The 55193-nt window shown below is 64.8% G+C and carries 61 protein-coding genes and 1 tRNA gene (1 of these 62 only partly in view); 19 read left to right on the top strand and 43 right to left on the bottom strand.

Annotated elements, in window-relative coordinates; all coding sequences use genetic code 11:
- Positions 1-77: 77 nt before the first annotated feature.
- The 3 genes from thrC to alaC form a co-directional block, all read right to left on the bottom strand.
- Positions 78-1487, bottom strand: coding sequence for a threonine synthase (thrC, locus tag HV681_RS19595; protein WP_175124627.1), 1410 nt, complete (start codon positions 1485-1487; stop codon positions 78-80).
- Positions 1488-1538: 51 nt separating this feature from the next.
- Positions 1539-2843, bottom strand: a complete 1305-nt coding sequence (locus HV681_RS19600) for a homoserine dehydrogenase (RefSeq protein ID WP_175124729.1) — start codon at positions 2841-2843, stop codon at positions 1539-1541.
- Between the two features lie 192 nt (positions 2844-3035).
- Positions 3036-4223 (bottom strand): alanine transaminase, encoded by a 1188-nt coding sequence (alaC, locus tag HV681_RS19605; RefSeq protein WP_056567313.1) that lies wholly within the window; start codon positions 4221-4223, stop codon positions 3036-3038.
- Positions 4224-4456: 233 nt separating this feature from the next.
- Here alaC and HV681_RS19610 point away from each other — a divergent pair, with 233 nt between their 5' ends.
- From HV681_RS19610 to HV681_RS19620, 3 genes are read left to right on the top strand one after another with little or no spacing between them, the layout of a single operon-like run.
- Complete coding sequence (locus HV681_RS19610; protein ID WP_175124628.1) at positions 4457-4918, top strand: Mth938-like domain-containing protein; 462 nt, start codon at positions 4457-4459, stop codon at positions 4916-4918.
- Complete coding sequence (locus tag HV681_RS19615; protein ID WP_056567320.1) at positions 4915-5379, top strand: peroxiredoxin; 465 nt, start codon at positions 4915-4917, stop codon at positions 5377-5379. The genes HV681_RS19610 and HV681_RS19615 overlap by 4 nt, the downstream gene beginning before the upstream one ends.
- A 55-nt stretch (positions 5380-5434) precedes the next feature.
- On the top strand, positions 5435-7138 hold the full coding sequence (locus HV681_RS19620) for a PhoH family protein (RefSeq protein WP_175124629.1): 1704 nt from the start codon (positions 5435-5437) through the stop codon (positions 7136-7138).
- Between the two features lie 70 nt (positions 7139-7208).
- On the opposite strand, the gene HV681_RS19625 is transcribed toward HV681_RS19620, so the two are convergent.
- The 9 genes from HV681_RS19625 to HV681_RS19660 form a co-directional block, all read right to left on the bottom strand.
- Positions 7209-7340 carry an entericidin A/B family lipoprotein gene (locus HV681_RS19625; protein ID WP_056567326.1) on the bottom strand — a complete coding sequence of 44 codons (132 nt, stop codon included), beginning with the start codon at positions 7338-7340 and terminating at the stop codon, positions 7209-7211.
- A gap of 38 nt (positions 7341-7378) precedes the next feature.
- A complete protein-coding gene (locus HV681_RS19630; RefSeq protein ID WP_128827800.1) occupies positions 7379-8074 on the bottom strand; it encodes a fumarylacetoacetate hydrolase family protein in 696 nt (231 codons plus the stop codon).
- Positions 8075-8365: 291 nt separating this feature from the next.
- Positions 8366-8896 (bottom strand): inorganic diphosphatase, encoded by a 531-nt coding sequence (gene ppa, locus HV681_RS19635; protein WP_175124630.1) that lies wholly within the window; start codon positions 8894-8896, stop codon positions 8366-8368.
- A 29-nt stretch (positions 8897-8925) separates the two neighbouring features.
- Complete coding sequence (locus HV681_RS19640; protein WP_175124631.1) at positions 8926-10563, bottom strand: heme biosynthesis HemY N-terminal domain-containing protein; 1638 nt, start codon at positions 10561-10563, stop codon at positions 8926-8928.
- Positions 10564-10567: 4 nt separating this feature from the next.
- On the bottom strand, positions 10568-11758 hold the full coding sequence (locus HV681_RS19645) for a uroporphyrinogen-III C-methyltransferase (protein WP_175124632.1): 1191 nt from the start codon (positions 11756-11758) through the stop codon (positions 10568-10570).
- Between the two features lie 37 nt (positions 11759-11795).
- Positions 11796-12614 carry a uroporphyrinogen-III synthase gene (locus HV681_RS19650; RefSeq protein ID WP_175124633.1) on the bottom strand — a complete coding sequence of 273 codons (819 nt, stop codon included), beginning with the start codon at positions 12612-12614 and terminating at the stop codon, positions 11796-11798.
- Positions 12614-13555 carry a hydroxymethylbilane synthase gene (gene hemC / locus HV681_RS19655; RefSeq protein ID WP_175124634.1) on the bottom strand — a complete coding sequence of 314 codons (942 nt, stop codon included), beginning with the start codon at positions 13553-13555 and terminating at the stop codon, positions 12614-12616. The genes HV681_RS19650 and hemC overlap by 1 nt, the downstream gene beginning before the upstream one ends.
- A gap of 9 nt (positions 13556-13564) precedes the next feature.
- The gene (locus HV681_RS28040; protein ID WP_008164300.1) at positions 13565-13687 is read right to left on the bottom strand and encodes a hypothetical protein; all 123 of its coding nucleotides are present in this window, start codon (positions 13685-13687) and stop codon (positions 13565-13567) included.
- Entirely contained in the window at positions 13674-14372 is a 699-nt protein-coding gene (locus HV681_RS19660; RefSeq protein WP_218895259.1) for a TerC family protein, read from the bottom strand. Before HV681_RS19660 ends, HV681_RS28040 begins: the two co-directional genes overlap by 14 nt.
- Here HV681_RS19660 and HV681_RS27905 point away from each other — a divergent pair.
- On the top strand, positions 14259-14534 hold the full coding sequence (locus HV681_RS27905; protein ID WP_254594178.1) for a hypothetical protein: 276 nt from the start codon (positions 14259-14261) through the stop codon (positions 14532-14534). The two genes, HV681_RS19660 and HV681_RS27905, sit on opposite strands and share 114 nt — an antisense overlap.
- Here the strand turns inward: HV681_RS27905 and HV681_RS19665 are convergent.
- From HV681_RS19665 to metE, 5 genes are all read right to left on the bottom strand, one after another.
- Positions 14508-15206 carry a TerC family protein gene (locus HV681_RS19665; RefSeq protein WP_105238013.1) on the bottom strand — a complete coding sequence of 233 codons (699 nt, stop codon included), beginning with the start codon at positions 15204-15206 and terminating at the stop codon, positions 14508-14510. The genes HV681_RS27905 and HV681_RS19665 overlap by 27 nt on opposite strands.
- 264 nt (positions 15207-15470) lie before the next feature.
- Positions 15471-16352, bottom strand: a complete 882-nt coding sequence (gene sucD / locus HV681_RS19670; protein ID WP_056567350.1) for a succinate--CoA ligase subunit alpha — start codon at positions 16350-16352, stop codon at positions 15471-15473.
- Between the two features lie 21 nt (positions 16353-16373).
- Positions 16374-17534, bottom strand: coding sequence for an ADP-forming succinate--CoA ligase subunit beta (gene sucC, locus HV681_RS19675; protein ID WP_056567354.1), 1161 nt, complete (start codon positions 17532-17534; stop codon positions 16374-16376).
- 10 nt (positions 17535-17544) lie between these two features.
- On the bottom strand, positions 17545-18147 hold the full coding sequence (locus HV681_RS19680; protein WP_175124635.1) for a DUF2889 domain-containing protein: 603 nt from the start codon (positions 18145-18147) through the stop codon (positions 17545-17547).
- Positions 18148-18433: 286 nt separating this feature from the next.
- Entirely contained in the window at positions 18434-20731 is a 2298-nt protein-coding gene (gene metE / locus HV681_RS19685; protein WP_175124636.1) for a 5-methyltetrahydropteroyltriglutamate--homocysteine S-methyltransferase, read from the bottom strand.
- A gap of 183 nt (positions 20732-20914) precedes the next feature.
- On the opposite strand from metE, the gene HV681_RS19690 reads away from it, so the two are divergent.
- Positions 20915-21832 (top strand): LysR family transcriptional regulator, encoded by a 918-nt coding sequence (locus tag HV681_RS19690; protein ID WP_175124637.1) that lies wholly within the window; start codon positions 20915-20917, stop codon positions 21830-21832.
- Positions 21833-21909: 77 nt separating this feature from the next.
- Here HV681_RS19690 and recX read toward each other — a convergent pair whose 3' ends face one another.
- Together recX and recA are read right to left on the bottom strand one after the other, a co-directional pair.
- Positions 21910-22638, bottom strand: a complete 729-nt coding sequence (gene recX / locus HV681_RS19695) for a recombination regulator RecX (RefSeq protein ID WP_175124638.1) — start codon at positions 22636-22638, stop codon at positions 21910-21912.
- 162 nt (positions 22639-22800) lie between these two features.
- Positions 22801-23862, bottom strand: a complete 1062-nt coding sequence (gene recA / locus HV681_RS19700) for a recombinase RecA (RefSeq protein WP_175124639.1) — start codon at positions 23860-23862, stop codon at positions 22801-22803.
- A 225-nt stretch (positions 23863-24087) separates the two neighbouring features.
- On the opposite strand from recA, the gene HV681_RS19705 reads away from it, so the two are divergent.
- The 3 genes from HV681_RS19705 to HV681_RS19715 all read left to right on the top strand — a co-directional run bounded on the left by HV681_RS19705 (position 24088) and on the right by HV681_RS19715 (position 28122).
- Positions 24088-24777, top strand: a complete 690-nt coding sequence (locus HV681_RS19705) for a response regulator transcription factor (RefSeq protein ID WP_175124640.1) — start codon at positions 24088-24090, stop codon at positions 24775-24777.
- 112 nt (positions 24778-24889) lie between these two features.
- Positions 24890-26266 (top strand): sensor histidine kinase, encoded by a 1377-nt coding sequence (locus HV681_RS19710; protein WP_175124730.1) that lies wholly within the window; start codon positions 24890-24892, stop codon positions 26264-26266.
- Between the two features lie 194 nt (positions 26267-26460).
- Positions 26461-28122 carry an MFS transporter gene (locus HV681_RS19715; protein ID WP_370633080.1) on the top strand — a complete coding sequence of 554 codons (1662 nt, stop codon included), beginning with the start codon at positions 26461-26463 and terminating at the stop codon, positions 28120-28122.
- 398 nt (positions 28123-28520) lie between these two features.
- On the opposite strand, the gene HV681_RS19720 is transcribed toward HV681_RS19715, so the two are convergent.
- On the bottom strand, positions 28521-28730 hold the full coding sequence (locus HV681_RS19720) for a hypothetical protein (protein WP_056322527.1): 210 nt from the start codon (positions 28728-28730) through the stop codon (positions 28521-28523).
- Between the two features lie 150 nt (positions 28731-28880).
- Here HV681_RS19720 and HV681_RS19725 point away from each other — a divergent pair, with 150 nt between their 5' ends.
- A complete protein-coding gene (locus tag HV681_RS19725) occupies positions 28881-29780 on the top strand; it encodes a recombination-associated protein RdgC (protein WP_056567374.1) in 900 nt (299 codons plus the stop codon).
- Positions 29781-29833: 53 nt separating this feature from the next.
- On the opposite strand, the gene HV681_RS19730 is transcribed toward HV681_RS19725, so the two are convergent.
- From HV681_RS19730 to HV681_RS19750, 5 genes are all read right to left on the bottom strand, one after another.
- Positions 29834-31294, bottom strand: a complete 1461-nt coding sequence (locus HV681_RS19730; RefSeq protein ID WP_175124642.1) for a diguanylate cyclase — start codon at positions 31292-31294, stop codon at positions 29834-29836.
- 125 nt (positions 31295-31419) lie between these two features.
- Positions 31420-32712, bottom strand: a complete 1293-nt coding sequence (locus tag HV681_RS19735; protein ID WP_056322519.1) for an aspartate carbamoyltransferase — start codon at positions 32710-32712, stop codon at positions 31420-31422.
- A 99-nt stretch (positions 32713-32811) separates the two neighbouring features.
- A complete protein-coding gene (locus HV681_RS19740) occupies positions 32812-33222 on the bottom strand; it encodes a hypothetical protein (RefSeq protein ID WP_175124643.1) in 411 nt (136 codons plus the stop codon).
- A gap of 3 nt (positions 33223-33225) precedes the next feature.
- The gene (locus HV681_RS19745) at positions 33226-33657 is read right to left on the bottom strand and encodes a BPTD_2524 family lipoprotein (RefSeq protein ID WP_175124644.1); all 432 of its coding nucleotides are present in this window, start codon (positions 33655-33657) and stop codon (positions 33226-33228) included.
- Between the two features lie 132 nt (positions 33658-33789).
- Complete coding sequence (locus tag HV681_RS19750) at positions 33790-33924, bottom strand: entericidin A/B family lipoprotein (protein ID WP_105241420.1); 135 nt, start codon at positions 33922-33924, stop codon at positions 33790-33792.
- Between the two features lie 184 nt (positions 33925-34108).
- Here HV681_RS19750 and HV681_RS19755 point away from each other — a divergent pair, with 184 nt between their 5' ends.
- Together HV681_RS19755 and HV681_RS19760 are read left to right on the top strand one after the other, a co-directional pair.
- Positions 34109-34468, top strand: coding sequence for a hypothetical protein (locus tag HV681_RS19755; protein ID WP_175124645.1), 360 nt, complete (start codon positions 34109-34111; stop codon positions 34466-34468).
- 64 nt (positions 34469-34532) lie between these two features.
- Positions 34533-34937 (top strand): hypothetical protein, encoded by a 405-nt coding sequence (locus HV681_RS19760; protein WP_175124646.1) that lies wholly within the window; start codon positions 34533-34535, stop codon positions 34935-34937.
- Between the two features lie 50 nt (positions 34938-34987).
- On the opposite strand, the gene HV681_RS19765 is transcribed toward HV681_RS19760, so the two are convergent.
- From HV681_RS19765 to HV681_RS19780, 4 genes are all read right to left on the bottom strand, one after another.
- Complete coding sequence (locus HV681_RS19765) at positions 34988-36223, bottom strand: TIGR03862 family flavoprotein (protein ID WP_175124647.1); 1236 nt, start codon at positions 36221-36223, stop codon at positions 34988-34990.
- A 305-nt stretch (positions 36224-36528) separates the two neighbouring features.
- Entirely contained in the window at positions 36529-36873 is a 345-nt protein-coding gene (locus tag HV681_RS19770; protein WP_175124648.1) for a hypothetical protein, read from the bottom strand.
- Positions 36874-37097: 224 nt separating this feature from the next.
- Positions 37098-37174, bottom strand: a tRNA-Met gene (locus HV681_RS19775).
- A gap of 20 nt (positions 37175-37194) precedes the next feature.
- Positions 37195-37575: a hypothetical protein gene (locus HV681_RS19780; protein ID WP_254595024.1), complete on the bottom strand. Its 381-nt coding sequence runs from the start codon at positions 37573-37575 to the stop codon at positions 37195-37197.
- Between the two features lie 169 nt (positions 37576-37744).
- Between HV681_RS19780 and HV681_RS19785 the strand changes: the two genes are divergently transcribed.
- Both HV681_RS19785 and HV681_RS19790 read left to right on the top strand, forming a co-directional pair.
- Positions 37745-39184, top strand: a complete 1440-nt coding sequence (locus tag HV681_RS19785) for an aminotransferase-like domain-containing protein (RefSeq protein ID WP_175124650.1) — start codon at positions 37745-37747, stop codon at positions 39182-39184.
- On the top strand, positions 39181-39744 hold the full coding sequence (locus HV681_RS19790; protein ID WP_175124651.1) for a DedA family protein: 564 nt from the start codon (positions 39181-39183) through the stop codon (positions 39742-39744). The genes HV681_RS19785 and HV681_RS19790 overlap by 4 nt, the downstream gene beginning before the upstream one ends.
- A gap of 12 nt (positions 39745-39756) precedes the next feature.
- Here HV681_RS19790 and HV681_RS19795 read toward each other — a convergent pair whose 3' ends face one another.
- Entirely contained in the window at positions 39757-39987 is a 231-nt protein-coding gene (locus HV681_RS19795) for a hypothetical protein (RefSeq protein WP_224776755.1), read from the bottom strand.
- A gap of 226 nt (positions 39988-40213) precedes the next feature.
- Positions 40214-40459: a hypothetical protein gene (locus tag HV681_RS19800; RefSeq protein ID WP_175124653.1), complete on the bottom strand. Its 246-nt coding sequence runs from the start codon at positions 40457-40459 to the stop codon at positions 40214-40216.
- A 205-nt stretch (positions 40460-40664) separates the two neighbouring features.
- Here HV681_RS19800 and HV681_RS19805 point away from each other — a divergent pair, with 205 nt between their 5' ends.
- The 5 genes from HV681_RS19805 (at position 40665) to HV681_RS19825 (ending at position 44314) form a co-directional block, all read left to right on the top strand.
- Positions 40665-41270 (top strand): hypothetical protein, encoded by a 606-nt coding sequence (locus HV681_RS19805; protein WP_175124654.1) that lies wholly within the window; start codon positions 40665-40667, stop codon positions 41268-41270.
- 79 nt (positions 41271-41349) lie between these two features.
- The gene (locus HV681_RS19810; RefSeq protein ID WP_175124655.1) at positions 41350-41808 is read left to right on the top strand and encodes an Lrp/AsnC family transcriptional regulator; all 459 of its coding nucleotides are present in this window, start codon (positions 41350-41352) and stop codon (positions 41806-41808) included.
- Positions 41809-41890: 82 nt separating this feature from the next.
- Positions 41891-42199, top strand: coding sequence for a hypothetical protein (locus HV681_RS19815; RefSeq protein WP_175124656.1), 309 nt, complete (start codon positions 41891-41893; stop codon positions 42197-42199).
- An 18-nt stretch (positions 42200-42217) separates the two neighbouring features.
- The gene (gene pdxA, locus HV681_RS19820) at positions 42218-43198 is read left to right on the top strand and encodes a 4-hydroxythreonine-4-phosphate dehydrogenase PdxA (protein ID WP_175124657.1); all 981 of its coding nucleotides are present in this window, start codon (positions 42218-42220) and stop codon (positions 43196-43198) included.
- A 138-nt stretch (positions 43199-43336) separates the two neighbouring features.
- A complete protein-coding gene (locus tag HV681_RS19825) occupies positions 43337-44314 on the top strand; it encodes a bile acid:sodium symporter family protein (RefSeq protein WP_175124658.1) in 978 nt (325 codons plus the stop codon).
- 66 nt (positions 44315-44380) lie between these two features.
- On the opposite strand, the gene HV681_RS19830 is transcribed toward HV681_RS19825, so the two are convergent.
- The 12 genes from HV681_RS19830 to HV681_RS19885 form a co-directional block, all read right to left on the bottom strand.
- Complete coding sequence (locus HV681_RS19830; RefSeq protein ID WP_056322477.1) at positions 44381-45763, bottom strand: replicative DNA helicase; 1383 nt, start codon at positions 45761-45763, stop codon at positions 44381-44383.
- Entirely contained in the window at positions 45760-46599 is an 840-nt protein-coding gene (locus HV681_RS19835) for an RIO1 family regulatory kinase/ATPase domain-containing protein (protein ID WP_175124659.1), read from the bottom strand. The genes HV681_RS19830 and HV681_RS19835 overlap by 4 nt, the downstream gene beginning before the upstream one ends.
- A 131-nt stretch (positions 46600-46730) precedes the next feature.
- Entirely contained in the window at positions 46731-47186 is a 456-nt protein-coding gene (gene rplI, locus HV681_RS19840) for a 50S ribosomal protein L9 (protein WP_175124660.1), read from the bottom strand.
- 14 nt (positions 47187-47200) lie between these two features.
- Positions 47201-47473 (bottom strand): 30S ribosomal protein S18, encoded by a 273-nt coding sequence (gene rpsR, locus HV681_RS19845; protein ID WP_006218308.1) that lies wholly within the window; start codon positions 47471-47473, stop codon positions 47201-47203.
- A 99-nt stretch (positions 47474-47572) separates the two neighbouring features.
- Positions 47573-47896: a primosomal replication protein N gene (gene priB, locus HV681_RS19850; protein WP_175124661.1), complete on the bottom strand. Its 324-nt coding sequence runs from the start codon at positions 47894-47896 to the stop codon at positions 47573-47575.
- A gap of 50 nt (positions 47897-47946) precedes the next feature.
- Positions 47947-48321, bottom strand: coding sequence for a 30S ribosomal protein S6 (gene rpsF / locus HV681_RS19855; protein ID WP_056322467.1), 375 nt, complete (start codon positions 48319-48321; stop codon positions 47947-47949).
- 186 nt (positions 48322-48507) lie between these two features.
- Complete coding sequence (locus tag HV681_RS19860; protein WP_175124662.1) at positions 48508-49431, bottom strand: DUF817 domain-containing protein; 924 nt, start codon at positions 49429-49431, stop codon at positions 48508-48510.
- 6 nt (positions 49432-49437) lie between these two features.
- Positions 49438-50235: a GTP cyclohydrolase FolE2 gene (gene folE2 / locus HV681_RS19865; protein ID WP_175124663.1), complete on the bottom strand. Its 798-nt coding sequence runs from the start codon at positions 50233-50235 to the stop codon at positions 49438-49440.
- Between the two features lie 209 nt (positions 50236-50444).
- Complete coding sequence (dxs, locus tag HV681_RS19870) at positions 50445-52307, bottom strand: 1-deoxy-D-xylulose-5-phosphate synthase (protein ID WP_175124664.1); 1863 nt, start codon at positions 52305-52307, stop codon at positions 50445-50447.
- Positions 52308-52361: 54 nt separating this feature from the next.
- Positions 52362-53273 (bottom strand): polyprenyl synthetase family protein, encoded by a 912-nt coding sequence (locus HV681_RS19875; RefSeq protein ID WP_175124665.1) that lies wholly within the window; start codon positions 53271-53273, stop codon positions 52362-52364.
- 7 nt (positions 53274-53280) lie between these two features.
- On the bottom strand, positions 53281-53547 hold the full coding sequence (locus HV681_RS19880) for an exodeoxyribonuclease VII small subunit (protein WP_175124666.1): 267 nt from the start codon (positions 53545-53547) through the stop codon (positions 53281-53283).
- Positions 53548-53629: 82 nt separating this feature from the next.
- On the bottom strand, positions 53630-54484 hold the full coding sequence (locus HV681_RS19885) for an IclR family transcriptional regulator (RefSeq protein ID WP_175124667.1): 855 nt from the start codon (positions 54482-54484) through the stop codon (positions 53630-53632).
- A 168-nt stretch (positions 54485-54652) separates the two neighbouring features.
- Between HV681_RS19885 and HV681_RS19890 the strand changes: the two genes are divergently transcribed.
- Positions 54653-55193 carry the 5' portion of a Bug family tripartite tricarboxylate transporter substrate binding protein gene (locus HV681_RS19890; protein WP_175124668.1) on the top strand. The gene runs 428 nt beyond the window's last position, so only the first 541 of its 969 coding nucleotides appear in the window; its start codon is at positions 54653-54655; the stop codon falls past the right edge of the window.

Raw genomic sequence — 55193 nt, forward strand, 5'->3', positions numbered from 1 at the left:
CCCGGCCCCAATAAAGAAAAACCCCTCTAAGGGCGCGCCTGAGAGGGGTTGCAACCGTATACAAGCGGCAAGCGTGCTTACACCTTGGCGTGCGCCTCGATGAAACGGCGTACGGACGCTTCGTCGCAGTCCATCACTTCGACGCGCTGCGGCAGCGATTCAAGATCGGCGAGGTTGCCGGGCGGCGTCGCGGGACGGCCAAGCGCTTCCTCGATGGTCTCGGAGAACTTGGCCGGCAGCGCGGTCTCCAGCACGAGCATGGGGATGCCCGGCTCGACGAATTCGCGCGCGACCTTCACGCCGTCCGCGGTGTGCGGGTCGACCAGCACGCCAGTAGCGTCGTACAAGGCGCGAATCGTCGCCAGACGGTCCACATGCGAGCTGGCGCCCGACACGAAGCCATACTGCGACTCGAACTGATCCTTCATGTCGGACAGATCGAACGCGCCATCCCGCGGCAGCGCCGTCCACAGCGCCTTCACGCGATCGGTATCGCGGCCCACGAGGTCGAACACGAAGCGCTCGAAGTTGGAGGCGCGCGAGATATCCATCGACGGGCTGGAGGTGGCGTACGTCTGCTCGGCGGGACGCGGACGATACACGCCGGTACGGAAGAACTCTTCCAGCACGTTGTTCTCGTTCGTGGCCAGCACGAGGCGGCGGATCGGCAAGCCCATGCGGCGGGCAATGTGACCCGACAGGATGTTGCCGAAGTTGCCCGACGGCACGGCAAAGGACACTTGCTGTCCGGCGCGTTCGGTGGCGCGCAGCCAGCCGTGGAAGTAGTAGACGACCTGGGCGGCAATGCGCGCCCAGTTGATCGAGTTCACGGCGCCCAGGCGATACCGGTTCTTGAAGTCCAGGTCGCCGGCCAGCGACTTGACGATGTCCTGCGCCTGGTCGAACACGCCGCGCACGGCGATGTTGTGGATGTTCTCGTCTTGCAGCGAGTACATCTGCGCGCGCTGGAAGGCGCTCATGCGGCCATGCGGCGACAGCATGAACACCGCCACGCCTTTCTTGCCGCGAAGCGCGTATTCCGCCGCCGAGCCCGTGTCGCCGGAGGTGGCGCCCACGATGTTCAGCGTGGTGCCGCGCTTTTCCAGCACGTATTCGAAGACCTGGCCAAGAAACTGCATGGCCATGTCCTTGAACGCCAGCGTCGGCCCTTCCGACAAGCCCAGCAACGACAGCCCGCCGTCGAGCGGACGCAGCGGCACGATGTCCTCGCTGCTGAAGATCTGCGGCGTGTAGGCGGCGCGGGTCAGACGGCGCAGGTCGTCCGCGGGAATGTCCGTGGCGAACAGCGACAGCACTTCGAATGCCAGGTCGGCATACGAAAGGCCGCGCCAGGATTCCAGCGTGTCAGCAGAGACCTGGGGCAGCGTCTGCGGCACGGCCAGCCCGCCGTCGGGCGCCAGGCCTTCGAGCAGGATGTCGGAGAATTCGAGCGGGGCCATGCCGCCGCGCGTCGAGATGTATTTCATATCAATGGCTCCACGATGGGCCGGACTCCCTGGCGAGGGAGCCAAGCTTCATCAGGTCAGGTTCTCCACGCGCAGACGCGTCACCTTGGACCGCACGAACGGCAGCGATTCGATGCGCTCGATGGCCTGGTTGACGTTGCCTTCCATGGCCTCGTGCGTGAGGAAGATGATGTCCGCGCCGCCGATGTGCGACGGTTGCTGGATCATCGAACCGATGGAAATGCCGCGGTCGGCCAGGATGCGGGCGATGTCCGCCAGCACGCCGGGCTGATCGTCGACGCGCAGGCGCAGGTAGTAGGACGTGCTGACCTGTTCGATCGGCAGGATGGGCGTGTCCGACATGGCGTCCGGCTGGAAGGCCAGATGCGGCACGCGGTTGCCCGGATCGGCGGTGTGCAGGCGCGTCACGTCGACCAAGTCGGCCACGACGGCCGAGGCGGTGGGCTCTTCGCCCGCGCCCTGCCCGTAATACAGCGTGGGGCCGACGGCGTCGCCCTTGACCAGCACCGCGTTCATCGCGCCTTCGACGTTGGCCAGCAGACGCTCGGACGGCACCAGCGCCGGGTGCACGCGCAGCTCGATGCCGTCGGGGCGGCGCTTGGTGATGCCAAGCAGTTTGATGCGGTAACCCAGGCGCTCGGCGTGCTCGATGTCTTCGGCTGCCAGTTGCGAGATGCCTTCGATGTGGGCGCGGTCGAATTGCACCGGCACGCCGAATGCCAGCGAGGCGAGCAGCGTGAGCTTGTGCGCGGCGTCCACGCCTTCCACGTCGAACGTGGGATCGGCTTCGGCGTAACCCAGGCGCTGGGCTTCGGCCAGCACGTCGGCGAACGGCAGGCCGCGCGAACGCATTTCGGACAGGATGAAATTGGTGGTGCCGTTGATGATGCCGGCCACCCACTGGATGCGGTTGGCGGTCAGGCCTTCGCGGATCGCCTTGATGATGGGGATACCACCGGCGACGGCGGCTTCAAAGTTCACCATCACGCCGCGCTCAGAGGCGGCGGCGAAGATCTCGTTGCCATGCTTGGCCAGCAGCGCCTTGTTGGCCGTGACCACATGCTTGCCGTTGGCGATGGCTTCCAGCACCAGCTCGCGGGCCAGCGTGTCGCCGCCGATGAGCTCGACGACGATGTCGATCTCAGGATCGCGCACCAGCGCGTGACCGTCCGTATCAACCACGATGGAATCGCCCACGCGGGCGCGGCCCTTTTCCACGTCGCGCACGGCGGCGCGAACGACTTCAATGCGGCGGCCAGCGCGGCGCGCGATTTCCTCGGCGTTGCGGGACAGCACGGTCCACGTGCCGCCGCCAACCACGCCAAGACCCAGCAGACCCACCTTTATGGGTTTCATCGCGCCGCCCTCTGCGGGCGGGCGTTGAGGGGAATTCATTTCAGTTCTCCGTAATGCCAAGTGATGCCTCGCAGCACCCCCGACGCAAGAAAGCGGTCGCCCCTTATCGGGATGCCGCGGATCCGGCTCCGCCGGTCCGCAGGCATGCCCCCTAGAGGGGGAAGCGCGCAGCGCTGCGGGGGTGGGCACTCATCACTTCAGCAGACCGTCCTTGCGGAACATATCTTTGATGCCGCGCACCGCCTGGCGGGTACGCTGCTCGTTTTCGATAAGAGCGAAGCGCACGTATTCGTCGCCATACTCGCCGAAGCCGATCCCGGGGGACACGGCCACTTTCGCATCCGACAGGACACGCTTGGCAAATTCCAAAGAGCCCATCGCCCGGTAGGGTTCGGGGATCTGCGCCCAGATGTACATGGACGCCTTGGGAATTTCCACATTCCAACCTGCTTCATGCAGGCCGCGCACGAGCACGTCGCGGCGGCTTTGATACTGCGCCACGATTTCGTTCACGCAGTCCTGCGGACCGTCCAGCGCGGCGATGGACGCCACCTGGATCGGCGTGAACGTACCGTAGTCGTGATAGCTCTTGATGCGCGCGAGCGCGTTCACGAGCTCGCGGTTGCCGACCATGTAGCCGATGCGCCAGCCCGCCATGTTGTAGCTCTTGCTCATCGTGAAGAACTCGACGGCGACGTCGCGCGCGCCGGGCACCTGCATGATGGACGGGGCCACGTAGCCGTCGAACGTGATGTCGGCGTAGGCCAGATCATGCACGACGAGGATGTCGTGTTCCTTGGCCAGCGCGACCACGCGCTCGAAGAACGACAGGTCGACGCACTGCGCGGTCGGGTTGCTGGGAAAGCCCAGCACCATCATCTTGGGCTTCGGGATGGATTCGCGCACGGCGCGTTCCAGTTCCTCGAAGAAGTCCACGCCCGGCGTCATGCGCACGGAACGGATGTTGGCGCCGGCGATGACGGCGCCATAGATGTGGATCGGGTAGCTGGGATTGGGCACCAGCACGGTGTCGCCGCGGTCCAGCGTGGCCAGCATCAGGTGGGCCAGGCCTTCCTTGGAACCGATGGTGACGATGGCTTCGGAGTCCGGATCGAACTCGACCGCGTAACGGCGCTGATACCAGTCACAGATCGCCTTGCGCAGACGCGGGATGCCCTTGGACACCGAGTAGCCGTGGGTGGTGGGACGGCTGGTCGCCTCGACCATCTTGTCGACGATGTGCTTGGGCGTCGCCCCATCCGGATTGCCCATCGACATGTCGATGATGTCTTCGCCACGCCGACGCGCCGCCATCTTGAGCTCGCCGGTAATGTTGAAAACGTACGGGGGCAAACGCTCGATGCGAGAGAACTTCCTCATGATGGGAATCCTTAGGGGCGAAAAGGCAAAAAGACCAGGGCGCGGTCGCGCGAAGGGGAAAGGGGGCTTAGAACCGCGCCAGCAAACGATTGCAGCGCAGCAAAACCCTGTAATCTAGCGCAACGACGCCTGAGGGGCAAATGGGAAAAAAAGCCCCTTTTCCCTCGTGGATACGTTGCAACATGCGCCGTGTCCGATGCGCTATTATCAAGCACGTATAGCCGGAGTTTTTATTGAAGCTGCATACCGATCCTGCGACGGCCGCTCTTAACACTGTCACCGCTTACGGCGATGGCTATATCGAGGTCAACCAGGTACGTTTTTCCTCCTCGGTCGCTTTCGGCCCCGAAGGCGAAGTGACCATCTGGCCCGTTGAGTCGCCGGCCGACATTACCTCCTCCCTCTTGCTCCAGGCAGCCGGATTGTCCGAGCCCGCCCGCAACCCCCTGGATTTTCTGGATGCCCCGGAAGCCGCGCCCAGCCGGCCGGCCAACGCGCCCGAAGTCCTGCTGGTGGGCACCGGCGGCAAGCAGCAGTTCCTGCGCCCTGAAGTATTGCGTCCCCTTTTGGCCGTGGGCATTGGCGTGGAAACGATGGACACCCACGCCGCCTCGCGCACCTACAACATCCTGATGGCTGAGGGACGGCGCGTGGTCGTCGCCCTCATCCCGCCCAATGGAGCTACCAGTCAATGACGCCGAGCATAGGCAAACCCGCCCCGCTGTTCACCGCCGAAAGCACGATAGGCCCCATCAGCCTTGAACAATGCCAGGGGCGGGCCGTGATCCTGTATTTCTACCCCAAGGACAACACGCCCGGCTGCACCACCGAAAGCCAGGATTTCCGCGATCTGCATGGCGACTTCCTGTCGGCCAGTGCGATCGTGATCGGCATCTCGCGCGACTCGCTGAAGTCGCACGAGAATTTCAAGGCCAAGTACGAACTTCCTTTCCCTCTCATCTCCGACGCCGACGAAACCGTCTGCAACCTGTTCGGCGTCATCAAGCAGAAGAACATGTATGGAAAGCAGGTGCGCGGCATCGAACGCAGCACCTTCTTGATCGACGCCTATGGCGTGCTGGTGCAGGAGTGGCGCGGGGTGAAGGTCCCGAACCACGCGAAGGAAGTCCTGCAAGCCGCCAAGAGCATCGGTTAGCCGCACAGGAAACCCGTCAGGCGCTATAGCCGGCCCAAACAGGAGAGTGACGCATATGCCGCTTCCGAAGTTGCCTACCCGCCCCGCAGCCATCCTGACCTTCCCCTCGGGCGAATCCGCCCGAGCGCAGGCCCGCACGACCAAGACTGCCGCTGCGCGGTCCAACACCCAGGCTGCCCTCGCCGACGACGAGGACGAGCTGCTGGTCCAGCCAGAACTTGATGGTCTGGCGGCGCCGGCGCGCAAGGCCCACACGCCGTCCCCTGCCCACGAAACGCCACCGCCCGCCCCGGCCGCGCCCGCCGCCCGCGCCCCAGCGCGCCAGGCCAAGGCCACGCCCGCGCCGGCCAAGCGCAGCAAGGCGCGCGCCGAGAACGCCCCGCGCAAGTTGTTCGTGCTGGACACGAACGTGCTGCTGCACGACCCCAGCTCGCTGTTCCGCTTTGAAGAACACGACATCTTCCTGCCGATGATGACGCTGGAAGAACTGGATCACCAGAAGAAGGGCATGTCCGAGGTGGCGCGCAATGCGCGTCAGGTCAGCCGTTCGCTGGACTCGCTGGTGCAGGACGCCACGCACCTTGACGAAGGGCTGGAACTGGCAAAGCTGGGCAACAAGGACGCCACCGGCCGTCTGATGTTCCAGACGACCGCCATCCACAGCACCCTGCCCTCGGACCTGCCGATGGGCAAGGCCGACAACCAGATCCTGGGCGTGGTGCGCGCCCTGCAGGAAAAGTACCCGCAGCGCGAGGTCGTGCTGGTGTCCAAGGACATCAACATGCGCCTGAAGGCGCGCGCGCTGGGCATGGCCGCCGAAGACTACTTCAACGACCACGTCCTTGAAGACTCGGACCTGATGTATTCGGGCGTGATGCAGTTGCCCGAAGACTTCTGGAACAAGCACGGCAAGGACGTCGAATCCTGGCAACAGGGCGGCACCACCTTCTACCGCATTCACGGCCCGCTGTGTTCGCAGTTCGTCGTCAATCAGTTCGTCTACTTTGAAGGCCAGATGCCGCTGTATGCGCAGGTACGCGAAGTCAGCGGCAAGATGGCGGTGCTGGCCACCCTGCGCGACTACACCCACGGCAAGAACAATGTCTGGGGCATCACGGCGCGCAACCGCGAGCAGAACTTCGCCATGAACCTGCTGATGAACCCGGAATGCGACTTCGTGTCGCTGCTGGGCCAGGCGGGCACCGGCAAAACGCTGCTGGCGTTGGCGGCGGGCATCACGCAGGTGCTCGAAACCAAGCGCTATACCGAGATCATCATGACGCGCGTCACGGTGCCTGTCGGTGAAGACATCGGTTTCCTGCCTGGCACCGAAGAGGAAAAGATGCTGCCCTGGATGGGCGCGCTGGAAGACAACCTCGACGTGCTGAACATGGGTGATGGCGAAGGCAACGGGGACTGGGGCCGCGCGGCTACCATGGACCTCATCCGCTCGCGCATCAAGGTGAAGTCCCTGAACTTCATGCGCGGCCGCACCTTCCTGAACAAGTACCTCATCATCGACGAAGCGCAGAACCTGACGCCCAAGCAGATGAAGACGCTGGTCACCCGCGCGGGTCCCGGCACCAAGGTGATCTGCCTGGGCAACGTCGCCCAGATCGACACCCCCTACCTGACCGAAGGCAGCTCCGGCCTGACGTTCGTGGTCGACCGCTTCAAGGGCTGGCCGCACTCCGGCCACGTCACGTTGCAACGCGGCGAACGTTCGCGTCTGGCCGACTACGCGGGCGACGTGCTGTAGTTCTTCTTCGCGCGCGCAACAAAAAAGCCCCTTGATTACTCAAGGGGCTTTTTTTACCGCCGCGCGCCGATTATTTGTCGGCGGCGTTGGTGATGGCATTGCCCGCCCGGGACACATCCTTGCCCATGCCGGCAACGGTATTGCAACCGGCCAGCACGAAGCCGAATACGACAAAGGCAGTCAGCACAAACTTGCCGCGCATGCTCTAACTCCAAAATGAAAAGATGAAAGCGCCTATGCTCAGGCGATCTGCACGCGCAGTTCGCCCAGGCCTTCGACGCCGCCAGTGATCACGTCACCTTGGCGCACGGCGCCCACGCCTTCAGGCGTACCGGTGAAGATGATGTCGCCGGGCTGCAGTTCAAACAGGCCCGACAGATAAGAAATGCTTTCCGGAATGTTCCACAGCATCTGCGAGATGTCGCTGGATTGCTTGCGCTCGCCGTTGACGTCCAGCCAGATGGCGCCCTTGTCGAGCGTGCCGACCACGCTGCGCGGGTGGATGGGACCCAGCGGCGCGGACTGGTCGAACGCCTTGCCGATTTCCCAGGGACGGCCCTGCTTCTTCATTTCGCCTTGCAGGTCACGGCGGGTCATGTCCAGACCCAGCGCATAGCCCCACACGCATTCGTTGGCCTGATCGACGGGGATGTCGCGGCCGCCCTTGCCCAGCACCACGACCAGCTCCATTTCGTAGTGCAGGTTGGACGTCTTGGGCGGGTACGGCATCTTGCCGGTTTCGCCATCGGCCACGAACAGCACCGCGTCGGCGGGCTTGCAGAAGAAGAACGGATCTTCACGGCCGGTGAAACCCATTTCCTTGGCGTGTTCGGCGTAATTGCGGCCGACGCAATACACGCGGCGCACGGGGAACAGCGCGGCGCTGCCGGCAACGGGAACCGCGACGGGCGGCTGGGGAGGCAAAACGTAGTCCATGAGCTATCAACCTATGACAAATACGTGACCGGAAAAACCGGGAAAAATATTACCCCGACGCGCGCGCGCTTGGCTTGCCCTGTGACCCCGCGATGGGGCGGTGTTGTTGTTGGGCGGCCGGGCGTTTGAAAAAGCACTCGCGAGTGTAGCCCTTTCTGCGGCCAAAGCGAGTGCCGGATGGATCGGGCGCCCCATAAGACAACGGCGCGGCTGCGACTGGCCGCAGCCGTCGCGGCCGCGCCGCAGGAAAGTGCCAGCCAACACGATGATGCCGGCTGGCCGATAGCCTGATCAGCCCTTGGTGTAGCGCTCGGCGCTGCGCACGATTTCCTCGTGTGCGGCGTCCACGCCCTTCCAGCCCTTGACCTTGACCCACTTGCCCTTTTCCAGGTCCTTGTAGTGCTCGAAGAAGTGCTGGATGCGGGAGATGTCTTCCGTCGGCAGATCTTCGTAGGACTTGATATTGCGGTACGGGGGGTACAGCTTTTCGATCGGCACGGCCAGCAGCTTGGCGTCGCCGCCCGACTCGTCGTCCATTTCCAGCACGCCGATGGCGCGGCAGCGCACGACGGCGCCGATCTGGATCGGGAACGGCGTCAGGACCAGCACGTCGGCGGGGTCACCGTCTTCGGACAGGGTCTGGGGGATGTAGCCGTAGTTGCACGGGTAGTGCATGGCCGTCAGCATGAAGCGGTCAACGAAGATCGCACCGGAATCCTTGTCGACCTCGTACTTCACCGGGTCGGCGTTCATGGGGATTTCGATGATGACGTTGAAGTCTTCGGGCAGCTTCTTGCCAGGGGAGACGCGATCAAGACTCATGGTTCAACCTTGTTTGTCTGAAAAGATATTCAAATCGAGCCGTCGTCCTTGAACGGCGGCTTGGTGGTCGGCACGGGCGCCGCGGGCGGCGCCGGCTTGGCGGCGGGCGCAGCGGGCGCCGGCATTGGCGCGTAGGTGGGCACCGGCTCGTCGAAAGCGGCAGCCGGGATCGGCGCGCTGTCGAAGTATTCGTCGATGTCGGACGTGCCGCGTGCCAGCGGCGCATCTTCGGGCGCGAGGGCGCGGTCGTGCTGTGCCTTGCTGACGCGCGCGTCCGGGTCCAGCACGTAGTCCGAGGCCGACGCGGCGACGGGCGCTGCCGCGGCACCGGCGGGCAAGGCCGGGTAATCGCCGCCGACGTCCGTGTCGCTGTCGGTGTCCGACAGGCCGACGGCATAGCCGCCTTCGGCGTCCACGCGGTAGGGATCCGAACCGGTGTCCGCGGCGGGAAGCGCTGCATCCGAGGCCAGCACGGGCAGAGCCATGCTGGCGGCCGTCGCCAGGCGCCAGTGGCGCACGGCGTCGACCGGGCGATCCAGGCGATCGTAGAGACTGCCCAGCAATGCATGCGTTTGCGCATCGCTGCGTCGCGCGAGGCTGCGCAGCAGATAGCGTTCGGCCTGGCCCCAAAGCTGGCCGTTCAGGCACAGCATGCCCAGCGCAGTCAGCAGGTCGGGATCGGTAGGACGTTGATGCAGCCAGGTTTCGGCCTTGGCCAGGCGGCGCGACACGTGTTCGGCGTCGCAGCGGGCGTAGGCCGCCACCAAAGCGGGATTGAACTTGACGGCGATGGCCGACTCCAGCACACGGGCGGCTTCGTTGGGTTCGCCAGCGGCTTCGAAGGCCGCCGCGCCCGCCAGGGCGATTTCAGGCAGCAGGCGCTCTTCGGCCTTGAGGTCTTTCCAGATGGGGCGCCAGGCATCCTGGCCTGCCGCAGCCCGCAGGCGCGCGGCGCCGGCCGCGTCGATCAGCACGTCGGCTTCAGGGCGGCCCAATGCATTGCGGCGCAGAAGACCGCGCGCCAGCGTGAATACCTGCTCCTGGTGATTCAAGGCCGTATGTGCGCGCAGCAGCAGGCGCATGGTGTGCAGATGGCGCGCGCCACCGTCGGCCAGTGGCCCCAGCACAGTCAAGGCCCGCTCGGCGCGGCCCTGATCCAGCAGCATATCGGCGGAAACCGTGGCCGTGGCTTCAAGCAGGCCGGGATCCGTGCCGGCCTGTTCCTGCGCGTTGGCAAGCAGGCGATCGCGCCGGTCGAATTCACCGAGGCCATGCGCGGCACGGGCGGCCGACAGCGCGGCCAGGACGCGGCGCGTACGGACCTTGGTCTGGTCCAGAAGCTTCGTCAGGTCTTTTTCGGCATGGGAATAGCGGCCTTCGAGAAGACCAATCCAGCCACGTTCCAGCAATTCATGGTCGCGCGCCTGGGCACGCTTGCCGCGCCAGGCCCGGACGCGATCGGGAATGGCGAGCAGCCATGCCAGCAGGCGCAGGCCGACATACAGGATGATGAACGTCGCGACGATGAGCAGGACGGCGAGCGTCAGCGACATCTCGATGCGCCACGGCCACACCAGAAGCAGCACGTTGCCCGAATGCGAGCGCAGAACCACCGCCAAGGCGACGGCGACGACGGCGAGCAGCAGGGTCCAGAACCAGGTACGCATGAGCTCAGTCCTGCTCGCTGGTCTTGAAGCCCGCGGCGCGCAAGGCCGCGACGGCATTCAGGCTGTCCGCCACGTCCGGCATGCGCACGGCGATGTCGGTCTGGGCCAGCTCGCGCGCGAGGGTTTGCGCGGCGACGGTGTCGGGCGAACGGCCATCGAAGTATTTGGACAGCGTCGAACCGACGTTATCGAGCTCGCTCTTCCAGACGGACGGCTGGCGCATCAGCATTGCCAATTGCGCCGTCAGCAGCCGCTGGCGCAGCGTGCCGCGCACCTGATCGGCTTGCTCGGGCGACAACAACAGCGCGGCGGGTTCATCCACGCGCTGGATGGTGATGAGTCCGCCAAGTTCATGGGCCAGCGCGGAGCCCGCGCGGCCAGGCCACGAGGCGACTTCGGCGCGCCAGCGCTGCCACCAGGGCGCGTCGGCGGGGAGCCCTGCCTGCGGATCAACGACGGGGGCCGGCGCGGGAGGCTGGGCCTGGCCTACCGGCGCCACGCCGGGCGACACGGTGTCCGGCACCAGCAGCGGCGCCTTGCCGATCAGCGCGACCAGGCGCTCGATGCGGCCCGACTGGGCGGGGATATCGACGGTGGACACGGCGCGCAGGCGGTCCAGGTCGCCGTTGATCGATTGCTGCAGGCTGGAGAAACGCGGACGGTCGGCGCGCGCAAGGCGCGATTGGGCGGTTTCCAGCGCAACGATCGCGTTGGAGACATTGCCCGCCAGACGCAATTGCTGGTTGGCGATCGTCAGCAGACGCTCGACGTCGTTGGCCAGCAGTTCGTCGCTGGCGCTGTCGTTGAAGTTCTGCCAAGCCTGCTGCAGGGCGTTGTACTGGCTTTGCGTCTCGCGCAGCGTGTCTTCGAGTTCGGCGACGCGGCCCGACTGCGCCTGCGCCAGAGCGAGGGCTTCGCGGGTGTCCTTGCGGGCTTGCGCGACGTCGGCGCCGAGCGTATCCAGGCGCGTTGCGACTTCGCGGCCGGCGGAGACGAACTGGGTGCGTTGCTTCCACAGCGCATAACCCAGGCCAACGGCCAGCAGGATGACGATTATCAGGGCGGTGACCAAGGGGCCACTGCCGCGCTTGGCCGGACGGGCCTTGACGGAGTCGGCCGGGGCCGATGCGGACGCACTTGCGTCCGGGGCGGCCGGATGAACGGCCGAATCGGTAGCGGGAGTCTTATCTGTCATGACGCGATTGTATTCGGTGTCAGTCCGAACCAACGAATCAAGCAGCAACAAAAGCCTGGAATATCGACTCGTCGTTCGGCACGCAGATTTTTACCATCGCCGCTCCGGACGCGCCATGACAGGACGGTGGCAGGCGGCGCACCAGCGAGGGGTGCGTGATCACAAAGCGGCAGCGCAGCCACCAGTCAGTCAGACCTGCTGCGTGAAGCTGATTCTGGACGGCGTCTGCGCCCTCCCCGCTGGTGAGCAGCCAAGTGGCAGAGACGTCCGCTTCGGCCCAGCGCCGCAGTGCGCCAAGCTGGTCAGAGGTCCAGTCAGCCGCGCGCCGCTGGTAGGCGGCGTGACGCGTTACGTGGACGCCATGGGCCTCGAGTTTGTCGCCGAGCCAATCGCGTCCCTGGGTGCCACGCACCACCAGCACGCGCGCGGGCAGCGTAGGCTGGGCCTCGAGCACTCGCCACAGCGCCTCGGAATCGTGGGTGGGTGCGGACTCGTCCGGATGCAGAACTGTTGTATTCGCGCCAAAAAAGCCCGTCTCGCGCAGCGCCTGTGCGCTGGCGGGCCCGACCGTGGCCGCGGCCACGCCCGCGGGCCAATCGGCGGCGCCTTCAGCCTGGGAAAGCTGGTTCAGGTACTGGCGGGCCGCATTGCCGCTGACGAACACGACGAGGTCGAACGCCGAAGGCCGGGGCAGGTCTTCGGATGCGACGGAGATGGGATGGATTTCAAGCGCGGGCAGGATGCAAGGCTGCCAACCGGCGCCCTGCAGGCGGCCAGCCAGCGCTTCGTTGCGCCCCGCGGGCCGCGTCAGGATGGCGATGCGCGGCCCTTCGGCGGCTGCAAACGCCGGATCCATCAGTGCGGCTCGTTGTGCAGGAGTTCGCGGAGGATCGCCGCGGCGCCCGCGTCCAGCAATTCGGAGGCGGCGGCTTCGCCGATGGCTTCGGCCTGATCCACCGGACCGGTGTGCGTGGCGTGAACGATGCGGGTGCCGTCGGGCGACGCGACCAGCGCGCGCAGCGACAGTGTGTCGCCGGCGATCTGGGCAAACGCGGCCAGAGGAACCTGGCAGGAGCCGCCCAGCTTGCGAGACACAGCGCGCTCCGCGAGCACGCAGGCGGTGGTATCTGCGCTGACCAGCGGCGCGAGCCACGCACGCATGTCGTCGCGATCGTCGCGGATTTCGATGCCAAGAGCGCCCTGCCCTGCGGCCGGCAGGCTGTCGGCCGGGTCGAGCAGGCTGCGAATGCGCTCGCCCATGCCAAGACGTTCCAGACCCGCCGCCGCCAGCACGATAGCGGCGTAGTCGCCTTTGTCGAGCTTGCCGAGGCGCGTATCCAGGTTGCCGCGCAGGGGCTTGACCACCAGGGCGGGAAACCGGGCACGGATCTGGGATTCGCGGCGCAGACTGGACGTGCCGACCACGGCGCCCGCGGGCAAGTCCGCCAGCGAGGCATACCGGTTGGACACGAAGGCATCGCGCGGATCCGCGCGATCGAGGACGGCGCAAAGCTCGAACGGGGCTTGCAGATCCACCGGCACGTCCTTGAGGGAGTGGACGGCGAGATCGGCGCGCCCGTCGAGCAGCGCGTTTTCGAGTTCCTTGACGAACAGCCCCTTGCCGCCCACCTTGGACAGCGTGCGGTCGAGGATCTGGTCGCCTCGGGTCGTCAGGGTAAGAAGTTCAACTGCGCACGCTGGGTACAGCGTGCGCAGCTGATCGCGCACATGCTCGGCTTGCCACAGGGCAAGCCGGCTGGCGCGGGTCGCAATGACCAGACGTTGCGGCAGAGACACGTGATGCCATCAAACGAAGTTGGAGACGATGATCGTCGCGACTACGCCGAGGATGGCCAGCACGAACAGACCCTGAAGAAGGCTCAGGCCCGATTCGGTTTGCTGGGGATCGGTGGATCTACGCAGACTCATGTGCTGATTCCTTGGAAGCGTTCTTGCGGCTTGCAAGCCACCGTCCAAGGACAACAACGAGCAAGGCGCCAATAATTTCAGCGGCGATTTTAACCGTAGTCGGCTGAACGCCAAATTGACGCTCGACAATAACGTCGGTGACCAGCATGCCGCCGGCGATCCAGCCCAGGAGGCCCGCGCCGAAGGTGACGACCAGCGGATAGCGGTCGATGAGCTTGAGCACCAGCGTGCTGCCCCAGATGATGATCGGCACACTGACGACCAGACCGAAGATGACCAGACCCAGCTGATGGTCGGCATGCGCGTTCTGCGCGGCGCCGGCGATGGCGATCACGTTGTCCAGGCTCATCACGAAGTCAGCAATGATGATGGTCTTGATGGCCGCGACGATGGATGTGCCGCCCTTGATGTCGCCATGCGCATCGTCTTCGGGAACCAGAAGCTTGACGCCGATCCAGACGAGCAGCAGCGCGCCCACGACCTTCAGGAACGGGATGTTCAGAAGCTGCATTGCGAAGGCGATCAGGACGACACGCAGGATGATTGCGCCCGCGGTGCCCCACAAGATGCCTTGCATGCGCTGCTTGGGCGCCAGGTTGCGACACGCCAGCGCGATCACGACAGCGTTGTCGCCGCCGAGCAGGATGTCGATAAGGATGATCTGAAATACCGCTGCCCAACTCAGCGTCTGAAAAAACTCAAGCACTTTGAACCCCCGAAGGCATTTATGAAAAGAATGGCCGGTCCCGGCCCGGCCGCCCTGCCGCGCGCCTTCGCGCGGCAGGTTTATTTAGAAAAACATATTATTGTAGTTCAGCTTTCAGTCAGCTTTCTGGCGCATCAGTAAAACTTTACCAATCAGCAGCACCAGCACTGCACCGAGTGCGCCCGACATCAGCGCGAAGCTATGCTGCGTCACACCCAGCGCGGCGTCAATACGCGCAACGGGCTCTTGCAAAGCCGGATCGCCCACCAGCAGTTCGCCCGCGATGAAGCCCAACAGCGCCGCGCCGACCCAGACGATGAGCGGGAAGCGTTCGATGACCTTCAGGAGCAGCGTGCTGCCAAAGATGACCAAGGGAATGCTGATGGCCAGGCCGAGCACCAGCAACGTCGTATCGCCCATTGCCGCAGCGGCGACGGCCACCACGTTGTCCAGGCTCATGACCAGGTCGGCGATCATGATGGTGCGGATGGCGGTGAAAAGATTGCCCTGCGTCTTGCCGGCGCCGTCTTCTTCGCCTTCCGGCAGCAGCAGCGTAACGCCGATGTAGACCAGAAGCAGTGCGCCGATCAGCTTGAGCCACGGCAGCAGCAGCAACTTGGCCGCCACGAGCGTCAGCACGATACGCATGATGATCGCAGCGGCGGAACCGACCACGATCGCTTTTTTCTGTTGTGCCGGAGGCAGTGAACGCGCCGCCAGCGCAATAACCACGGCGTTGTCGCCCGATAGCAGAATGTTGACCCAAATGATCTGGAGCAACGCGATCCAGAATGCCGCTGAACTGAGTTCCATGCCTCTCTTTCCTAGGTGTGATCCCCCTAGGAGAAAACCAAATTAATGGATGAATTTGAACGGAGAAACGTACTGACCGTCTTGGTGCGAGCCCGACGGCATTCTTGCTGGTACGCGCAAAATTTCTTTCATTATAGTTTCGTTCAGCTTTCCGTATGATTGCCCCGACCGCTTCCTGGACGCGGGATTACCCTAAGAAATCACCAAAAAGATGGACGAAAAAAAGCCCGCCGAAGCGGGCTTTTTATTGCGCAATGCTGAGACTTACAGCACCGACTTGAGCAGCTTGCCCATTTCGGAGGGGTTGCGCGTGGTGCGGATGCCGCAGGCTTCCATGACTTCCAGCTTGGCGTCGGCCGTGTCGGCGCCACCGGAGATCAGCGCGCCGGCGTGGCCCATGCGCTTTCCGGGAGGGGCGGTGACGCCAGCGATGAAGCCGACGACCGGCTTCTTCATGTTGTCCTTGGCCCACTGCGCGGCGTTGACTTCGTCCGGACCGCCGATTTCGCCGATCATGATGACGGCGTCGGTGTCGGGATCGTCATTGAACAGCTTGAGCACGTCGACGTGCTTCAGGCCGTTGATGGGGTCGCCACCGATACCGACAGCGCTGGATTGGCCCAGGCCCAGTTCGGTGACTTGCGCCACGGCTTCGTACGTCAGGGTGCCCGAACGGCTGACGATGCCGATGCGGCCCTTGCGGTGGATGTGACCGGGCATGATGCCGATCTTGATTTCGTCCGGGGTGATCAGGCCGGGGCAGTTCGGGCCCAGCAGCAGCGTCTTGCTGCCCTTGGCCTTCATGCGGTTCTTGACTTCGAGCATGTCGCGGACCGGGATGCCTTCGGTGATGCAGATGACCAGTTCCAGCTCGGCTTCGACAGCTTCCCAGATGGCGGCAGCGGCGCCGGCGGGCGGCACGTAGATGACCGACACGGTGGCGCCGGTGTCAGCCTTGGCGTCCTTGACCGATGCGAAGATCGGCACGCCTTCGAAGTCTTCACCAGCCTTCTTGGGGTTCACGCCGGCCACGAAGGCGGCCTTGCCATTGGCGTACTCACGGCACATGCGGGTGTGGAACTGGCCCGTCTTGCCCGTGATGCCCTGGGTGATGACCTTGGTGTCCTTGTTGATCAGAATCGACATTGTGAATCCTTGATTTTCTCTTTACTTGACGGCGGCTACGACGCGGGTGGCAGCTTCGGCCATCGTGTCGGCGCTGATGATGGGCAGACCCGATTCAGCCAGCATCTTCTTGCCGAGCTCTTCGTTGGTGCCCTTCATGCGGACGACCAGCGGCACGTTCAGGTTGACGGCCTTGCAAGCAGCGATCACGCCTTCGGCGATGACGTCGCAGCGCATGATGCCGCCGAAGATGTTGACCAGGATGGCCTTGACGCTCTTGTTGGCCAGCATGATCTTGAAGGCTTCGGTGACCTTCTCGGCCGTGGCGCCGCCGCCGACGTCCAGGAAGTTGGCCGGCTCGCCGCCGAACAGCTTGATGGTGTCCATCGTGGCCATGGCCAGGCCGGCGCCGTTCACCAGGCAGCCGATGTTGCCGTCGAGCTGGATGTAGGCCAGGTCGAACTTGCTGGCTTCGATTTCAGCAGGATCTTCTTCGTCCAGGTCGCGGTAGGCGACGATTTCCGGGTGACGGAACAGGGCGTTGGAGTCGAAGTTGAACTTGGCGTCCAGGGCGATGATGTTGCCCTTGCTGTCGCGGTTCAGGGGGTTGATTTCGACCAGGGAGGCGTCGGTGTCCATGTAGCACTTGTAGAGCTTCTGGAACACGTCAACGGCCTGGGCAGTCGAGTCGGCGGGCAGGCCGATCGCGTTGGCGATCTTGGTGGCTTGCTCGGCGGACAGGCCGGTCAGCGGGTCGATGTATTCGGTGATGATCTTTTCGGGCGTGGAGTGAGCCACTTCCTCGATGTCCATGCCGCCTTCGCTGGAAGCGATGAAAGCGACATTCTGCGTGGCGCGGTCGGTGACCAGCGACACGTAGTATTCCTTCTGGATGTCGGCGCCGTCTTCGATGTACAGGCGGCGGACCTTCTGGCCTTCGGGGCCGGTCTGGTGCGTGATGAGCTGCATGCCCAGGATTTCGGAGGCCAGCTTGCGGACGTCGTCCAGCGAGCGGGCCAGCTTGACGCCGCCGCCCTTGCCGCGGCCACCCGCGTGGATTTGTGCCTTGACGACCCAAACCGGTCCACCCAGCTTTTCAGCGGCAGCCACGGCCTCGTCGACGGAAAGAGCGGGGATCCCGCGCGGCACGGGGACGCCAAATTGCTTCAGCAGTTCCTTGCCTTGATACTCGTGGATTTTCATGTGTTACCTGTCAGGACGTATGAGAAAAAGAAGGTGAATCGGAGGACGACTCGGCCGATGCCTCAGCGCTACCCCCGGTGTACCACTCGGGATAATGCTCAGCCACCACAGGGCCGCCAGTGCTGAGCGCATGGCAGCCGTCCAGTTGGAATGGACGCCGGTTCGGGTTGGGTTCCTGCCGCCGGCGGTTGGCCATCGTCTGGACCGCCGCGGTGGGAAGCACCTGCGACAGTTCGGTCATGTGCGTACAGCCTTCCACATGCCCGAACCGCTCTTTGACCTGGCGACGGAACCCCTTGAGCAGGTTCATGCCGATCAGGTCAGTGTACGCCGGCTCGATGGCCTTGCAATGCTCGCCGTAAGGCGCCGCGTCATAGACGGCCTGAGCCGCCACGATCGAGAATTGTTCGTCGATGGTGATGCGCAGGTGCATATGGTGGATGGGTTGCCCCGCCTTGAACATCTCGCCGTCGCGCTTGGGAAAATCGTACGCCTTGACGTCGATAAGCTCGGCTTCCAGGTCCCAGTTGCCGTCGTCGCGCGCGTACGACTGCACACGTATGGAACGCGTATGCAGCGGCTGACGAGGACAATCCGGCGGTGGCAAGGGCATGCGTGGGGCCTGCGGGGCAGAGACGGCCAGCGCGTAATGGTGCGCGGCAACAAAACCTTCAAAGTATAGCGCAGGCGGCCTGCCGCAATCGTATTAATTGGCCGGGGGATGGCCCGCTATCCCACACGCTGGCATGCGCGGCGGCGGCCACTCGCGTTGGGCCGTCGCCAGATCGGCCCTGGATTCACCGTCGGTGGATCGCAAAAAACCCGGCGCGCGCAAGGGAGCACGGCCGGGCGGGGGAATGCGGCGCCCGGCGCCCGCGCGCCGGGGACGGACCATGGCTTCAGGCCGCGTCGCGCAGCGCGCGGGCCGCCTGGACCATGCCGATCAGTGCCGCCTCGGTTTCCGGCCAGGCACGCGTCTTCAGGCCGCAATCGGGGTTCACCCACAGGCGCTCCTTGGGCAGGCGGGCGGCAGCCTTGTTCATCAGGTCCACCATCCAGTCCACCTCGGGCACGTTGGGCGAGTGGATGTCGTACACACCGGGGCCGATGTCGTTCGGGTAACGGAAATCCTCGAACGCCTTGAGCAGTTCCATATTGGAGCGCGACGTTTCGATGGTGATCACGTCGGCGTCCATGGCCGCGATGGATTCGATGATGTCGTTGAACTCCGAATAGCACATATGGGTGTGGATCTGCGTCTCGTCGCGCACGCCGGCGGTCGACAGGCGGAAGCAGTCCACGGCCCAGTCCAGGTACGCCTGCCAGTCGGCGCGGCGCAGCGGCAGGCCCTCGCGGATGGCGGGCTCGTCGATCTGGATGACGTTGATGCCGGCCGCTTCCAGGTCCACGACCTCGTCGCGCAGGGCCAGCGCAAGCTGGCGGCAGGTCTGTTCGCGCGGCTGGTCATCGCGCACGAACGACCATTGCAGGATGGTGACCGGACCCGTCAGCATGCCCTTGACCGGCTTATCGGTCAGCGACTGCGCGTAGGACGACCAGCCGACCGTCATGGGCGCGGGGCGCGCCACGTCGCCGAAGATGATCGGCGGTTTCACGCAGCGCGAGCCGTAGCTCTGCACCCAGCCGTTCTTCGTGAAGGCGAATCCGGCCAGCAGCTCGCCGAAATACTCCACCATGTCGTTGCGCTCGGGCTCGCCGTGCACCAGTACGTCCAGGCCCACTTTTTCCTGGAAGCGGATGACTTCCTCGATCTCCTTGCGGATGGCGGCTTCGTACGCGGAATCCGTCAGGGCGCCGGCCTTCCAGTCGCGGCGCAGCGCGCGGATTTCGGCGGTTTGCGGGAACGAGCCGATGGTCGTGGTGGGATAGGCGGGCAGCCCCAGCTGCTGCTGTTGGCGCGCGATGCGGCCGGCGAACGGCGCGCGGTCGCGCGACACGCCCTGGGCGGCAGCCATGCGCTGGGCCACGACCGGATTGTGAATGCGCACCGAAGCGCGTCGCGCGGCCAGTGCAGCGCGTTGCGCGGCCAGCCCATCCTGCACCGTCGGGTCCGTGGCGCTGTCGAGCGCGCGGCCCAGCAGGGTCAGCTCATCCAGCTTCTGCGCGGCAAAGGACAGCCAGCTCTTGAGTTCGGCGTCCAGATCCGTTTCGTTTTCCAGGTCGACCGGCACGTGCAGCAGCGAGCACGACGGCGCCAGCCACAGGCGGTCGCCCAATTGGCGCGCGACCGGAGCCAGCGTGGCGATGGCGGCGTCCAGGTCGGTGCGCCAGATGTTGCGGCCATTGATGATGCCCGCGGACAGCACCTGCCCGTCATTCAGGCCGGCGACCACCGCGGCCAGCTGCTCCGGCGCGCGCACCAGATCCACGTGCAGACCGGCCACCGGCAAGGCCTGCGCCGTCGGCAGGTTGTCCTTCAGACCGTCGAAGTAGGTCGCGACGAGCAGCTTGACCGGGTTAGCGGACAGCGTTTCGTAAACCTGTTTGAACGCGTCGCGCCAGGCTTGCGGCAGATCGAGCGCCAGGATGGGCTCGTCGATCTGCACCCACTCGATGCCCAGCTTGGCAAAGCGCGTCAACACGTCCTGGTAGACCGGCAGCAGCGCCGTCAGAAGCTGCAGTTTGCCGGAATCGGCGGGACCGTCGGCGAATGCGTCGCCCTTGCCCAGGAACAGCCAGGTCAGCGGGCCGGGAATGACCGGCTTGACCTGCAGACCCAGCGCCTGCGCTTCCTTGACCTGTTCAAACAGGGTGTCGCGGGCAACGCGGAAGGTCTGGCCGGGCACCAGCTCGGGGACGATGTAGTGGTAGTTGGTATCGAACCACTTCGTCATTTCGCAGGCGGCGGCGGGCTTGCCCGACGGCGCGCGTCCGCGGCCCATGCGAAAGAGCGTGTCCAGCGAGACCGGCTCATTGTCCTTTTGGCCGAAGCGCGCGGGCACCGCGCCGAGCAGCGTCGTCCATTCGAGGATCGGGTCGTACCAGGCGAAATCGCCCACGGGCACAAGCTTGACGCCCGCTGCCGCCTGAAGGCGCCAATGGCGGGCGCGCAGTTCGCGGCCCGTTTCCTCCAATGCTTCGGCGGTTTGCTTGCCGGCCCAATAGCCTTCAACGGCCCGCTTGAGCTCGCGATGGGCGCCAATGCGGGGGAATCCCAAATTATGAATCGTAGTCATGTGAACTCGCCATCCCACAAAATTTATTCAAGTGACGAGCATTCTGACGCTAAATCAAAATGAATCAAAATCAATGTCTACATTTATAAGATGAAGAAATCTCATAGAATGCCGGCTTGGTCCCGGGAAGGTAGATTCATCGCCGGGATGCCCTCGTAGATTCGTCTTGTATGAAGCCGCCCGATGCTGGAAATTCGCCACCTTGAAACACTGACCGCCATCCGTGACGGCGGCAGCCTGCAGGAAGCTGCAGAGCGCCTGCACCTGACTCAATCGGCGCTGTCGCATCAATTGCGGGACCTGGAAACTCGGCTGGGTACGCCCCTGTTGAATCGCCGCACGCGGCCGGCCCGGCTGACGACGGCGGGCTTGCGAGTACTGGCGCTGGCCGACGAGGTCTTGCCGCGCATCCGCGCCACGGAGCGCGATTTGCAGCGCCTGGCTGCCGGACGCACCGGCCGGCTGCACCTGGCGATCGACTGCCATTCCTGCTTTCAGTGGCTGATGCCGGCGCTGGACGCCTTCCGCGTGCAATGGCCGGACGTGGCGCTGGACCTGTCTGCAGCGTTCTCCTTCGCCCCCCTGCCCGCGCTGGTGCGCGGCGACCTGGACCTGGTCATCACGTCGGACCCGCAGCCGCTGGACGCAGTGGACTACCTGCCGCTATTCAAATATGAACTGGTGCTGGCCGTGTCCGAATCCAACCCGCTTGCCGGCAACAAATTCGTCATGCCGGAGCAGTTGGCGGACCAGACGCTGATCACCTATCCGGTGGACAAGCAGCGCCTGGACGTCTTTACCGCCTTCCTGGACCCGGCGGACGTGGAGCCGGCCGCCGTCCGCAAGGCCGAGCTGACGCCGATCATTGCGCAACTGGTGGCGAGCAATCGCGGCGTGGCAGCCCTGCCCAATTGGGCGCTGACGGAATACATGAATCAGGGATGGCTGCGGCTTTGCCGCCTGGGCCCGCAAGGCGTGTGGCGCACGCTGTATGCGACGGTGCGCAGCGAGGACACGGACGCCTCTTATATCGATGAATTTCTGACCATTACCCGCGACGTCTGTTTCAAGACGCTGTCGGGCATCAAGTCGGCGAAGTGATCACGTAAGGGACAGCGACGACTGCAGCGCCGCCGGCCGGCCCGACGCCCGCGGGAACAATGCCCGCCGGCCCCACGTCAGTCTTCGTCGCCCTCGCCCAGGATGCGCCGGATGACGTCGTGCGCGAAACCGCGGCTGGCCAGAAAGCGCGCCTGCTTTGCATAGACGGTGCGATCTTCGGGCTTGGCGCTGAAGCGCTTTTTCCAGACCTCAAGCGCCCGGTCGTATTCGGTGGCGCGAAGCTGGTCGCGCAATTCCGCGACCTGATTGTCGTCCACGCCGTGCTGGCGCAGTTCCTGCACGATGCGCGCCGCACCCTGCCGTGAGGCGCGCCGATGGACCAGGCTTTGGGCGAAGCGCTCGGTGGACAGCCAGCCCTCTTTCTCAAGCGCGTCCAGCACGGATTCGACTTCGGCTGCGTCTTCGGCGTAAGCGGCCAGCTTGCGCGCCAGTTCTTCGCGCGCGTGTTCGCGCCGCGATAGATACCCCACTGCCCGCATCTTCAGCGACGGCCCCTTGCGGGCCTGCTTGCCATCAGACGTGGTTGCCTCGCCAGGGCTGTCGGCAGGGTCGGCGCGCCGGCCGCGCGCGGCGCCGCGTTGAGCGGAACTACGTTGCTCGGAACTGCGCTGCCACAGGCCGGCGGGTTCGACGCCATCGGCCGAATCGTCAGGCGCCGCGGCCTCGCGGGCCACCCGCGCATCGGACGTGCGCCGCAAGCCTTGCGGCTTGGCGACCGTTTCGAATTCGTCGTCCAACCTGGCGCGTTGGCGCTCGGCGGATGCGGGAGTCGATTTCCAGCTCATGCGCTTTCCTGCTTGCTAAACAAAACGGCAGGCCCAAGAGAAAAACGGCAGGCCCAAGAAAAAAACGGCAGGCCCAAGTGGCGCCTGCCGCAGTTTCCCAGCCCAGACGGGCCGGCGGAGGGGCTAGCCCGAACCGCGGCGAGCCCAGTCGAATGCCCGGGATTACTCGGCGGTGTCTTCCGCCGTGGGCACGAATTCAGCGGCGCGGCTGACGATGCCCTGGTTTTCGCGGACGCGGTTTTCGATCTCGATGGCCATGTCCTTGTGTTCTTTCAGGTATTCGCGGACGTTGTCCTTGCCCTGGCCGATGCGGTTGCCGTTGTAGCTGTACCAGGCGCCCGACTTGTCGACGACGTTGGCGGCCACGCCCAGGTCGATGATTTCGCCTTCGCGCGAGATGCCGGCGCCATACATGATGTCGAACTCAGCCTGCTTGAACGGCGGCGCCACCTTGTTCTTGACGACCTTGACGCGGGTTTCGTTGCCGACGACCTCGTCGCCCTTCTTGATGGAGCCAATGCGGCGGATGTCCAGGCGCACGGACGCGTAGAACTTGAGCGCATTGCCGCCGGTGGTGGTTTCGGGGTTGCCGAACATGACGCCGATCTTCATGCGGATCTGGTTGATGAAGATGACCATGCAGTTGGTCTTCTTGATGGTGGCGGTCAGCTTGCGCAGGGCCTGGCTCATCAGGCGGGCCTGCAGGCCGGGCAGCGAATCGCCCATTTCGCCTTCGATTTCAGCCTTGGGAACCAGCGCAGCCACCGAGTCGACGACGATCAGGTCGACCGAGCCCGAGCGCACCAGCGCGTCGGTGATTTCCAGAGCCTGTTCGCCCGTGTCCGGTTGCGAGATCAGCAGGTCGGACAGGTTGACGCCCAGCTTGGAGGCGTACTGGACATCCAGGGCGTGTTCGGCGTCGACGAAGGCGCAGGTGCCGCCCAGCTTTTGCATTTCGGCGACGACCTGCAGCGTGAGCGTGGTCTTGCCCGACGATTCCGGACCGTAGATTTCAACGACGCGGCCGCGCGGCAAGCCGCCGACGCCCAGCGCGATGTCCAGACCGAGCGAGCCCGTGGAAACCACCTGGATGTCGTGCGAGACCTCGTTGTCGCCGTAGCGCATGATCGAGCCCTTGCCGAACTGCTTTTCGATCTGCGAAAGTGCGGCGGCAAGCGCCTTGGCTTTTTCCGAAGCGGCGGCCTTGGTGGTTTTGTCGTCCATGAGGAGTCCTGTCTGTAACGTATCTGGAAGTCGGAAAACTGCGGGTCTGGCAATGAGGTTCAGATTATGGCATCGGATTGTACTGGACAAATAACCAGTGTGCCAGTTCTTTGCACGTATACCCTGAGTGGCAAGCCCGGCGGCGTGTGACAGAATCCGGAGCGATCCCGGTATTTTGCCCTTTTTCCGCCCCCGGGCCGCGGTGTTTCTTCCTAGCAGCAGCCCATGCGTATCCTGATCGCCGAAGACGACAGCATCCTGGCCGACGGCCTGTCCCGCTCGTTGCGCCACAACGGCTACGCCGTGGATGCCGTGCGCGATGGTCTTTCCGCCGATTCCGCGCTGGCCGCCCAGGCTTTCGACCTGCTCATCCTGGACCTCGGCCTGCCGCAACTGGCCGGCCTTGAAGTGCTGCGCCGCCTGCGCGCCCGCAATTCCGCCCTGCCCGTCCTCATCCTGACCGCCGCCGACAGCATCGAGCAGCGCGTCAAGGGCCTGGACCTGGGCGCCGACGACTATATGGCCAAGCCATTCGCGCTGTCCGAGCTCGAGGCCCGCGTGCGGGCGTTGACGCGACGCGGCGCGGGCGGCGGCGGCACCATGCTCAAGCATGGCAAGCTGCTCTTTGATCAGACCGGCCGCGTCGCCATCGTCGACGACCAGACGCTGGATCTGTCGGCGCGTGAGGTCAGCCTGCTCGAGATCCTGCTGACGCGCAGCGGCCGCATGGTCAGCAAGACCCAGCTCGTGGACCACCTGTGCGAATGGGGCGAGGAAGTCAGCACCAACGCCATCGAGGTCTATGTGCATCGCCTGCGCAAAAAGCTCGAGCCCAGCGGCGTGAAGATCGTCACCGTGCGCGGCCTGGGCTACTGTCTTGAGCGGGACCAGGGTGCGGCGTACCTCGCAAGCTGAGCCCGCTCCAGAGCCGCTCAACCAGGAAGCCCTGGACATCATGCAAGCCGGGTCCAAGGGCCCGAGTTTCGCGCCGCCGCAACGGTCGCTGCTGGGCGAGATCCTGGACTGGATGCTGGCGCCGCTGTTCCTTTTGTGGCCCATGAGTGTCGCCATCACCTACGTGGTGGCGCAGAACATCGCCAACGTGCCGTACGACCGGGCTCTGGCCAACAACCTGCACGTGCTGACGCGCCAGGTTCACGCTCAGGATGGCCGCGCGGTGCTGAAGATGACCGATGCCGCCCGCGACGTGCTGCGCGCCGACGAGACCGACAGCGTGTTCTGGCTGGCGCTGGGCAGCCGCGGCGAATACCTGGGCGGCGACCGCGCGCTGCCGTTGCCGACCACCGTGGGCCAGCCCCGCCCCGGCGAAGTCCAGTACGAAGACGACACGCTGCGCGGCTTTGGCATCCGCCTGGCCTTCACCTGGGTGGACCTGCACCTGCCCGGCACGCAGCCCGCGCTGTTCATCGTGGCCGAGACCGTGGAAAAGCGCACGCAGCTCGCCAACGACATCATCAAGGGCGTGATCATTCCGCAGTTCGTGGTGCTGCCCATCGCCGTGCTGCTCGTCTGGTTCGGCCTGTCGCGCGGCGTGGCGCCGTTGAATGCGCTGCAGCAGCGGCTGCGCGCACGCCGGCCCGACGACCTCTCGCCCATCGACGAACGCGCCGCGCCTTCCGAGATTGCCCCGCTGGTCGCGGCCATGAACGACCTGCTGGACCGCCTGTCCGCCAACGTGCAGGCGCAGCGCCGTTTCGTGGCCGACGCGGCGCACCAGTTGAAGACGCCCCTGGCGGGATTGCGCACACAGGCTGAACTGGCGCTGCGGGACGCCAGTCCCGAGGAAATGCAATCCAGCCTGCGCCAGCTCGTGACCGGTTCTGAGCGCGCAACCCGGCTCGTCAATCAGTTGCTGCTGCTGGCCCGGGCTGAAAATCCCAGCGCGATCGGCCTGACACGCACGGACATCAACGCCATCGCTTACGAGCAGACCATGCACTGGGTGCCGCTGGCGCTGTCGCTCAGCACAGATCTGGGGTTCGAAGGCTCGGACACGCCTGTCGAGATCAATGGCAATCCGCTGCTGCTGGCCGAGCTGCTGAACAACCTGGTCGACAACGCGCTGCGCTACACCCCGCGCGGCGGCCATATCACCGTGCGCGTGCTGCAAGCGGACGGCCAAGGCATCCTGGAAGTCGAGGACTCCGGACCGGGCATTGCGCCCGACGAACGCGAGCGCGTGTTCGACCGCTTCTACCGCGTGCTGGGCACGTCATCCGACGGCAGCGGCCTGGGCCTGGCCATCGTGCGCGAAATCACGCAGAAGCATCAGGCGAGCGTCGAAATCGGCGACCATCCCACCGAACACTCCGACTTGCCAGGCACCCGCATCCGTGTCGTTTTTCCCCTCTACACGCCGCCATCCGAGACGTCCGACAGCTAAGGACTATCCCTAGCCTTCCCCGGCGCGTTTACTGTTTGTTTCAATTTTAAGATTCAAGTAAGGGTCACGTCAGAACCTCGTCAGCCTCGGCCCCCAATGTGGCGATAGCTCGATGTCGGCTCGCCGGCGGAGGGTCAAGCACGGCGGAAAACCGCCGGCCTAAAAAACGAGGAGACATCATGAGCACAACTACCATGGCAGGCCGCGGTCCATCCGCGGATCCGCGTCCGATGACCAAGGAGGAGCGCAAGGTCATCTTCGCGTCTTCACTCGGCACGGTGTTCGAGTGGTATGACTTCTATCTGTACGGCTCGCTCGCAGCCATCATTGCCCAACACTTTTTCTCCGGCGTGAACCCGACCGCGGGCTTCATCTTCGCGCTGCTGGCCTTCGCGGCCGGTTTCGCGGTGCGGCCGTTCGGCGCGCTGGTGTTCGGCCGGCTGGGCGACCTGGTCGGACGTAAATACACCTTCCTGGTCACGATCGTGATCATGGGCCTGTCCACGTTCCTCGTCGGCATCCTGCCCAGCTACGCGAGCATCGGCCTGGCCGCTCCCGCCATCCTGATCGTCCTGCGCCTCTTGCAAGGCCTGGCGCTCGGCGGCGAGTACGGCGGCGCGGCAACCTATGTTGCCGAACACGCCCCGCACGGCCGTCGCGGCTTCTATACATCCTGGATTCAAACCACCGCGACGCTGGGTCTGTTCCTGTCGCTGCTGGTCATCCTGGGCATCCGCACGTTCATGGGCGAAGACGACTTCAAGGCCTGGGGCTGGCGCATTCCGTTCCTGATCTCGGTCGTGCTGTTGGGCATCTCGGTCTGGATCCGGCTGCAGCTGAACGAATCCCCCACCTTCAAGCGCATGAAGGAAGAAGGCAAGGGTTCGAAGGCGCCGATCGCCGAATCGTTCGGCCAATGGAAGAACCTGAAGGTCGTGCTCCTGGCGCTGCTGGGCCTGACCGCCGGCCAGGCCGTAGTCTGGTACACGGGTCAGTTCTACGCCCTGTTCTTCCTGACGCAGACGCTGAAGGTCGACGCCAACACCGCGAACATCCTGATCGCCATCGCGCTGCTGCTGGGCACGCCGTTCTTCGTGATCTTCGGCGCGCTGTCGGACAAGATCGGCCGCAAGCCCATCATCATGGCGGGCTGCCTGATCGCTGCCGCGACCTACTTCCCGATCTTCCAGGGCCTCACGCACTTCGCCAACCCGGCGCTGGAAAAGGCGCAGGCGTCCGCGCCGGTCACCGTGATCGCGGACCCCAGCACTTGCTCGTTCCAGTTCAACCCCGTGGGCACCGCGTCGTTCACCAGCTCTTGCGACGTGATCAAGTCGTTCATGGCCCGCAACTCGGTGAACTACCGCAACGAAGCGGCTCCGGCCGGTTCGGTGGCCCGCGTCAAGATCGGCAACGAAGAGTTCACCTCGTTCGACGGCCGCTCGCTGGCGCCCGCCGAGTTCAAGGCCAAGGTTGCTGAACTCGACAAGACGCTGACCGCCTCCATCCGCAGCCACGGCTACCCGGCCAAGGCCGATCCGGCCCAGACCAACAACGTGATGGTCGTGGTGCTGCTGACGATCCTGGTGCTGTACGTGACCATGGTGTACGGCCCGATCGCCGCCATGCTGGTGGAAATGTTCCCGACGCGCATCCGCTACACGTCGATGAGCCTGCCCTACCACATCGGCAACGGCTGGTTCGGCGGCTTCCTGCCTCCCGTCGCGTTCGCAGTGGTGGCTGCCACCGGCAACATCTACGACGGCCTCTGGTATCCGATCATCATCGCGGTCATGACCCTGGTCATCGGCACGCTGTTCGTGCGCGAATCCAAGGACAACGACATCAACGCCTGATAGACCATCCCCCGCCGGGCGGGACTGCTGCGCCTGCCCGGCCTTTCAAAAGCTCCTTATGGGAGCTTTTTTTTATTCGCACTTTCAGGACCATGTCAGACCGGCGCCAGTAGACTGAGCGCTCAGATTACGGCCTTGCGCAAGATTGCCTGACGATTGATCCCCCTGTCAGACGATTGCAGGGTTGCTCTTCTGACACCGATGCCGCGTTCCCCGCGAGCCTTTTATGACGCGGCATTGTGTGCTCCCGTACCGGCCCGACTCTTTATTGAGCCGGGCCGCTTTTTTTGTGGCCGCGGATCGTGCGACCGCTCGTGCCAAGACAAAGGGCGGCCGCAATGCGACCGCCCTCTTCATGCCTTTCGATGGCACACGGCCGGCCTCGCGGCCGGCGCGGATCAACGACGCATGCCCACGCCGATCGCGACCACACCCGCCACGATCGCAGCAATGCCTGCCCACGTCGGGATGGGAACCGACTTCTCGGTTTCCGCGGTGGCCTTCACGGATCCGATCTGCAGGACCGTTTCCTCGGACTTGTAGCTGAAGCCCTTGTAGGCCAAGGCAACCACGCCCAGGACAATCAGGATCGCGCCAATGATTTTCATGTATTTACTCCAATCTCACGTTGGTGCGCGGGACATTACCGGATAGGCTGATCGCTGTCAGTGACAGAACGTGTCGCCTGTTGCGGGTGTACTCAGCCCCTTCGGCAAAGCCGCCGTGTCGTATAGAATCAACCCTTTTGGCCGACGCTCATGTGGTTCAAGAATCTCAAGATTTACCGCCTCTCCTCGCCCTGGACCCTGACCGGCGATCAGCTTGAAGACACGCTGGCAAAGCATGCGTACCAGTCCGGCAACAACCTCGAAATGCAAAGCCTGGGCTGGGTGCCCCCGCGCGAGAACGGCGGTCTGGCCCACGAAGTCAATGGCCAGATCCTGCTCAGCCTGCGCGCCGAAAAGAAGCTTCTGCCGGGCACCGTGATCAACCAGGTCGCCAAGGCGCGCGCCCAGGAAATCGAAGAGCAGCAAGGCTACAAGCCGGGCCGCAAGCAGATGAAGGAAATCAAGGAGCGCGTCACCGACGAGCTTCTGCCGCGCGCCTTCAGCGTCTATCGCGACACGCGCGTGTGGATCGACCCGAAGAACAACTGGCTCGTCATTGACGCGGCTGCGTCGGCCAAGGCCGACGAAGTCATCGGCCTGCTGGCCAAGTGCGTCGATCCCTTCCCGCTGGAAAATCTGTACGTCGCCCAATCGCCAGCGTCGGCCATGACCGGCTGGCTGGCCGAGGACGAAGCGCCCAGCAACTTCACCATCGACCAGGACACCGAGCTGCGCTCGTCCGGCGAAAGCGGCGCGGCCATTCGCTACGTCAAGCACTCCATTGACGCCGACGACGTGCGCCGCCACATCCAGTCCGGCAAGCAGTGCACGCGCCTGGCCATGACCTGGGCCGACCGCGTGTCGTTCGTGCTGACCGAAGGCCTGGACGTCAAGCGCGTAGCGCCCCTGGACGTACTGAAGGAAGGCAACGAAGGCGTCGCCGCGAATGACGACGAAAAGTTCGATTCCGACATGATGCTGATGACCGGCGAACTGGCCAAGATGATGGCCGAGCTGGTCGAGGCGCTGGGCGGCGAAAAGAAGATCTAAGCCTTCTTACCCGCATCGGCAACAAGGGCTGCCCCTGACGGAGCAGCCCTTTTTCATGCCTCGACGCTGCGGTCGCGGCCGGCCTGCTTGGCCTTGTACAACGCCTTGTCGGCGCGATCGATCAGATACGCGTAGTCGGGATGGCCATCGAAGGTCGCCACGCCGATGCTGGCCGTCACCTGCAGCGCGCCCGCCTCGGCAAGCATGAAGCGGTGCCGGCGGATCTCGGCATTGAGTTTTTCAGCGGCGGCCAGCGCGGCGCCGGGCCCCGTGTCCACCAGCACGACCAGAAATTCCTCGCCGCCATAACGGAACACGAAGTCGCTGGAACGACAGGTCTGGTGGACGACCTCGGCGAACTGGCGCAGGATCTGGTCACCGCCCGCGTGGCCATGCGCATCGTTGATGGCCTTGAAGTGATCGATGTCCAGCAGCAGCACCGAAAAGCTTGACCGCTGGCGCTGGGCCAGCGAAATCTCGCGGCCGATGACGGACGGCAGGAAGCGCCGGTTCAGCACGTTGGTGAGCGGATCGCTGCCGCTTTCGATCTCGGCCACCATGTCGAACAGGCCGTTGAGCAGATGCTTGATACGCGCCACCAGCTCTTGCAGTTCACGAACCTGGTCGGGCAGCGATTCCTGTTCGTGACCTCTCCCTTGCATCATCCGCGGCAGCACCGTGTCATCCAGGCGCGCCACGGCCTCCGTGATCTGGCGTAGCGCCGGCGCGCTTTCAAAGAGCACCGCGCCCTTGTGCTGCAGCCACAGACCGAACTCCGAGGCTGCCAGGCGCGGCAGCGCCTGCTCCGGCGTCCGGTAATGCAGGCCTATCAGCACCGCCTGACTCCACTCCAGCAACGCGGCGCGTTGGCGTTCGCGTTCGGTCGAGATGTTCTGACCCAGCGCGAAGAGGCGATAGGCCTCGTCGTTGCGCGCGCCGCGGTTGATGTCGCGCATGAACGCGCGGCTCATCTGCTCGATCGCCAGATCGAACAGGTTGCAGACGTATTGCGTGGCCACCGATGTCGCCATGCCATCCAGACCGCTTGCGCGCAGACGCTGCGCAATCTCGTTCTTCAGGATGCGGGCGCCTGCCATCACCAGATGGATCGGAATGTGGACGCGCGCATGGACCTCGCCGACCTTTTTCTGCGTGGCCAACAGCACGTCGATGTCGCCCTGGTCGCGCACACACAGCAGGCCCTTCAGCCAATGCGTCATGCCGCGATGCAGGCGGGTCGACACGATTTCATGCGAGAGCCGCGGGCCGGCCTCGGCATCGGCGAGCAAGGTGGAATAGAAGGCGTCGACGAGCTGCGTGGCGTGGTCCGACACCACCGCCGCAACCTTGCCGCGCGTATCGGCGTCGACCGATTGATAGACCGCTTCCCAGGCCTGCGCGTTGGATGCGCTCAGGTAGCAATCGTGGCCGCCGGCCGCGTTTGCGGAGGCCGCGTTTGCGGGGGCCGCCCTTGCGGTAGCTGCAGGAGGAACACCGGTACTGCTCGAAGACATAAGCTCATCCGCCCAAGAACGGCGCGCGCGCCTGGCAGCGGCGCGCGCCCGAAAAACCAGCGCGGATTATGCTTGAATTCACCGCGGCGGGGCCGCGCTTGCGGCGCCGCCAAGAACCGTTGACGTCAATCCAGGCCGTGGAAGACCGAATCGTCGGGACCGACATGCGACGGATGCTGCCACGTCACATCACGCAGCGAATGCTGCACCAGCCCTTCCACCCCCAGCAGCACGGCGAAGATCGCCATGCGGATGGGAATGCCGTTATCGGTCTGGCGGAAGATGGCCAGACGCGGATCGTGGTTCAGGTCCACGCTGAGGTCGTTGGCGCCCGGGCGGCTGTCGCGCGGCAGCGGGTGCATCACGATGGTCTCGGGGCTGCAATAGGCGTCGATGATGGCGCGGTTGACCTGGAAGTCCGGCGTGTAGCCTTCGTTCTCTTCGTTGGCGAAGCGCTCCTTCTGAACGCGCGTCGCGTAGATGACGTCGGCGCCGGCCAGGCCTTCGGCCAGCGAAGACTTCTGTTCGATGATGTTGCCGTTGCGGCTGGCCTGCTCGACGATGTAGGTCGGCATCTCCAGGCCCTTGGGCGAAATCAGCGAGAACTTCACGTTCTTGTACAGCGCCATCAGCTTGATGAGCGAATGCACGGTGCGGCCGTATTTCAGGTCGCCGACCATCGCAATGTGCGCGCCGTCCAGCAACTTACCCAGGCGCGAGAACTCGGTCAGGATGGTGTACAGGTCCAGCAGCGCCTGGCTGGGGTGTTCGCCCGGGCCGTCGCCGCCGTTGACCACGGGAATGTTCGTGGCGCGCGCAAATTCCGCCACCGAGCCTTGATCGGGGTGGCGGATGACCATCGCGTCCACATAGCCGCTCATGACGCGGCTGGTGTCGTAGATGGACTCGCCCTTGGCCATCGACGAGAACGTGAAACCGGTGGTGTCGCACACCGAGCCGCCCAGGCGGCAGAAGGCGGAACCGAAGCTGACGCGGGTGCGGGTGCTGGCCTCGAAGAAAAGGTTGCCCAGCACGGCGCCTTCCAGCACGCGCGAGACCTTCTGACGGCGCGCGATGGGCTGCATCATGTCGGCCACGCGGAACAGGTCTTCGACGGAGTCGCGGGTGAACTGATCCACCGACAGAAGCTGGTTCTTGCCTTCAACGGCGATGCGATCACGCAAGGGACCGTCTTGTACGCTTTGCGTATATTTTTCCAGCAGCACACCGTTTTGCACGATTTCGCTGACAAAGCGCTGCACGACTTCCGGCATGGCGCGGAATTCCTGCGAACCTTCAGGCAGAAGCCAAGTATCAAGCGCCCGGCGCTTAACGCCAATGCGCGTGGCAAACACGTCGCGGGTGAGGTTGAGGCGGCGCATGGCGTCGCGCAGGAAGGCTTGCTGGGAGATGCTCATGACGGGCCCCAAAAAGAGGATTTATATACGCAGTGCGCATATTATTCCGACCATCCACACAAGTCCAATATTTTTGCGCATACGGGTTTACCCGCGCTTTTACCGCTGAGCGTAGGCCGCCGCCTGTGGGGTCGCCGTCACGGCCTGTCCGGCCGCGAACCAGCACGCCGCGCAAAAGGCCAGCATGCTTGCCACGAAGCAAATCAGCGCCAGCAATTGCGCGGGCCAATGACCACGCGTCAGATGGCCGCTGTAGCCTTGCCGCAACAGGCTGACCTGCGCCAAGTACGCAAACGCCACCCCCAGGCCGGCCAGCACAAGACCGGCCAGGAAAAACAACAGGGGAATCTGCAGATCGGGCGCGGCGATGTCCGGCCCCACGATGCCCAATGTGAATCCGACCAGGATCAGAGCGGCACCGCCATTCAACCACCCCAGAAAACGAAACGCGCCGGCCAGCAGCGCGAACGACGTGCCGTTTGCGCGGAGCTGCTGGGCGCGGGCGTCCATGGATCAGCCGCCGGTCGCGCTACGGCACGTCGGCGTCGCGCTCTGTATCGACTTGCGCGCCGCCGCGATCTCGGCCTCGTCCCAGCGCCCTTCGCCCAGCACCGTCACGGTCACCTTGGAGGTAGCGGGACCATCGGCCTCCGCGGAAATCAGTTCGAGCACGGTTGCCGGCTGGCCGACCTTGTAAAGCTGGATTTCGTCCGGCGCGCCCTTCTCGCCCAGGCTATGGCGCCAGGCATAAGAGACGCCATAAGGATGGCTGACCTGCGTATGGCACGCGCGCACGTATTCGCCGGCTCGGCGGAATGCCGCCTGATAATTGGTGTCGACGCTGAAGGTTTCCTTCTTTGCGGTTTCCGACTCGTAGACCCCGGTGCTGGCGCATCCGGCCAACGTGGCCGCCAACGTGACAGCCACCCATACAGACTTGCGCATGATTCTTCCCGCCATTGCTATTCGGACTTTCGCGATTATGCCAGCGGCTGCAAAAAGGCCACGCGGAAAGTGCCCAAGTGCGGCACTTCCTGCGTGGCCTTGCGCCGTCATGACGGCAAAGGGCCTGATGCCCTACCGCTTTTCCGCGGCCCCTTCGATCTTTTCCCCGCCCCGCTGAATATCTTTACCGGCCCCGGCGACGGTGTTGCACCCCGCCGTCAGCGCAGCAATAGAAAGCATCATGACGAGAAAGACTTTGTTCTTCATAAACATCTCCTGTCTGGGCATGGAAAAAACCGAACCCAGCATACCTCAAAGGCCGCCTCGGTGACACAAGCCGGTCACGTGTAACAACACCGACAAAAAACCGTCACCACCCTTACGCGCCGGTGACACTTGCGACGCATTCTCGCCTGTCGCGTATTTGCCGCCAATGGATTAGGATGCGCACATGACGAAGAAACAAGCATCACAATCCGCTGGCGCCAGCCCGCAAGGCTGGGGCTGGGAACAGCCCCAGTGCCGCGGACAGGCCGCCCTGGCGCTGTTCATCGACGACCTGCATCGCATCTTGCAGACCCATGCCGCCGGCAAGCTGGCGGATAGCAGCACGCTGGCGGACGCGCAGGCCCAGGTCAATGAATTGCTGGCGCGGTACAACGAAATTTCTGCCGCTCCGGAAATTTTTCTGGGGCAGTCAGTCGAACTCAAAGAAGGCATCGACCGCAGCGGCGTAGCGCATACGGTGCCGATTTTTTCGCCGCGCCTGAAGCAGTCGCTGGTGTCGATGCTGGGACAAGGTCCGGGATGACGCCCCGGCAAGCGGCCCGGCTGGCGATCGCAGAGTACAGCCCCCAAAGGAAGGAGACTACAAGATGAGCACGGACAACGTTGTTGAGTTTCTCCGCCTGCTGTCCCTGGACGTCACGCTGGGCACCGCTGCCCAGCACGCCGCAAGCCAGGCAGACGCGCCGCTGGCCCTGGCCCGCTTGGCAACCTCACACGGTCTGCCGTGCAACGCTTCGGATTGGTCTTCCTTTGCACGCAACTGCCTGGACAACCTCGACCTGACCGAGGGCGACACGGGCATGGCGAACGCCACGATATGGCAGCTGGTGCAGGATCCCGCCCACGGCACCACCATTCCCGCCAGCGCCATCACCCGTGTGATCGGCATCATCTCGCAGCCCGAAGGCGAGCCGCCGGTGGTTGGTCACGTCGTCAGCGATCTGGCACCCCGCGCCCCGATGAGCATGGCGCCGCACCCGACGGGTTCCTGATCTTCCGGGGCTCGCAGCCCACTCAGGGATGCGGGTTCAGGACAGACCTTTCAAGCCTGTCCCTTCAAAAAATCAATCACGCCGGCCGCGCCGCATGCGCCGCTGGCCATGCAGGCGGTCAGCAGGTAGCCGCCCGTCGGCGCCTCCCAATCCAGCATTTCTCCCACACAGAAAACGCCGGGCACGGCTTTGAGCATCAGCCCGGCCGTCAGTCCCTGGAACGCCACCCCGCCCGCCGTGCTGATCGCTTCGTCGATCGGGCGCGGTCGCCGCAGCGTCAACGGCAAGGCCTTGATCCGCTGACCCAGGCGCTCGGGGTCCTTGAAGTCTTCGGCGCTGGCGCATTCCCGCAGCAAGCCCGCCTTCACCCCCGTCAGTCCCAGCCGGCTTTGCAGATGGCTTGACATCGAGCGGGCGCCGCGCGGATGCGTCACCGCCGCCATCACCTTTGCGTGCGGCCAGTCCGGTGCAAGATCCAGCATGGCCACGGCGCTGCCATCGGCCTCGATCCTGTCGCGCAGGGTTGCGGACAATGCATAGACGAGACTGCCTTCTATGCCTGTCTCGGACACGACGAATTCGCCCTGACGGCCAGGCCCGCCGCAGGACATGGCCACGGACTTGACCGGCTGGCCGGCAAAGCGGCTGCGAAAATGATCGGACCAGTCCACGTCGAACCCGCAGTTGGCGGGCCGCAATGGCGCAACCAGCACGCCGTGCGCCTGCAGATCCGGCACCCAGGCGCCATCGGATCCCAGCTTGGCCCAGCTGCCGCCGCCCAGCGCCAGCACGACCGCATCCGCTGCATGGCGCGCTTCACCGTCGGGCGTCGCAAAGCGCAGCAAGTCCACGCCGGGATTGTCGCCACGCCAGCCAAGCCAGCGATGTCGCATATGAAACCGCACGCCCTGTCCGCGCAGCCGGGCAAGCCAGGCCCGCAACAGGGGCGCCGCCTTCATCTCCTGCGGAAACACCCGGCCCGACGAGCCCACGAATGTCTGGATGCCCAACGCATGCGCCCAATCGCGCAGACCGGCGCCGTCCATCGTCTGCAGCCATGGCTGCACGAACGGGGCGCCGTCGCCAAAGCGAGCAAGGAAAGGCTCGGCGGGCTCGCTGTGCGTCAAGTTCAGGCCGCCCCGTCCCGCCATCAGGAATTTGCGTCCCACCGAGGGCATGGCGTCAAAGACGTCCACCTGCGCCCCGGCTTCGCTCAGCCTTTCCGCTGCCATGAGACCGGCGGGGCCGCCCCCGATGACGGCAACGCGTTTGGCGGACAGGCTCATGGCGCCGTCGCCTTCATGACAGGACGCGAGCGGGAAAAGGCGGAAAGCATGCGGGAGAAGTCGGAAGGAAAAGGGACGAAAGGACGGCGCAGCCACGGGACGCAGATTGTCTCACGGCGTCAGGGCGCTTCCCACGAGCGCGCGTCGCAACTGCGCGTTCCCTTGTCCCGAAAGGCTCGCAGCGGCCATTTCTTGACCGCAGGCGCCAAGCCTATGTTTTTTCTGGAAAAATCCGATATACGCAGCAGCTATCCCAAGGGTTTTCCACAATCCCTGTGGGTAACTGCCGCGTTCTGGGGATCGTGTCAGGCGCGCTCGGCCGCGTGCATGGGGCCGGACCAGGGCTCGGCATCGAGCTGGAAACGCAGTTCCTGATACTCGCCGTCGACCGCGACGCTGCGCAGCAGGCCGGCATCTAGCGCCTGACCCAGTGCGCGGCGGCACAGGGTTTCGGGATCGTCCGGCAGCGACTGGAACACGCCGTCGGGGATGCGCAGCCTCAGCAAGGCAGAGGGATCGCCGCGGTCGGCCGGACGGCCGATATGGATGTGGGCGGGATACCCGTGCGGGCACCAGATGCCCACGTGGTACTTGCCCTCAGCGCCCGTATCAGCAACGTAGCCGGGATGATCGTATTTTGCGGTTCCCATGGACACTCCTTCTGTGCGGCAATGTAGCGCGCGTGGCCCATGGTAGCGCAGGGTTGCGGCCGTGTGCGGCCACGGATACCCGGGAAACTCCGGACGCGAACCGCGCATGACCCAGCGCAATCGCCAGACGAAAAAAAGCCGCGACAATGTCGCGGCCTTTTTTACTGCGGTCTTGCCGGGTGCATTTGAAACGCGCCGCCGGGAGACCGGGTACTGCTTGAAACTGGTTGCGGGGGCAGGATTTGAACCTACGACCTTCGGGTTATGAGCCCGACGAGCTGCCAGACTGCTCCACCCCGCGTCTGATGTGTGAATCATACATCATTTTGAAATCTTGTGCAGCGCACCCACGCGAATGTTTCCGTTTTTCGACAGAAAACCGCGAAAAACATTGGCGACGTGGCGCAGGATCGTGCCAAGGCGCCCGGTGCAATTCAGGCAGATCACCTGCGCACTATCCAGCGCGGTGAGGCGCACCGCGCCGCCGTAGGACACCCCGTGAACCTCGCCCGCATTGAGCCGGGCCGGTACGACGCGATGCAGGCCGCCTGCGGCTTCCAGGCCGCTTGCCGCTTCCTCGACGCGCACGCTGCCTTCGACGCAGACAACGGCAGCGCCTGCGCGCAGGACGAAACTCCGGCTGGCGCCGGCGAGTAGTTCCAGGCGAAGGCCCGGCGAGGCGGGGTCGGAATGCGGGGTCATGATGATCTCCAAAAGGACCATCACAGGCTACGCGCGCCCTGCTTTGCGCAACAGCCACAAAAATCGGCTTTCTGTACCGATGCAGAGGGTCGATTTTGTGGCTGTTATGGTGTACTTTGCCTGCATCTGTGCCTACCCACCGTCCAACCCCGGGGAGCAAGATCGGCGCATGGAACCTCAACCGCTGTACCTACGCCTGGCCAATCACTACCGGCGCGCCATCCAGACGGGCGTGCTGGCCCCCGCCCAGCGCATGCCCTCGGTCCGCACGCTGGTGCGCACCCATCATGTCAGCCTGTCCACGGCGCTGCAGGCCTGCCGCCAGCTCGAGGACGATGGCCTGATCGAGGCCCGTCCCCGCTCCGGCTACTTCGTGCTGAAACCTCGCCGCAACAGCATTCCGCCCGTGGCCGAGCCGGACATCCGCCAGACCCTGGGCGCGGCGCAGTATGTCGGCATCCACGACCGGGTTTCGGACTTCATCGCCAAATGTGAAGCGCACCGGGTCAGCGCCAACTTTGCGCTGGCCGCGGCGGTGCCCCAGGCTTATCCCATGGAGGCGCTCAAGCAGGCGATGACGCGCGCACTGCGGCAGTCGCCCGAGGTGCTGGTCAGCCCGGTGCCGCCGCAAGGGCATCCTGACCTGCGCGGTGTGCTGGCCCGTCGCGCGCTGGCCAACGGCATCAACGCCACGCCGGACGACGTCATCGTCACGCATGGCTGTATCGAGGCCCTGAATCTGGCGCTGCGTGCCGTCGCCCGGCCCGGCGACACCATCGCCGTGGAATCGCCCGCCTACTTCGGTCTGCTGCAGATCCTGGAAAGCCTCGGCATGCGCGCGCTCGAGATTCCCACCAGCCCCCAGCACGGGCTGTCGATCGAAGCGCTGGACCTGGCCTTCCAGACGCACGGCAATATCCGCGCCGTCGTCGTTGTGCCGAACTTCCAGAATCCGCTCGGTTGCGTCATGCCCGACGCGCACAAGGCGCGGCTGGTGGCGCTGTGCGAGCGCCAGCAGGTGCCGCTCATTGAAGACGACACATACGGCGCACTGACCGACGACGACACCCCGCTGGCCGCGGCGAAATCCTGGGACGCCACGGGCAACGTCATCTATTGTTCGTCGATGCACAAGACGCTGGCCCCCGGCATGCGGCTGGGCTGGCTGCTGGGCGGCCGGTGGAAAGCCCGGATCGCCATGCTGAAGTTCGCGCAAAGCCGGCCCAACGAACCGCTGGCGCAGATCGCCGTGGCGGAGTACATGGGCTCGCGCGCCTATGATCGCCATCTGGCCCGGCTGCGTCGAGAACTGAAGACGCAGCGCGACCTGACCGCCGAGGCCATCGCCGCGCATTTTCCGCGGGGCACGCGGCTGAGCGTGCCGCAAGGCGGGATGCTGCTCTGGGTGGAAATGCCCGAGGGCGTGTCGGGCATGGACGTCTTCGAGGCCGGGCTGCGGCAAGGAATACGCGTGGCGCCCGGCGCGATGTTCTCCAATGGCGCCCGCTACAACCACTTCCTGCGCATCAGTTGCGGACAACGCATCACGCCGGAGATCTCGCACGCACTGGTGACGCTCGCGCGCATCGTGGAAGAAAGGACAGCATGAACGCGGAACTGCATCAATTCATCGCGGACTATGGCCTGTGGGCCGTGCTGGGCGGGACCTTCCTGGAAGGCGAAAGCGTGGTGGTGTTTGCGGGATTTCTGGCGCACCAGGGATTGTTCCATCTGCTCTACGTCATGCTCTGCGCGTTTGCCGGCTCGTTCATGGCGGATCAACTGCTGTTCCTGCTGGGCCGCCGCTACCGCGACCATCGCTACGTGCAGCGCATCCGCGCCAAGCCGGCGTTCGGCAAGGCGCTGGCGGCCATCGACCGATATCCCAACGGATTCATACTGGCGCTGCGCTTTCTGTATGGGTTGCGTACGGTGGGGCCGGTTGCCGTGGGCGTGTCCAAGGTGCCGGCCCTGCGCTACCTGGTGCTGAACGCCATCGCCGCCATGATCTGGGCGCTCTGCTTCAGCCTGCTGGGATTCGTGTTCGGCCGGACCATCGAAGCGCTGCTGGGACGCCTGCACGGCGTGGAAACCAAGCTGGCCGTGGCAGTGGCGCTCGGCGTGCTGGTGTGGCTGGCCTATCAGGTCTACGCACGCCGCCGCAAATAGCGGCGGGCGCGTTCAGAACACCAGTTTGCCGTTTGCGCGCTGCACATGGCGGCGGCGCGCGTTGCGGTACAGCATGCCGATGATCGGCAGCTTTGCAAGGCGGCGCAGGATCGGGTGACGCTGGTCGAAGTCGTGCCAGGCCTTGAAGCCATGGCCCATGCGCTCCCAGCTCTCCCTCGCCTCGGGGGAAAGCTTGCCGGGGTCAAATGCCGCCAGCTTTGCCGCTTCCGAAACGCGCGCCACGAGGGCGCGGTTCCGGCCTTCCAATGAATACTGATTCCGCATGGGGCCGCATATTACCCGGGCTTGGCCTGCCGTGGCGGCGCGCCGGTTGCGCGTTGCTTCGGCGCAATGGCGCCGCTTTTGACCGCCTCGCGCAAGCCGTTGTAATTGAAGGAGTTTGTGAATCTATGCCCGCGCTATCCCAAGGCTTGTCCACAGAACCTGTGGGTAACTGCCGCCGGGCGCATCACTTCAGGGCGGTCAGGACCATGTCACGCACGCTTTCGAAACCCGCGACGTATTGCGGATTCTCGGAACGCGCCAGCAGGCCGGAGTAATTCTGCTCCAGTTGCGCCTCGATGGCCTCGCGCAGGCCCGGCGAATTCTTCGCCATATGCAGCATCGAGAGCAGCGTGGTATTGAGCGCGTCGATGCGCCCACCCTGATGCGAGATGGTGTGCACGACAACGGCGATCTGTTCCTGGATGTCCATGATGTAAGCCTCCTGGCGATGAAATCTGGCGCGAATCCTAGCATGGTGGCGGGGCGCGCCAGGGCTGACAGCAAGCGGCGCGCCTCCCCTGCCGCGGCTAGGCAAGCACCGGACGCGGCGCTAGCATGAAGCGTAGCCGCAAGAGGCACCGCGGCGCACGCCGCCGGCGCTGTCTCCGGGCGCCCGGCGCAACCGGAGCGCGCACATGAAAACGATCCAGAACTATGTCCCGCCAAGCGCCCAGTCGCTGCAACGGCTGCAGGACAGGCTGGGCTATCCCGACAGCAGAATGGCCGAGCTGGCCGGACTGGACGCCTCGACACCCTGGCCCAGTTATGTGGGCGGGCCGGAACCTCGCACGCTGGGCCGGCAGCGGCTGTTCTACATGATGGCCCGTCTGACGCTGGAAGAACCGGAATGGCAACGCGTGCTGGCCGCCATGCGTGAGGCCGGCGCGCATTTCGATTGCCAGGATCCGCACGGTGATGGCGCGGCGCCGCCGCCCGAACCGATGGCGGACGAAGAGCGCAAGTTCGGCATGCTGCTGGTCAGCCGCAACGGCTCGTTCCACGAAATGGAGCAACTGCGCGAGTTCGCCCATTTTGCGCACGAATCGGATGTCAGCCGCTTCGTGCACAGCGCGTTCTATGACAGCGACATCGACCTGTGCCGTTTCAGCTTTGCGGACCACGACGGCCTGGACGCCGCCAGCCGGGACCGCATTTTCGATGCCGCGCACAAGACCATCACGCGCTTCGAGTTCGACGGCCGCATCTATCACGGCGGCATTCCGCCCGAGTCCGACGGCTAGCGGCAACGCATTGACGCGGGCAGGCAGGCGCCTGTACCGTCGCCACTTCGCCTTCCCGCTCAACGCCATCGCTCATCGCATGAACGAACGACTTGACGCCATCGACCGGCAACTGCTGAGCCTTCTGCAGGCCAATGCGCGCGAACCCGCCGCCATCCTCGCGCGCAAGCTTGGGCTGGCGCGCACCACCGTAGTGGCGCGCATCGCGCGGCTGGAACGTGAAAGCATCGTTTCCGGCTACGGCGTGCGCCTGGGCCGGCTGCTCGAAGAGGCGGCGGTGCGCGCCTATTGCTTCATCAGCGTGCTGCCCAAGACGCCGGCCGCCGTGATCCGTGAACTGGAGCGGATGCCGGAGGTCGAGGAAGTGTCCTCGGTCAGCGGACCCTACGACTACCTGATCTTCCTGCGCTGCGAGACCCACGAACAACTGGACGCGCTGCTGGACCGTATCGGACTCATCGACGGCGTGAAGCAGACGCAGACCTCGATCGTGCTCAGTCGCAAGGTTGATCGGCGCAGCGCGGTTGCCGCTCCCTGAGCCGCCTCGCGCCCCTCGCGCGTCTTTCCGGCGGGCGCCACATGGTGGTGTAATGGGGCCTGTCGCGAATCCTGGATTTTTCATGCTTGCTCGCCTTGCCCCTGCCGCCGCCCTCCTCGTCCTGTTGACCGCGTGTTCCAGCATGAGCGAGGTCACGTCCGTCAACAAGGACCAATACAGCGTCACGTATAGCTCCGGCACGCAATTGCTGAGCTGGGTCGAGATCAAGAACCAGGCATTGCAGCGTGCCGACCAGCACTGCCAGTCGCTTGGCCGCAAGCTGGTCAAGCCCAGCGTGACGTCCAACCACGCCACCGGGCTGGGTTCCAAGCGCGCCACGGTCACGTTCGAATGCGCGCCTATCGATCCTCCCAAGAGCACCGCTCAGTAAGCGCCCACGGCCACCATTGTGAACACTCTCCTGCCTGTGGGCATCACCATGGGCGATGCCGCCGGCATCGGTCCCGAAATCGTCGTCAAAGCCTGTGCGCAGGGATTGGGCGCGCCCTGTGTGGTGTATGGCGATGCTGGCGCGCTGCGCCGCGCGGCGACGCAATTGGGCGCCCGCCTGGATATCACCGAGATCGCGGACATCAGCCAGGCCCGGCCGGACGCTGCTGGTATCCAGGTGGTGGCTTGCAGCCCCATCCTGCCCGCGGACCTGCCGCTGGGTAAGGTCAGCGCCCTGGCGGGCCGCGGCGCCTACGATTATGTGTGCGCGGCCATCGACGACGCGCTTGCCGGACACATCCGCGCCATCGTGACCGCCCCGTTGAACAAGAAGTCCATGCACGAGGCCGGCATCGACTATCCGGGCCACACCGAAATCCTGGCGGACCGCTCCGGCACGCAGGACTTTGCGATGATGCTGGCCAACAATGAGCTGCGCGTGCTGCTCGTGACCATCCACGTCGCATTGGCCGACGTCATGGCGCGCATCACGCCGCAGGCCGAATTGACCGCGATGCGGCTTGCGGATCGCGCCTGCCGCCAGATGGGCATCGCGCAGCCGCGCGTTGCCGTCGCGGGTCTGAATCCGCATGCGGGCGAAGGCGGCAAGTTCGGCCGCGAAGACATGGACATCATCGAACCGGCCATCGCTGCCGCCCGCGCGGAAGGCATCGATGCCAGCGGCCCCTGGCCGGGCGATACCGTCTTCATGCGCGCCCGCCGCGGAGAGTTCGACATCGTCGTGGCGCAGTACCACGACCAGGGCCTCATCCCGGTGAAGTATCTGGGCCTGGACCACGGCGTGAACGTCACCGTCGGCCTGCCGTTCGTGCGCACCAGCGTGGACCACGGCACCGCATTCGACATCGCCGGCCAGGGCGTGGCCGACCACGCGTCGCTGGTGGAAGCGTTCGATCTGGCGCTGGCGATGACGCCTTGAGCGCGTAAAGATCCGCAGACTGCCTCAGCGCGCGGACGCTTGCGGCCTTCTCGCGACGGGTCCGCGACGGTGCGGGTCTACAATACGCCCCGTTTCCGGCGCCCCGCGCCGCCGCTTTTCCGTTCTTCCTCCCTTCCCATGTCCCGCCTCGTTCGACTTCTGCCCGACCGCTTCACCCTCTACCTGATCTGCACCGTCATCATCGCCAGCTTCCTGCCCGCCCATGGGCAAGGCGTGGTGGTGTTCGGCTGGATCACCAACGTGGCCGTCGGCCTGCTGTTCTTCCTGCACGGGGCGCGCCTTTCGCGCGAGGCCATCATCGCCGGCCTCACGCACTGGAAGCTGCACCTGACCATCTTCTCGGCCACGTTCCTGATGTTCCCGCTGCTGGGGCTGGCGCTGCAGCCCGTGCTGGAGCCGCTGGTCACCCCGGAGCTTTACCTGGGCATCCTGTTCCTGTGCTGCCTGCCTGCCACCGTGCAATCGGCCATCGCGTTCACCTCCATGGCGCGCGGCAACGTGCCCGCCGCGGTGTGCAGCGCGTCGGCCTCCAGCCTGCTGGGCATCTTCCTCACGCCCCTGCTGGTCGGCACGGTCGTCGCCAACGCCGGCAGCGCGCCGATCTCGTTCGACGCCGTCGGCAAGATCATGCTGCAACTGCTCCTGCCGTTCGTGCTGGGCCAGTTCGCGCGGCGCTGGATCGGCGCGTGGGTGCACAAGCGCAAGGCCATGCTGAAGTTCGTGGACCAGGGCTCGATACTGCTGGTGGTCTACACGGCGTTCTCCGAGGCCATCAATGAAGGCCTGTGGAGCAGCACCCCGATTCCCGCGCTGGTCGGCCTGGTCGTGAGCTGCGGCGTGATTCTGGCGCTGGCGCTGGGCCTGTCCGCACTGGCCGGCCGGATGTTCGGCTTCAGCATCGAAGACCGCATCACGCTGCTCTTCTGCGGCTCGAAGAAAAGCCTGGCCAGCGGTATTCCGATGGCCCAGGTGCTGTTCGCCGGTCACGCCGTGGGTGCTGTGGTGCTGCCGCTGATGCTGTTCCACCAGATCCAGCTCATGGTCTGCGGCGTACTGGCGGCGCGCTACGGCAAGCGCCCCGACGCCACGCACTGATCGCCGTCTCGTACAAAAAAAACCGCGCGGCTGCGCGGTTTTTTTTTGATGTGGCGATGTGCGGAATCAGTACATGTCCCGCGGCTGCGCGCCGGAGAAGTTCAAAAAGCGCGTGCTGGAACCCTGGAACGTCAGACGCACCGTGCCGATCGGGCCGTTACGCTGCTTGCCGATGATGATCTCGGCCGTGCCCTTGTCCGGCGAATCGGGGTTGTAGACCTCGTCGCGGTAGATGAACAGGATCACGTCCGCGTCCTGTTCAATTGCGCCCGATTCGCGCAGGTCGCTCATGACGGGGCGCTTGTTGGGACGCTGTTCCAGGCTTCGGTTGAGCTGCGACAGTGCGATCAGCGGGCAATTCAGTTCTTTGGCCAGACCCTTGAGCGAGCGGCTGATTTCCGACACTTCGGTGGCCCGGTTTTCGCCGGAACCGTTGCCGGACATGAGCTGCAGGTAGTCGATGATGATGAGGCCAAGCTGGCCGCACTGGCGCGCCAGACGACGCGCGCGGGCGCGCACTTCCATGGGACTGAGCGCCGGCGATTCGTCGATGTAGACCTGCGCATCCTGCATGAGCTGCACGGCGTGCGTGACGCGCGGCCAGTCTTCGGCGATCAGCTTGCCCGTACGCATGCGGTGCTGGTCCAGGAGTCCCACGGAACCCAGCATACGCATGGCGAGCTGCACCGCGCCCATTTCCATGGAGAACACCGCCACGGGCAGGCCCTCTTCGATGGCGACGTGCTCTCCGATGTTCATGGAGAACGACGTCTTGCCCATGGACGGGCGGCCGGCCACGATGATCAGGTCGCCACCCTGCATGCCCGACGTCATCTTGTCCAGATCGGTGAAGCCCGTGGGCACGCCCGTCACGTCGGACGTGCTCTCGCGGTGGTAGAGCTCGTCAATGCGCTCGACCACCTGCGTCAGAAGCGGTTGGATCTCCTGGAAGCCGGCCGCGCCGCGCGCGCCTTCCTGGGCGATCTTGAACACCTTGGATTCGGCCTCGTCCAGCAGCTGCCGCGCTTCCTTGCCCTGCGGGTTCATGGCGGCCGACGAGATTTCGTCCGCGATCGACACCAGCTTGCGCAGCATCGCGCGCTCGCGCACGATCTCGCCGTACCGGCGGATGTTGGCGGCCGACGGCGTGTTGTGCGCCAGGGCATTCAGGTAAGCCAGTCCGCCGGACTCTTCGGCCTTGCCCGCGCTGACGAGGGACTCGTGCACCGTGATGACGTCGGCCGGGCGCGCCAGACCAATCAGGCGCGCAATGTGGTGCCAGATCAGCCGGTGGTCGTGACGGTAGAAGTCTTCTTCGAGAAGCACATCCGCGATACGGTCCCAGGCAGCGTTGTCCAGCAGCAGTCCGCCCAGGACTGACTGCTCCGCCTCGATGGAATGCGGGGGGACGCGCAGGTACTCGAGCTGGGAATCGGCGGGTGTGTTCATGGCTTCAATAGTAACGGCTGCAGGATATCCGCGACGCGGAAAAACCCTTGGATGTCGCGCGAGGGGAATCGGGCAAGGATGGGGCGCAGCGGCATGGCGATGCCGCACAGCACGCGCGCCAGGCGCTTCAAGCGGGCCCTGACCTCGGGGTCGGGATTGCAGTCCAGGTAGACATCGAGCGCCAGCTTGCCCAGCGTGCGCGCATCTGCATCGCCCAACTTGCGCAGCGACACCAGCGAGGCCAGCATCTGGAACAGGTCATAGGCCTGCGCCAGCGGCCGCGACAGCGTCGCGCCGATGTTTTCCTCGAAGTCGATGCGCCAGATCTCGCCATCGCGCAGCGTAACGTTGCGGATCTGCGCCCCGCCATGCCACATGCCGCGGGCATGGAAAGCGGCCAGATCGGCCGCCGCGGCGCGCGCGAGCCACATGCGCGAGGTGGAGTCTTCGTTGCGGATGAGGTCCGCCAGGTCTTCGCCCACGAACTCCAGCACCAGCAGGTTCTGCTCCCGCCACCACACCTCGGGGACGCGCGACCCTGCTTCCAGCAACTGCGCCAGGCGCTGCCCTTCGTGGGCCAGACCGTTGCGCAACAGCACGCTGGGACGGGGAAACTCGCCCAAAAAAACCTTGCAGCCCACGGCGAGGAACAAGGCGCGCACGTAGCGCAGCACATAGCTCACGCTCTGCAGGATGCCGGGCCGACGCCGCTTGATGATGCAGCGCACGCCATCTATCGTCACATCCCGCACCGAAGGTTCACGCGACGCATCCACGCTGTCGAGCCAGGCTCGCAGGCCGGGCGGCGCGTTGTGATGGACAGGCGGATGAGTCAAGAGGTCCTCTGGAATGACAGCGTAAAACGAGGGTGCGTCGCCGCGCACCATTCAGCACGACATCGGCACATGGCTGAAAAAAGAAAAAAAGCCGGCGCGCGGGCCGGCTTCTTTTTACCGCGACTGCCGGATCAGGACAGTTCGCCTTCGACCAGAACCGTGATGTCGACCACGACGTCGGCGTGCAGGGCGACCTGGACCGGGTACTCGCCGATGGCCTTCAGCTGGCCATTGGGCAGACGCACTTGGGCCTTCTCGACGGCTTCGAACGAAGCCTTCTTCAGACCTTCGGCGATGTCGGCGTTGGTGACCGAACCGAACAGACGACCGTCAACGCCGGCCTTCTGAACGATCTTGAGCTGGTAGCCGTTCAGGCGCTCGCCCAGGGCTTGGGAAGCGGCCAGCTTTTCAGCCTGGACCTTTTCCAGCTCGGCGCGGCGGGCTTCGAATTCCTTCAGGGCGGCGTCGGTTGCGCGACGGGCCTTCTTCTGGGGAATCAGGAAGTTGCGGGCGTAGCCATCACGCACACGCACGACTTCACCCAGGTTGCCCAGGTTGACGACTTTTTCGAGCAGAATAACTTGCATTTCAGTGCCCCGGATTAGTTGTGGTTGTCGGTGTAAGGCAACAGAGCCAGGAAGCGCGCGCGCTTGATGGCGGTGTCCAGCTGGCGCTGGTAGATTGCCTTGGTGCCGGTCAGGCGAGCCGGGATGATCTTGCCGTTTTCTTGCACGAAGTCGCGCAGGGTGTCCAGATCCTTGTAGTCGATCTCTTCGACGCCGGCTGCGGTGAAGCGGCAGAACTTACGACGCTTGAAGAGCGGGTTCTGCTGCGTGAATTTGCGTTTTTCTTTGCGTTTTCCGAAGAAAGCCATGATATGTGCCTTTATGTTTGAGGGGACTGGGTCAATGCCCACTTCCCCATAACCTATCCGAATTCAGAAGGCGCTCTCGCACCCTGTGTCTCATTGCCTTCAGGCCACCTGCGGATCGCGCCCAGCGCTTCCGCTGATCTTGCGCGCCTGCTGCAGATGCAGCTTGATCTTCACCGAGTCCTTGCGGGCGGGAGCCAAAAACCCCTGCACCAGCAATTCAGACCCTAAAGCGGTGTTTCTCAAGAGCAGCGCCAGATCTCCCAGTGCCACGGCGGAAATCGTCAGTTCGACACGGCGCGGGTGGCCGGCTTCGATGACTTCCGACTCGTGCGCCAGCAGCATTTCCAGCGCTGGCAAACCGGCGGGTGTGTGGCGCAAAGGCTCGCATTCGAGAACGCGGGCGCTGAGTTCCAGCTTATTCATCCTGCCTGGTACCGAGGGGACTTGATGCAATGAGCTCTGCGTGAGCCTGCTTACTCGGCCTGAGCCGGAGCAGCTTCCGCCGAAGCCTTGCGGGCTTCTTCGCGCTCGACCGACTTCATCATGATCGACGGGGTGGTCTGGGCCTTCTTGGTCTTGATGACCAGGTGGCGCAGCACGGCGTCGTTGTAGCGGAACGAGTGTTCCAGCTCATCCAGCGTGGCTTGGCCGCACTCGATGTTCAGGCAGACGTAGTGAGCCTTGACGAGCTTCTGGATCGGGTAGGCCAGTTGACGGCGGCCCCAGTCTTCCAGGCGATGGATCGAGCCGCCTTGGCCCGTGACCAGCGCTTGGTAACGCTCGACCATGGCGGGCACTTGCTCGCTTTGGTCGGGGTGAACAATAAACACTACTTCGTAGTGACGCATGAGTAAAACTCCTTGAGGATGTCTTGCTAACCAAACGTCTTGCACCCGCGCTTTCCATCATGGGTGGATCAACATCGTTGACGTTTCGCCGCAAGGGGCAGCCCGCTACCCAAAAACCATGGGTGGTCGAGCAAGAAAGCTCTCGATTATCACCGATTGGGCGGTCGCTTGCAAGCCGGCGTAGGCTTAAGAAATAAGGGACGCGTTTCGGGCACGTTCCTGCCCGCCAGTTGCAGGCAGGTCGGCGGCGGTGATCGCCCGAGGCCGGTTGACGGCGCTGACCATGACGTAGCTGATGATCATGAGCAGGAACCAGGATCCCAGCTTGGCGATGGACACGGCCTGCCAGACCTGCGCCTGGTTGGGATAGCGCCACGCATTGGCGAAGGTACCGATGTTTTCGGCAAACCAGATAAAAAGCGCCACCAGCACGAAACCCAGCAGCAGCGGCATGCGCCGGTAGACCTGCCAGATCCGGAAATACACCCACGTGCGCGCGAACAGGACGGCGGTCATGGCGAACAGCGCCCACCGGAAGTCCATCACGTAATGGTGCGCGAAGAAGTTCACGTAGATCAGCACCGACAACACGGCGGTCGCGGCCAGCGGCGGATGCGCGCGAAAGCGGAAATCGAACAACCGCCACACCCGGGCCAGGTAGCTGCCCACCGCGGCGTACATGAATCCCGTGAAAAGCGGCACACCGCCGATGCGCAGCACGCTGGCTTCGGGATAGATCCACGAGCCGGCGGCGGTCTTGAAGATTTCCATGCAGGTGCCGACCTCATGGAACATCAGGATCACGCGCGCTTCGCTCCAGGTTTCCATGCGCAGCGCGAGCAGCGCGGCCTGGATGCCGAGCGCGGCGAGCGTCAGGAAGTCGTAGCGCGCCAGCGCGGCATCCTTGGGATACCACCAGTGCGTGCCCAGCAGCAGCGCGCACATCAGGCCGCCGAACAGGCACGCCCACGCCTGCTTCACGCCGAAGCGGAAGAACTCGTAAAGCGCCACGCCAAAGCGGCCGCGGCTCGCCAGATTGCTGGCCAGCCGCGCTTCCCATTGCTGCAGATCGGCGATGAGCGGCCAGTCGCTGGCCGCCGGGTGGCGCACGGGCGTTCAGCCTTCGACGACGGCGTAGGCCGAGTGGTTGTGAATGGACTCGAAGTTTTCGGCCTCGACGCGATAGCGCGCGATGCCGGGGTGCGCGTTCAGGCGGGCCGCCACATCACGCACCAGGTCCTCGACGAACTTGGGATTGTCGTAGGCGCGTTCAGTGACGAACTTTTCGTCGGGGCGCTTGAGCAGGCCCCACAGTTCGCACGAGCCTTCGTCTTCGATCAGGCGGATCACGCCGTCCATCGAGATGTCTTCATTCAGGATGGCCGACACCGTGACGTGCGAACGCTGGTTGTGCGCACCGTATTCGGAGATGGCCTTCGAACACGGGCACAGGCTGGTGACCGGCACCTGGACCACGAGTTCGAATTCGACGCGGTCGGCCTGCGCGCGCGCGATCCACTGGACCTCGTAATCCAGCAGGCTCTGCACGCCGGAGATCGGCGCGGACTTGTTGATGAAGTACGGGAACGATGCCGTGATGTCGCCGCGTTCGGCATGCAGCAGCGGCAGCATGTCGGCCGCCATGGTGCGGAACAGCGCCGGCGTCATGGCCGTGGTGCGGTATTTTTCGAGCAGGGCCACGAAGCGGGACATGTGCGTGCCCTTTTCTTCGGGCGGCAGGGCCACGGTCAGCGTCCAGCTGGCCACCGTGCCTTGCGCCGAGCCGTCGCCGCTCTGGACCAGCATGGGATGACGCACGCCGCGGATGCCAACGCGCTGGATCGGGATATGCCGCGTGTCGGTGGCGCTCTGGACGTCGGGCATCACGATGGCGGGGTCGATCGGAGAATTCATTTCGGCTTACCTGTCCGGGCCGGTCCGCCATGGCGCAACGTGCTGGCCCAGTTGTCTTGAGAAGGGGCTAATTATCGCCCAGCCACGCGCAATGAGAAGGGGTAACCCCACGGAGCCATGCGGGCGGGGCCGGAACAGTGTGTTTCATCCTTGCGTCCGAAGACGCATGTCCTCGGACGCAAGGATCAGCCGGAATCAGGCCGGCCGGATCACTTCAACAGGTCGGCGTAGCGCGTGCGGATCGACTGCTCGATGCCCGCGGCATCCAGACCCAGCCCCACCAGCAGGGCCGATTGCTCGCCGTGGTCGATGAATTCATCCGGCAGGCCAAGCTGCAGCACCGGAATCAGCACGCCGGCGGCGCTCAGCACCTCGAGTACTGCGCTGCCTGCGCCGCCCATGATGCAGGCGTCTTCCAGGGTGACGAGCGCGTCGTGGCGGCTGACCAGATCCAGGATCAGCTCGCGGTCGATCGGCTTGGCAAAGCGCATGTCGGCGACGGTGGCATCCAGCTTGCCGGCGGCGCCCAGCGCAGCCTGCACCAGCGTGCCAAAGCCCAGGATGGCGATTTTCTTGCCTTCGCGGCGGACGACGCCCTTGCCCAGTTCAACGGTATCGAGGCTCTGACTTTCAGCCGCGCCGCAGCCCGCGCCGCGCGGGTAACGCACCGATGCCGGACCGGGGTGCTGATAACAGGTCGACAGAAGCAGGCGGGTTTCGTTTTCGTCGGAAGGCGTGGCCACCACCATGTTCGGCACGCAGCGCAGGAAGGCGATGTCGTAATTGCCGGCGTGCGTGGCGCCGTCCGCGCCCACGATGCCGGCGCGGTCCAGCGCAAATGTGACGTCCAGGTTCTGCAGGGCGACGTCATGGATGAACTGATCGTAGCCGCGTTGCATGAAGGTGGAATAGATGGCGACGACCGGCTTCTGGCCTTCGCAGGCCACGCCCGCGGCGAACGTGACGGCATGCTGTTCGGCAATGCCCACGTCGAAATACCGCTGCGGGAAGCGCTGTTCGAATTCGACCAGGCCGCTGCCTTCGCGCATGGCGGGCGTGACGGCCACAAGGCGCGCATCCTGCTGCGCCGTGTCGCACAGCCACGTGCCGAACACCTGCGTAAAGGTGCGCTTGCCCGGCGCCTTCGATTGCTGGATGCCGACCGCCGGATCGAACTTGCCGGGACCGTGATAAAGCACGGGATCGGCTTCGGCCAGCTTGTAGCCCTGGCCCTTGCGCGTGACGACGTGCAGGAACTGCAGGCCTTCGAGGGCTTTCAGGTTCTGCAGCGTGGGAACCAGCGCGTCCAGGTCATGGCCATCGATGGGGCCCACGTAATTGAAGCCGAACTCTTCGAATAGCGTGGCGGGCGTGACCATGCCCTTGGCGTGCTCCTCGAAGCGGCGCGCCAGCTCAAGCACCGGCGGCACGTGCTGCAGCACCGCCCGCCCCACGTTCTTGGCCGTGGCGTAGAAGCGTCCGGACATCAGGCGCGCCAGATAGCGGTTCAGCGCCCCCACCGGCGGCGAGATCGACATGTCGTTGTCGTTCAGGATCACCAGCAGGTTGATGTCGGGCGTGACGCCCGCGTTGTTCATGGCCTCGAACGCCATGCCCGCGGACATGGCGCCGTCGCCGATCACGGCAATGTGCTGGCGCTGTTCGCCCGCATTGCGCGAGGCCACCGCCATGCCCAGGGCCGCGGAGATCGACGTGGACGAATGCGCGGTGCCGAAGGCGTCGTACTCGGATTCGCTGCGCTTCGGGAAGCCCGAAATGCCACCTTGCTGGCGCAGCTTGGCCATGCCGGCACGGCGTCCCGTCAGGATCTTGTGCGGATAGGACTGATGACCCACGTCCCACACGATGCGGTCGTGCGGCGTGTCGAACACCTGGTGCAGCGCCAGCGTGAGTTCGACGGTGCCCAGGTTGGACGACAGGTGTCCGCCCGTTTTGGACACCGACTCCAGCACAAAGCCGCGCAGTTCATCGGCAAGCTTTTTCAGTTCGCGACGATCCAGGCGCTTCAGGTCAGCCGGCGATTGAATACGGTCCAGTAAATCTGTCGTCATGCTTTTATGGGGTTCGTTGGCCCGGCCTACCAAGAAGGCCGGGCTGATCTCGGATCAGCGGTCTCGAAGAACGATGAAGTCGGCAAGCTGGGCCAGACGCGCGCCGGCGTCGCCCAGCGGCGCCAGGGCGGCCAGCGCCGCCACGCGCAGTTCCTCGGCAAAGGCCCGGGCTTCGTCCAGGCCCAGCAGGGACACGTACGTAGGCTTGTTTTCGGCGGCGTCCTTGCCCGGCGTCTTGCCCAGGCTGGCGCTGTCCGCAGTGACGTCAAGAATATCGTCGACCACCTGGAACGCCAGGCCCATGGCCTGCGCGTAGGCGTCCAGCGCCTGGCGCGATGCCGAGCTGGCGCCCGCCACGATGCCGCCCAACGCCACGCTGCACGCCAGCATGGCGCCGGTCTTCATGCCGTGCATCATCTGCAGTTCATCGCGCGACAGCGAGCGGCCGACGCTGAACAGGTCGATCGCCTGCCCGCCTGCCATGCCCTGGCTGCCGGCCGAGCGGGCCAGCGACTGGGTGGCCTGGACGATCAACGCCGGCGCGATCGGCATGGACGCGATCAGTTCGAATGCCAGCGGCTGCAGCGCATCGCCCGCCAGCATGGCGGTGGCTTCGTCGAACTGCACGTGCGTGGTGGGACGGCCACGGCGCAGCGTGTCGTCGTCCATGCAGGGCAGATCGTCGTGGATCAGCGAGTAGGCGTGGATCAGTTCGACGGCGGCGGCCGCGCGGTCCAGCGAGGCCTCGATGGCAAGCACGCTGCCGCTGACGGGGCAGGCCTGTCCGGCGGCATAGACCAGGGCGGCGCGCACGCGCTTGCCGCCGCCGAGCACGGCGTAGCGCATGGCTTCATGCAAGCGGGCAGGCGCCTGATCCGCCGGGGGCAGCAGGTCGTCGAGCACGTCTTCGACGTGGCGCGCACGGCCTTGCAACCACTCGGAAAATGCGAGATGAGTTTGCTTCATCGGTGTCTTATTCGTCGTCCAGCGCCGCGGGATCCAGCGGCCGCAGCAGGCCGCCTTCGAGGACCTTGACCTGCTGCTCGGCCTGCGCCAGGCGATCCTGGCACACCCGCGTGAGCGCCACGCCGCGCCGGTAGGCAGCCAGCGATTGCTCGAGCGGCAGCGATCCGTCTTCCATGGCCGCGACCAGTGATTCCAGTTCGGCCAGCGCCGTTTCGAAATCCTGGGGCAAGGGACGATCGTCGTTCTGCGAATCAGCTTGAGTGGGTTTGGCCAAACGGGCCTCCGGGGCACTTGGGGGTGGATTAATCCGTGAATTGTACGAGATAGCCAGACGCGGCCCGGATGCGTCCCATGCCCTAGGCCTGCGTGCCCGCCAGGCCCGCCACCGCCGCCAGGAGCGCCGGGGCGACGTGATCCCGAAGATGCGAAGCCTCCAGCAAGCTGGCCGGCCCGCCGCAGCTCATGACGAAGACGCCTTCGCCCGTGATGGACGTGAACGGCACGGCCACGGCATTGATGCCGGATTGCCATTCGCCGATGGCGCAGCAGCAGCCGGACTGCGCCAGTTCGGCGCGCGCCCGCGCGATGGCCTCGGGCGCCGGCGCCGCCTGGTCCAGGCGCGCGAGGACGGCGTCGGACTCGTCTTCGGGCAGGCTGGCCAGGTATGCACGCCCCATGGCGCTGTCCAGCGTGGCGCGGTAGCCGACGGGCAGGCGCAGGTACAGCGCGGACGAGCCGTGGATCGCTTCGACGTAGGTCATGGCGTCGCCGTCGAAAGCGCCCAGCGCCACCGCGCCGCCGGTCTCGCGCGCCAGATCGGTCATGGACGCCTTGGCCAGTTCGCGCACTTCCAGGCCGGCAAGCAGGCCGAATCCCAGCGCCAGCACGCCGTAGCCGGGCGAATACTTGCCGGTGTCGGGGTGATAGCGCAGGTAACCCAGTTCCGTCAGCGTGTAGGTGATGCGACTGATGGTGGGTTTGGGCAGGCCGGTCAGGCGCGCCAGATCCAGGTTGCCCAGCGCGGCCACGCCGTGGCGAAAGCAACGCAGCACATCCAGGCCGCGCGCCAGCGCCGTAATGAAGTCAGGGGAATTGGCGCCCTCGCCCGCGCCGGCGGCCCGCTTGCGCCGGGCGGGCAGGCTCAGTTCAAGCTTCTGGTCCGGCTTGGACGGCGGGAGGGTGATGCGCTTGGCGCCAGAAAACGGTTGCATTTATATACGCTTCGTTTTTATAGTTTATTTCGAAAGACAGAATTAAATTCCATAATCCGGAATTTAAAACATCCAAGGAGACCTGGCAAGCGACGTCGTGAACGATATGCGCGTCAGCCAAGCCAGGCCCGGCGATCCACTCTGACCATGCGACTTCAAGGGGAAAACATGATTCGCAACAGCTTCAAACTGCTCGCCACCCTGGTGCTCAGCGCCGCCGCGCTGGGCGCCCAGGCCGATACGTATCCGTCCCGCCCGATCAAGGTGATCTCGCCCTTCCCGGCGGGCGGCGCCACCGACGTGCTGACGCGCGTCCTGGCCGAGCGGATGGCCAAGAACCTGGGCCAGTCCATGATCGTGGAAAACAAGGCCGGCGCAGGCACGTCGATTGGGGCGGCCTATGTCTCGCGCGAAGCGCCGGACGGCTACACCATCCTCATGGCCACCAACTCGACGCTGGTGACCAACCGCTATCTCTACAAGGAACTGCCCTACGACCCGGACAGCTTCGCCAAGATCGGCATGGTGGGCGTCGGCCCGCTGGTTCTGCTGTCCTCGCCCAAGCGGCCGTTCAACAGCACGCAGGACGTGGTGGCGTACGCCAAGCAGAATCCGGGCAAGCTGACGTTCGCGACCTTCGGCCCGGGCACGTCGTCGCACCTGGCCGGCGAACTCTTCAAGGAACGCGCCGGCATCGACATCCTGCATG

The organism is Achromobacter animicus, assembly GCF_902859585.1.
GTDB classification, from domain to species: domain Bacteria; phylum Pseudomonadota; class Gammaproteobacteria; order Burkholderiales; family Burkholderiaceae_B; genus Achromobacter; species Achromobacter animicus.

Coding starts and splice junctions, on each gene's coding strand:
- thrC (WP_175124627.1), bottom strand. CDS start 1,487: ATGAAATACATCTCGACGCGCGGCGGCATGGCCCCGCTCGAATTCTCC.
- HV681_RS19600 (WP_175124729.1), bottom strand. CDS start 2,843: ATGAAACCCATAAAGGTGGGTCTGCTGGGTCTTGGCGTGGTTGGCGGC.
- alaC (WP_056567313.1), bottom strand. CDS start 4,223: ATGAGGAAGTTCTCTCGCATCGAGCGTTTGCCCCCGTACGTTTTCAAC.
- HV681_RS19615 (WP_056567320.1), top strand. CDS start 4,915: ATGACGCCGAGCATAGGCAAACCCGCCCCGCTGTTCACCGCCGAAAGC.
- HV681_RS19620 (WP_175124629.1), top strand. CDS start 5,435: ATGCCGCTTCCGAAGTTGCCTACCCGCCCCGCAGCCATCCTGACCTTC.
- HV681_RS19625 (WP_056567326.1), bottom strand. CDS start 7,340: ATGCGCGGCAAGTTTGTGCTGACTGCCTTTGTCGTATTCGGCTTCGTG.
- HV681_RS19630 (WP_128827800.1), bottom strand. CDS start 8,074: ATGGACTACGTTTTGCCTCCCCAGCCGCCCGTCGCGGTTCCCGTTGCC.
- ppa (WP_175124630.1), bottom strand. CDS start 8,896: ATGAGTCTTGATCGCGTCTCCCCTGGCAAGAAGCTGCCCGAAGACTTC.
- HV681_RS19640 (WP_175124631.1), bottom strand. CDS start 10,563: ATGCGTACCTGGTTCTGGACCCTGCTGCTCGCCGTCGTCGCCGTCGCC.
- HV681_RS19645 (WP_175124632.1), bottom strand. CDS start 11,758: ATGACAGATAAGACTCCCGCTACCGATTCGGCCGTTCATCCGGCCGCC.
- HV681_RS19650 (WP_175124633.1), bottom strand. CDS start 12,614: ATGGATCCGGCGTTTGCAGCCGCCGAAGGGCCGCGCATCGCCATCCTG.
- HV681_RS28040 (WP_008164300.1), bottom strand. CDS start 13,687: ATGAGTCTGCGTAGATCCACCGATCCCCAGCAAACCGAATCGGGCCTG.
- HV681_RS19665 (WP_105238013.1), bottom strand. CDS start 15,206: ATGGAACTCAGTTCAGCGGCATTCTGGATCGCGTTGCTCCAGATCATT.
- sucD (WP_056567350.1), bottom strand. CDS start 16,352: ATGTCGATTCTGATCAACAAGGACACCAAGGTCATCACCCAGGGCATC.
- sucC (WP_056567354.1), bottom strand. CDS start 17,534: ATGAAAATCCACGAGTATCAAGGCAAGGAACTGCTGAAGCAATTTGGC.
- HV681_RS19680 (WP_175124635.1), bottom strand. CDS start 18,147: ATGCCCTTGCCACCGCCGGATTGTCCTCGTCAGCCGCTGCATACGCGT.
- metE (WP_175124636.1), bottom strand. CDS start 20,731: ATGACTACGATTCATAATTTGGGATTCCCCCGCATTGGCGCCCATCGC.
- HV681_RS19690 (WP_175124637.1), top strand. CDS start 20,915: ATGCTGGAAATTCGCCACCTTGAAACACTGACCGCCATCCGTGACGGC.
- recX (WP_175124638.1), bottom strand. CDS start 22,638: ATGAGCTGGAAATCGACTCCCGCATCCGCCGAGCGCCAACGCGCCAGG.
- recA (WP_175124639.1), bottom strand. CDS start 23,862: ATGGACGACAAAACCACCAAGGCCGCCGCTTCGGAAAAAGCCAAGGCG.
- HV681_RS19705 (WP_175124640.1), top strand. CDS start 24,088: ATGCGTATCCTGATCGCCGAAGACGACAGCATCCTGGCCGACGGCCTG.
- HV681_RS19710 (WP_175124730.1), top strand. CDS start 24,890: ATGCTGGCGCCGCTGTTCCTTTTGTGGCCCATGAGTGTCGCCATCACC.
- HV681_RS19715 (WP_370633080.1), top strand. CDS start 26,461: ATGGCAGGCCGCGGTCCATCCGCGGATCCGCGTCCGATGACCAAGGAG.
- HV681_RS19720 (WP_056322527.1), bottom strand. CDS start 28,730: ATGAAAATCATTGGCGCGATCCTGATTGTCCTGGGCGTGGTTGCCTTG.
- HV681_RS19725 (WP_056567374.1), top strand. CDS start 28,881: ATGTGGTTCAAGAATCTCAAGATTTACCGCCTCTCCTCGCCCTGGACC.
- HV681_RS19730 (WP_175124642.1), bottom strand. CDS start 31,294: ATGTCTTCGAGCAGTACCGGTGTTCCTCCTGCAGCTACCGCAAGGGCG.
- HV681_RS19735 (WP_056322519.1), bottom strand. CDS start 32,712: ATGAGCATCTCCCAGCAAGCCTTCCTGCGCGACGCCATGCGCCGCCTC.
- HV681_RS19740 (WP_175124643.1), bottom strand. CDS start 33,222: ATGGACGCCCGCGCCCAGCAGCTCCGCGCAAACGGCACGTCGTTCGCG.
- HV681_RS19745 (WP_175124644.1), bottom strand. CDS start 33,657: ATGCGCAAGTCTGTATGGGTGGCTGTCACGTTGGCGGCCACGTTGGCC.
- HV681_RS19750 (WP_105241420.1), bottom strand. CDS start 33,924: ATGAAGAACAAAGTCTTTCTCGTCATGATGCTTTCTATTGCTGCGCTG.
- HV681_RS19755 (WP_175124645.1), top strand. CDS start 34,109: ATGACGAAGAAACAAGCATCACAATCCGCTGGCGCCAGCCCGCAAGGC.
- HV681_RS19760 (WP_175124646.1), top strand. CDS start 34,533: ATGAGCACGGACAACGTTGTTGAGTTTCTCCGCCTGCTGTCCCTGGAC.
- HV681_RS19765 (WP_175124647.1), bottom strand. CDS start 36,223: ATGAGCCTGTCCGCCAAACGCGTTGCCGTCATCGGGGGCGGCCCCGCC.
- HV681_RS19770 (WP_175124648.1), bottom strand. CDS start 36,873: ATGGGAACCGCAAAATACGATCATCCCGGCTACGTTGCTGATACGGGC.
- HV681_RS19780 (WP_254595024.1), bottom strand. CDS start 37,575: ATGACCCCGCATTCCGACCCCGCCTCGCCGGGCCTTCGCCTGGAACTA.
- HV681_RS19785 (WP_175124650.1), top strand. CDS start 37,745: ATGGAACCTCAACCGCTGTACCTACGCCTGGCCAATCACTACCGGCGC.
- HV681_RS19790 (WP_175124651.1), top strand. CDS start 39,181: ATGAACGCGGAACTGCATCAATTCATCGCGGACTATGGCCTGTGGGCC.
- HV681_RS19800 (WP_175124653.1), bottom strand. CDS start 40,459: ATGGACATCCAGGAACAGATCGCCGTTGTCGTGCACACCATCTCGCAT.
- HV681_RS19805 (WP_175124654.1), top strand. CDS start 40,665: ATGAAAACGATCCAGAACTATGTCCCGCCAAGCGCCCAGTCGCTGCAA.
- HV681_RS19810 (WP_175124655.1), top strand. CDS start 41,350: ATGAACGAACGACTTGACGCCATCGACCGGCAACTGCTGAGCCTTCTG.
- HV681_RS19815 (WP_175124656.1), top strand. CDS start 41,891: ATGCTTGCTCGCCTTGCCCCTGCCGCCGCCCTCCTCGTCCTGTTGACC.
- HV681_RS19825 (WP_175124658.1), top strand. CDS start 43,337: ATGTCCCGCCTCGTTCGACTTCTGCCCGACCGCTTCACCCTCTACCTG.
- HV681_RS19830 (WP_056322477.1), bottom strand. CDS start 45,763: ATGAACACACCCGCCGATTCCCAGCTCGAGTACCTGCGCGTCCCCCCG.
- rplI (WP_175124660.1), bottom strand. CDS start 47,186: ATGCAAGTTATTCTGCTCGAAAAAGTCGTCAACCTGGGCAACCTGGGT.
- rpsR (WP_006218308.1), bottom strand. CDS start 47,473: ATGGCTTTCTTCGGAAAACGCAAAGAAAAACGCAAATTCACGCAGCAG.
- priB (WP_175124661.1), bottom strand. CDS start 47,896: ATGAATAAGCTGGAACTCAGCGCCCGCGTTCTCGAATGCGAGCCTTTG.
- rpsF (WP_056322467.1), bottom strand. CDS start 48,321: ATGCGTCACTACGAAGTAGTGTTTATTGTTCACCCCGACCAAAGCGAG.
- folE2 (WP_175124663.1), bottom strand. CDS start 50,235: ATGAATTCTCCGATCGACCCCGCCATCGTGATGCCCGACGTCCAGAGC.
- dxs (WP_175124664.1), bottom strand. CDS start 52,307: ATGACGACAGATTTACTGGACCGTATTCAATCGCCGGCTGACCTGAAG.
- HV681_RS19875 (WP_175124665.1), bottom strand. CDS start 53,273: ATGAAGCAAACTCATCTCGCATTTTCCGAGTGGTTGCAAGGCCGTGCG.
- HV681_RS19885 (WP_175124667.1), bottom strand. CDS start 54,484: ATGCAACCGTTTTCTGGCGCCAAGCGCATCACCCTCCCGCCGTCCAAG.